The organism is Amycolatopsis sp. NPDC005232 (genome assembly GCF_040607795.1).
Classification (GTDB): Bacteria; Actinomycetota; Actinomycetes; order Mycobacteriales; family Pseudonocardiaceae; genus Amycolatopsis.
The window spans coordinates 55,796-112,712 of record NZ_JBEXHL010000021.1; the positions used below are offsets into that span (position 1 = coordinate 55,796).

Below are 56,917 nucleotides of genomic sequence, written 5' to 3' on the forward strand. Positions count from 1 at the left end.
GCACGGTGAGGGCTACCCGGCTGACGGCGCGGGGTGAGGCGACGCGCGCCCGAATCCTGCAAGCGGCAGTCGATTTGATGTCTGTGAAGGGCGTGGCCGCGACCACACTCGACGATGTGCGCGCGACCAGCGGCACGAGCAAGTCGCAGCTTTATCACCACTTCGATGACAAGGACGCCTTGGTCCAGGAAGTCGTCGGCCGCCGGGCGCAGTTCGTGCTCACTTGGCACGAGGAGCAGCTGAGGCGGCTGAACTCCATGCGGGGTCTGGAGCGGTGGCGAGACGCGGTCGTCCAGAACAACGCCCTGCGCAACGGTGCGTACGGTTGCCCCCTCGGCTCGCTGGCGAGTGAGCTGTCCGACCGGAACGAACGAGCACGTTCAGAGCTCGCCGCGCACTTCGAGCGGTGGGAAGGCCTGATCGCGGAGGGCCTGGAGCGGATGCGAGTCGCCGGCAAGCTGCGGCCGGACGCCGACCCTCAGCGGCTCGCGATCGGGCTGATCGGGGCCCTTCAAGGCGGGTACCTGCTCGCGCAGACCAAACAGGACGTCGCGCCCATGAAAGTCGCGCTGGACATGGCGATCGACTGCATCAGGGCGTTCAAGGCCTGACTTCGGCTCCGACCGTCCGGGGCCACGGACCGGACTTTGGTGGACCAACTCTCCTCCGACGAAGTGGTCTGGTCGGCGTGCTTCCTCAGCAGACTGATCCGCGTTGCCGCCCGATGGTGGTGGCGAGCAGGGCGATGGCCTCGTCGATGGCGTGTGACGCGATGTTGCCGTAGCCGATCACCACACCGTCAGGGTTCGGGTCAGGGTTGAGCTGGTAGCGGGTGATGGAGTCGAAAACGATCCCGAGGGCCCGTGCGCGCGCGGTCAAGTGATCAGGGTGGGTGTCGTCGAGTCGGGTGGCGAGGGTCTGGACACCGGCGGCCGTCCCGACGAGCTGCAGGGGCACACGATGGCGGGTGATGGCCAGTTCGAGTGCTCGCCGGGCTGTTCCGTAGTGGGCCCGGGCGGCGCGGATATGCCGGTCGTAATCGCCGGCTTCGACGAGATGGGCCAGAGCGAGCTGATCGAGAGTCGGGCTGCCGTGATCGGCGAGGAACTTGTTCGGCAGCAGCTCGGCGTGCAGATCGGCCGGGCTCACCATCCAGCCCAACCGGACCGCCGGGGCGAGCGTCTTGCTGGTGGATCCGACGTAGACGACACGGTCGGGTGCACGGCCTTGCAGACAGCCGACGGCACGTCGATCGAAGCGGAACTCGCCATCGTAGTCGTCCTCGACGACGATGGCGCCGCATCGCCCGGCCCAGGCCAGCACCGCCTCCCGGCGGGCGGGCGCCATGATCGCACCGGTGGGGAACTGATGGGCCGGCGTAGTCAGTACCGCGTCGACGCCCCGTTCGGATAGTCGATCCACGAGGATGCCGTCGGCATCGACCGGGACGGGCAGGACGGTCAGACCGGCCTGGCGCAGAATGGACGCCCGGTGTGGCAAGCCGGGGTCCTCGAGCGCGACGGTCGTGGCACCTCGGGTACGCAGCGTTTGTGCGAGCAAGTGGAGACCTTGAGTAAAGCCCGCGCAGATCAACAGCCGCTGGGGGTCGGCGTCCACGCCGCGGACCCGGCCGAGGTAAGCGGCCAGCACTCGGCGCAGCCGGGGATGTCCGGCGGGGTCGGGGTAGCCCAGATCGGAATCCGCCGCGGCAGCCAGCGCGGCCGTCCACGCACGCCGCCAGAGGCGGCGAGGGAACGCCGACAGCGTCGGAATGCCAGGACGCATGTCCCACCGAGGCAGGCCCTCTCCTGACCGGAGAGCGTCAGGCACCTCGGTCGCCGGCGGGAGGGACAGCTCGGAGACGCAGGTGCCAGAGCCCGGTCGGCTGACCAGATAGCCCTCGGCGGTCAGCTGCGTGTAGACCTCGACCACAAGGCGCCGAGAGATTCCCAGGTCTTCGGCCAATACGCGGCTGGCGGGCAACCGCTCGCTGGCCGCAAGCCGGCCACTCCGCACTGCCTCGCGCAGGGCGCTTTCGAGCTGAACCCGACGTGGTTGTCCGGGCATCAGCGGTTCGATCGGCAGTAAGAGTTCCATCCCGGAAGTGGTACCCATTTCTTTCGAGGATTTGGACTCTATCACGGTTCCAAAAGGTGACTAGTGTGGTTGCGTGGGAGGAACCACGGCGCGCGGATACCCCGGCGGTGGAGATCCGTGAGCCCGAACACCCGGAAGCCGACGATCAGGTCTCTGTTGGCGCGTCTGCGATCCGACACTGCCGACCTGGCCGGAGCCGCCGCGACCTCGGTGGCGAAAAGCATCCGATATCGGGGCACGTTTGTTGCCGGGTCATCCCGCACATGAGGCTGTCTCGATGCATGTCGATCGCGGCCGACCGATTGCGCCGCCCGCGTGCACCTTTGGCGGCGCGAACGAAGTCGGCCCCATCGCCGAGCGGTCAAAAAATACCAGATCGATCAAAGTGAAAGGGAGAATTGATGCGTGCCGCTGGAGTGCGTGAGATCGGTGGCCGAGTCGAGTTGCTCGACCTCCCCGAGCCTGATGGCCCCGGTCCCGAGGAAGTGTTGGTCGAGGTTGCGGCGGCCGGCGTCGGCAACTGGGACGGCATTGTCCGAGACGGGGCCTGGAACGTCGGGTTGACACCGCCGATGGCCCTCGGCGTGGAAGTCGCCGGCACGGTTGTCGCGGTCGGTTCGAGGGTCACGAACCTTCGGCCGGGCGACGAAATTCTCGGCCATCCGGTTCCGCTGCGTCACCAGGGTTGCTGGGCCGAGCGCTTGGTCGTAGACGCCGATCTGCTCGTGCTGAAGCCTCTCGGCGTGCCGTGGGACACGGCGGCGGCGTTCCCGGTGCCTGCGCTGACCGCGGAGCAGGTGCTCTCCGAATCACTCAAAGTCGCCGAGAACGAGACGCTGCTCGTCCACGGCGCCGGTGGGACAACCGGCGGGTTGGCTGTGCAGCTCGCCGCACTGCGTGGGGTCCGGGTGATCGCCACTTCCGGACCGTCCAGCACCGCTCGAGTGTTACGGGCCGGGGCGACCGAGGTCGTCGACTACCACGACAGCAGCTGGCCGGATCGTGTCCGTGAATTGACCGGCGGCGTCGGCGTCGATGCCGCCGTCAACGCTGTTTCCGGAGGCAGCGCCGACACCGTCCTGGCTTTGCGAGCGGGCGGTCGGATGGCGACCATCACCGGCGACCCGCCGGCGGCCGAGCGTGGCATCAGCGTTGCCGACGTCTACGTACGCCCGGATTCGGCCCAGCTCGAGGAGCTTTGTCTGCTCCTGGGTGATGGCCGGCTGACCTTGTCGGTGGGCGCCACACTGCCACTGGCCGAGGCGGCGACGGCCCTTGAGCGTGCTGTTTCCGGCGCCAAGGGGGGTCCGGTCGTCCTTCGAGTCGCGCCGGAGCGTACCGGAAACTGAGCCCGTTCTCTCCCGTTGCATCGGGTACCGGCGCCGGAGCGCACCACAGCGCGCCGGCGCCGGTCGGGTCGTCCGTCGTCGCCCGGTGGATCACGCGGCCGACGGTGGCGTCGTGGGTCTTGCGCAGGTGCCGGTAGACCGTCGAGGCCGGCCCGTCGTCGAGCGAGATCGCACGTATTTGCCCGTTCGTACCCCGGAATCCTGCGTCGAGGAATGATCGCGGCGCCGTCGGTAAGACGGCGCGATGGAGCGACACCTAGTCACACGTACGAGGAAACGATGGTCGCGTCTTGTCGCTGGGCGGGTCGCGTGGCGTGCCGTTCGGTCCAGGCGTGCCGGCCTGGTTCGGGTCGGCGTCGGTTCCCCGGATGCAACTCGCGCACGTTCGCGGCGACCGTCCGCGACTGAAACGCGCCACTGACTCGCCGTCTCACAACGAACGGCGAGACCACAGAAAAGGAACCGACGAAAGAATGGCAAGACACATCATCACCCGCGCCGCGCTCGGGGCTGCCGCTGTTCTGGCGACCATCACGATCGCGGCTCCGGAGGCCTCGGCGTCCGCACAGGACCACAGTGGTGCGGTGTTCGTGCAGACCGACAGCCCGAAGGGCAACGCTGTCGTCGCCTACCGCCGGTCCTCCGACGGGACGCTGAAGCAAACGGCTGTCTACCAGACCGGTGGCCTCGGCGGCGTGTTGGACGGGTCGGTCGTCGACCACCAGGCTTCACAGGGCTCGCTCGCCTACGACGAGCGCCATCAAGTGCTGATCGCGACGAATGCCGGCAGCAACACCGTGACCGTGTTCGCCGTCCGTGGCGGTCAGCTGGTTCGCATCCAGACTCTCGCCTCCGGCGGCCGATTCCCCGTGAGTGTCGCAGTCCACGGTGACCGGGTCTACGTCCTCAACGCTCTGGACGGCGGGTCGCTCCAGGGCTACTGGAACCTCGGCGGCCACCTGATCCCGCTGCCCGGCCAGCACCGGGCGCTGGGGCTCGACCCCAACGCTGCACCGCAGTTCACGCACACCCCCGCCCAGGTCGAGTTCACGCCCGACGGATCGCACCTCGTCGTGGCGACCAAGGCCGTCGGCGACAGCCTGATGGTCTACTCGGTCAACACTCTGCTCGGACTGTCCGCCAAGCCGACGGTCACGTCGACCGGCGCCGGCTCGGTTCCTTTCGGCTTCGCCTTCGACCGCGGCGGCCGGGTCCTGCTCACGAAAGCGGGCCCGAACGCGGTCGCCTCGGTCCACATCGACAAGGCCGGACGCGCGACCGTCGCGGAGACCGTGGCCACCGGCCAGGCGGCGACCTGCTGGATCACGGTCGCGGGCGACTACGCCTACGTCGCCAACGCCGGCAGCGGGACCATCACGACCTACTCCGTCGGCCACGGCCGGCTCGACCTGATCGGCCAGACGCCTGCTTCGGCCGGCACGATCGACCTCACCGCGTCCGGTGACGGCAAGTTCCTCTACGCCCAGGCCGGAAAGGCCGGCGAAGTCGACGCTTTCCGCATCGGGCGCGACGGCAGCCTCACGGCAGTCGGCACGATCGCAGTGCCGGACGCCGTCGGCGGTGAGGGGATCGTCGCCTCCTGACGGACCGGCGGGCGGGTGCCGGCACCGGTGCCCACCCGCTGTGGTCACTGAGGCGCAACGAATTCCGGAACCGTGGGTCCGTGACCGGTTCCGGACGCCCGTCGGGGCTGGGCTTGCGCTCAACGCCGACGGGCGTCGTTGTCCAGGCTTTACCGATCCCGGGTCAGTTGCGGCCGGCCATCACGCCGCCATCGACGTCGACGATGGCGCCGGTCATCCAGCTCGACTTGTCCGACAGCAGGAACGACACAGCGTTCGCGATGTCCTCCGGACTGCCGACCCGTCCCAACGGGTGGAAGCCGTCGAAACTGTCGACCGTTTCGTCGAACTTATCCGCCGGTACGAATCCCAGGTACAGGGGCGTTTTGACGACCGCGGGAGCGACCGCGTTGACCCGGATCCCGTGCGGGGCGAGCTCGATCGCGAGTGCCTTGGTGAACGAGTGGATACCGCCCTTCTGCACGGAATAACCCGTGTGCGGTGTCGCCGCGATGCCCTGGTGCGCCCACATCGAGCCGACGTTCACGATGGCGCCGCCCTTGCCTCCCGCGACCATGCCGGCGACGACCGTCTGCGTGATGAAGAACAGCGCTCGGTTCAGTTCGTTGTACGAGTCGTAGAAGGCTTCGTCGTACTCGCTGAACGCTCTCGGGATGAAGAATCCCGCCGCGTTGACAAGCAGGTTGGCATCGGCGTGTTCGGCAGCGAGCTGCTTACGGACCTCGGGTACCTGGTCACGGTCGGTCAGTTCCGTCGTGATACCCCAGGCCTTTCCCTTCTGCGACAAAGCGTCGACTGCCGCCTGGACTCGCTCGGGATTCCGGCCCGTGATCACGGCGGTGCCACCCGCGGCGACCACCTGGTGGGCCGTGGCCAGCCCCATACCGCTGCTGCCGCCGACCACGACGACCTTCTGGCCCTCGAAACTCTCGTTCATGACCGTTTGCTCCTTCACGCGAAATCCGGACACCGGGTGATTCCCGGATCGGGCTACAGGACGTTCGTGGCGCGTGGCCGGCGGTTCTTACCGACGGTCGTGGCGACCGCCTGGGAAGGCGGCTCGCGCGTAACGTGCGCTCCTACCTCGTACGCGCTCCGTCGGAGCCGGATTGCGGTATGTTTCCACGATGCCAATGTGGGCTGGAGCTCCGTGTGTATCGGTATGTCGAGCACCGTGATGACGCCCAATCTTCTCGACGGCCGGTTGAAGATCCGGCATCTGCTGCTGGTCGATGCGATCGCGCGTCGTGGCACCTTGGTGGCGGCCGCTGATGATTTGAACATCACCCAGCCCGCCGCGACCCGCACGCTGCGCGAACTCGAGGAAATCCTCGGGGTGGCGTTGTACGACCGGAACCCGAGGGGGCTGTTGCCGACGCCGTTCAGTGAGGCGTTCGCGGCGCATGCTCGGGCTGTCGTGTCCCAGATTCGCCAGGCTGGGAAGCACGTGGCGCAGCTACGGGACGCCGACCGCGGGACGGTCGCGATCGGTATCCACCTCACGGGGTCGAATGCTCTTGTCCCGCGGGCGGTGGAGGTCTTGAAGGCCCGGCACCCGCTCTTGACCGTCGAGCTGACTGAGGCGTTGCCCCGCAGGATGCTGTCGGAACTGGGGTCGGGACGCCTTGACCTTGTGGTGGGCCGGCTGACGCAGCCGACGGACGAACACTTCATCCGGCTCCCACTGCACGAGGAGGCCGTGTCGCTCGTGGTCCGCGCGGAGCATCCGCTGGCCGGCCGCGAAGGGATCGATGCGTCGGAGCTTTCCGGTTATCCGTGGATCTTTCCCGATGCCGACGCTCGTTTGCGCGGCGAGCTGGACCAGTTTTTCAGCGCTCGTGGCATTCCGCTGCCGGTCAACCGGGTCGAGACCACGGCGTACCTCGCGGTGAGGCATTTGCTCCTCGCCACGGACTCGATCGCGGCGCTGTCCGTCTCCATCCATGAAGGATTGGCGGGTGTGGTGAGTTTGGGGCCGGAGTTCGAGCTGGCCAGTCACAGCGTCGGCATCACGTTGGCCGCCGGCCGAGAAGCCACGCCCGCGGCGAGCGCGATGATCGGCATTCTCCGGGAGCTTGTCGCGTCGTAGCGGTATGCCATTCCTGGTATGTCCGACGGCAGAACGCGCATTGGCGCGGTCTGCGATCGCTGATGGATGCTGCTCGCCAGACCTACCGGCGGCCGGACTGACGGCCTCACGACGAGGAGTGATCGGCAGTGACGGTCCCCAGCAGCACCTTCGTTCCCGACGGGCGTGATGCCTTGGCTTTCCGGCACGCGTTGCGGCATTTCCCGACGGGTGTCAGTGTGATCACGATCCCCGACGGCGACGGCGTGCACGGGATGACGGCCAGCTCGTTCTCACCGGTTTCGCTGAAGCCCCGGCTCTGCGCGGTCAGCGTCAACAAGCCCGGCCGCATGCACGAGCTGCTGCAGGCGACCGACGGATACTACGGGCTCAGCGTGCTCGGGAATCGACAAGGCGCGATCGCCGACTTCTACGCTCGCAGCCCGTGGGCCGTCTCGGCCGAGGTGAAGATGGAAATGCGTGACGGGTGCCCGGTGGTCGGCGATTCTTTGGCCTGGTTCCTGTGCCGTAAATGGGGTGTCTACAACGGAGGAGACCACTCGATCTTCGTCGGCGAGGTTGTCGACCTGGGGGCGAAGGATGCGGGCGATGTTTCTCCGTTGATCTTTCACCATTCGAACTATTTCGAGCTGGGTGAAAACATCCCGCGGGGAGTGAGAGCGGGTTCTGACGGGGTCTCCGCGCCGTGACCGACGTGGTGGCGCCGCTGGGGCGCCGCGGTCTGTCCGTTTCGGACGAAGTACTGCACCGTGACCCTCCGACGCAGCAGGAGCCACACCCTGACGTGGCACGCGCGTGGACCACGGTCGAACACCGCCGCGCGGCCGCCTCGGTCGCCCGCTGATCGCGTAGTTCCGCAAGTCCCCACCGAACAACGGAGTTCACCCCATGAGCCGGCTGTCCCCACCGGCCCGCACGGCGCGGCAGATGAGAAAGAACATCCTCGTCAGCGTCGCCGGTTCGGCCATCGAGTGGTACGACTTCTTCATCTACGCATCGGCTTCGGCGCTGGTGCTGAACAAGCTTTTCTTCCCCTCGGTCGATTCGGTCGCGGGCACTCTGCTCGCGTTCAGCACGTTCGCCGTCGGTTTCCTGATCCGGCCGGTGGGGGCCGCCGTGTTCGGGCACTTCGGTGACAAGTTCGGCCGCAAGCCGGCGCTGGTGACCGCCATGATGATCATGGGCGCGGCGACCACCGCGATCGGCTTGCTGCCGCCGTATGCCACGCTCGGTGTGGCCGCCCCGATCCTGCTCGTGGTGCTGCGGCTGATCCAAGGCCTCGCACTGGGCGGTCAATGGGGCGGTGCGGTACTGCTTGTCACGGAGTGCGCGCCGGAGGGCAAACGCGGCTTCTACGGCAGCTTCGCGCAGCTCGGCGTACCGATCGCGCTGATCTTCTCGAACGTGATGTTCCTCGTGCTCTCGGCCACCGTGTCGCCGGCCGCCTTCCTTGCCTGGGGCTGGCGGATCCCATTCCTGCTCAGCATCGTGCTGATCGGCGTGGGGCTCTACGCGCAGTCGCGGGCCGAAGAAACCCACGCCGCACCGGAAGAGCCAACCCGGCGGCGCGCGCCGCTGCTGGAACTCCTGCGCTCGCACCCGAAGCAGATCCTGCTGGCCGCCGGCGCGACCGTGATCAACGGCGGCGCCTACTACCTGCTGACCGTGTACATCCTGTCCTATGCCACCCAAGCGCTTTCACTGCCGCGCGGCACGATTCTCGTGGCGGTGCTCGTGTCGGCCGTCGCGTCGGGACTCACGATCCCCGCGGCTGCCGCGCTGTCCGACCGCATCGGCCGGCGGCGCGTGTTCCTCACCGGCGCGGTGCTGCTCGCGGTGTGGGGCTTCCCGATGTTCTGGCTCGTGGACACGGGTTCGCCTGTGCTGATCACGCTGGCACTCGTGGTGGCGCAGGTCGTCTTCAGCCTCACCTACGGCCCGTGCCCGGCGTTGTTCTCCGAGATGTTCGGCGCCGGCGTGCGGTATTCGGGCGTTTCCGTGGGCTACCAGATCGGCGCCGTCGCCGGCGGTGCGCTCGCGCCGATCATCGCCACCTCGCTGTTCGCCGAGTTCCACACGGCCAACGCGATCGCTCTGTACCTGGCCCTGATGGCTGCCGTGTCGTTCGTCTCGGTGTTCCTGGTGACCGAATCCGTCCGGCGCAAGAGGACGTTCCAATTCTGCGACCTGCTGCGAGACCGCGGACTGGGTGTATCCCAGCTCGGCGGCGGCGGCGAACGAGCCGAGCCGCACGACGGCCGCGAGGGTCACCAGATGCCGCGGATCGAACAGCCATGACATGAAGCGAACCGTCATCGACAGGTCCCTCGACGTCGGGTCGGGTTCTATCCCACTTCGTTCCACGCGAAGACGAACCTGATGAATTAATGGTAGTTCTGTCCATCAGCGTTAATTCCGGAATCGTTCTGCAGACGTCGGCATCCCGCGCTTGGCCGCCGCCCGCGGCGATAGGAGGGAAGCCTCAACGGAACGGCCGAAGTGGCCGCCCTCGATCCAGTATGGAATTGTTCGAAGCAGCCGGTTCCGTCCGATGTCGACAGACGCGCCACGCACCGAGCCGTGCCGAGGGAGAATCATGGGGAAGAGCGCTTCGACGAGTTGACGACCTACCCGTCGATCGTCGTGTCCCACTCTCTCCGAGAACTGATCGCACTGCCGACCACACGTCGCGGACGCTCCGCCAGGCGTGTGGGACGCTCGCACGCGGAGAGAGCCACGTCATGACACTCGATTCCCGATTCCGGCTCGTTCCGATGAGGCCGCGCGACCCGAACGAGGCCGGACGGGCCGCGTCCACGCTGGAGCTGTTCTTCGACCTCGTCTTCGTCGTAGCCGTGAGCATCGCCGCCGCGCAACTGCACCACGGGCTCACCGAGGGGCACGTACTCGACGGGATCTTCAACTACTGCTTCGTGTTCTTCGGGATCTGGTGGGCCTGGATGAACTTCACCTGGTTCGCCACGTCCTTCGACACCGACGACTGGCTGTACCGGGTGACCACCATCGTGCAGATGGGTGGCGTGCTCGTCTTCGCCTCCGGCATCGGGCCAGCCTTCGAGGAACACGACTACTCGGTGCTCATCATCGCCTACGTCGTCATGCGCGCGGCACTCGTCGCCCAGTGGCTCCGCGCGTCCCGGTCGTCGGGCCCCACCCGCCGGGCCACGCTCAGGTACGCGGTCGGCATCTCACTGGTCCAGGCCCTGTGGCTCGCCTCCCTGCTACTTCCCACCGGGATGTTCACCGCCGCGCTGATCGTGCTCGTCGCCGCGGAAATCGTCGTGCCGATCCTCGCCGAGCGCACCGGGACCACGCCCTGGCACCCGCACCACATCACCGAGCGCTACGGCCTGTTCACCCTCATCCTCCTCGGCGAGAGCCTGCTCGCCTCCGCCAACGCGATCATCGAGGCCCTGCAGGACGCCGAGTCGCCCGGCTGGCTCATCGGTATCGCCGCGCTCACGCTCATCGCCACGGCGGCCCTGTGGTGGATCTACTTCTGGCCCCCGCACCACCACGCCATCAAAGACGTCGCGAGCTCCCTGGCCTACGTCTACGGGCACTTCTTCATCTTCGCCGCCGCAGGCGCGTTCTCCGCCGGCATCGAGGTCGAGATCGACGTCCTCACCGGGCACACCGCGCTGCACCAGCCCTACGCGTCGTTCGCCTACACAATCCCGCTCGCCGTCTTCGTCCTCGGCATCTGGGCCCTCGCGATCAGGCCCCACGCCGACCGCGTCGTCAACACCGCCCTGCCTCTGGCCGGAGTCCTCGTCCTCGTCGACCCACTCATCCCGATCCCCTTCGCCCTCACCGCGGCGATCCTCGCCGGCACCGTCACCGTGCTCGTCTGGCGACGACAGACCGATGGCCACGACGCCTGAGCCCGCACGCGTGCCCGACCGGCTGACGCAGCACACCCCGAACAGGCAACGCTCCTCTCACGTGGGTCTGATCTCGATGAGCGAGCGCGCTGAGCGGCTCGGGGGAAGCTCGCCATCGTGACAGGCCCAGGCAGCGGCACGCTGGTACGACTCGAGTTCTGTCCGGCCGAGACCTGGAGCGGGTCATGCCCCGTTGGCTACGACCGCGAACGCCGGGCGAGACGAGCCGCCCGACGTTACCCTCCTCGCCGCCTACTGCTCCGGAACGAGGTCGATCCTGTTGCGGTCGGCCAGGTGGGAGACAGCGCGTGTCCCGGGTCCAGGCCGGAACACGCGACCAGGGCCCCTTCAGTGCCGGGCTGACAGCTCTGTCAGTGAGTACCCGGCGATCTCCTTGTAACTGGTCAGGATTGCCTCCAGTTCCCGGGGGTCGACGACATTCTCGAGCCGGTCGAAGGGGCGGTCGCCGGTGCGTTCGTAGACCTCGCGCAGGATCGCGTCGGGTGGGGTGGTGCGGTTGGCGCGGACGACGGCGGCGGTGGCGGGGAGGCGTTCGACCTCGTAGGCCGACAGGGCGGCGACCACGTCGGACGTTGCGGTGAGTTGGGTGGCCAGCGCGCGGGCATCCAAAATGGACTGTCCGGCGCCGTTGGAACCACGCGGCACCATGGGGTGCGCGGCGTCGCCGAGGAGGGTGATGCGGCCGGTGCCCCACGAGGCCAGTGGTTCCTGGTCGACCATCGGGTACTCCAGGATCGTCGTGGACGAGGACAGCAGCGCCGGGACGTCCAGCCAGTCGAAGTGCCAGTCGGCGAAGGCGGGCAGGAAGTCCTCGAGCCGTCCGGTGCGGTTCCAGTCACGGTCGGCGTGCTGGGGCGTCTCGATTTCCACCACCCAGTTGACGAGCTGGCGGCCCTCGTCGTCGACGTGGTTGCGGATGGGGTAGACGACGAGCTTGCCGGTGGCTAGCCAGCCGGCGCGGATCATGCTGGCGCCGCCGAGGATGGCGGGCCACGGGGTGACCCCGCGCCACATGTTGTAGCCGGAGTACACGGGTCCGCTCTGGTCCGGGTGCAGTTGCCGGCGGACGACGGAGTTCACGCCGTCGCAGCCCACGACGACGGCGGCGCGCACGCTGCCCTGCTCGAACTCGGCCGTGGCGCCGGTGGCGTCCTGGGAGACCGCCACGCAGCGGCGGCCGGTGAGCAGCCGGTCGGGACCGAGCCGGTCGCGGACCGCGCGCACCAGGATGTCGTGCAGGTCGCCGCGGTGGATGGAGAACTGGGGCCAGGGGTATCCCGCGGTCCGGCCGGTCTTCTCGGTGTAGATGCGCTGGCCGAACCTGTTGAAGTAGAGCGAGTTCTCGGTTTCGATCGCGACCGCGGACAGTTCGTCCGCCAGGCCGAGCCGGGTCAGTTCCCGGGTGGCGTGCGGCAGCAGGTTGATCCCGACACCGACGGCTGAGAGCTCGTCGACCGCTTCGTGGACCGTGCAGTCGACGCCGGCGGCGTGCAGTTCGAGGGCCAGGGTCAGGCCGCCGATGCCTCCACCGATGATGACGACTTCCGACATCAGTGCTCCATTTCTTCTCTGGGTGCCACCGGGGAAACCCGGCGAGGTGCGTGATCGCGAACGAGCACAAAGGACGTACTGACCACCGCGAGCACGGCGGCCACGGCGACCGCGACAAACAGCACGGCGCTGCCGCCGAACGCGCTCAGCAACGCGCCGCCGATCGAGGGGCCGAGGATGCCGCCGACCCGGCCGACGCCGAGCATCGCGCCCGCGCCGGTCGCACGGGCCTGAACCGGGTAGGTGGCCGCGCAGATGTTGTTGAGCAGGAACTGGCCACCGATGATGAACAACCCCGCGAACCCGACCGCGACGATGTTCACCGCCGTCGAACCGCCGACGGCGACGACGAGCGTGGCCACCGCGCCCAGGCCGCACCAGAGCATCAGGCTGCGCCGGGCGCCGAGGTAGCGGTCGGCGACGAGGCCGCCGAGCAGGGCACCGACGATGGACATCCCTTGCAGTACGGCGCCGAAGGTGTAGCCGGTCGCGAAGGTCTCGCCACGCGCGATCATCAGTTGCGGTGTCCAGGTGGACAGCCCGTAGACGCCGAAGAGCAGCAGGAACGACGACACCCACAGCGCCACGGTTCGCGCCCGGAAGCGGGGTGCGAGCACAAGCCGCCAGTCCCGGGGTTGCCGGTCGACGGACAGCCCGTGTTCGCGGTAGGACGGGGCGCGATCCGGCCGCAGCCGGGACAGCAGGCGCACCGCCTGCTCCTGTTTTCCGCTGGCCACCAGGAATTCCACCGACTCGGGGAACACGGCGAGGTAGATCACGCCCAGCACCGCGGCGGCACCGCCCACGTAGAACAGCGACTCCCAGTCGCCGCCTTCGGTGAGCGCGACGCCGAGGACCGCCGCCAGCACGCCGCCGAGGGCGAAGCCGGTGCCGCCGAGCACCGTGAGCCGGTTGTGCACCCGCTCGGGCAGGTATTCGTTCACGTACGCCGTGCCCAGCGGCAGCAGCACGCCCAGGCCCAGCCCGGTCACCGCGCGCAGCGTGACGAAGGCCGGGAACGTGGTGCCGAAGATGCCGGTCAGCACGCTGAACACCCCGGCGATCAGCAGGCCGGCGATCAGGGTGGGACGGCGGCCGATCCGGTCGGCGACGACGCCGTGGACCAGCGATCCGACGGCGAACCCGATCAACGCGGACGACACCAGGAAACCGGTTGCCCCGCCGGACAGATGCCAGGGCTTCACCACGAAGTGGATCATGTACGACGGGATGAAGGTGTCGTAACCGTCGAACAGGGTCGCCAGGGCGACGAGCAGAACCAGCAACCAGTGGAAGGGCCGGAGTGGAGCGGTCCGCAGTTCCGTGCGGATGTCGATGGTGTCAGCGGACAAAGCGACCTCCTCCTTGAGGGCTGTGCCTGGACCTTAAGTTCGCGCGACCACCCACTGGAATCGTTGGGTTGTAGAATTCTGCTATGCGGGACGAGTCGGGGTACCTGGTTGAGTCGGCCGACAACGTGCTTCGGCTGCTGGAACTGCTGGCCCAACGAGGGCGGCTTAGGGTGAGCGAGGCTTCCGACGAGCTGGGTGTCGCCCGGTCCACGGCGCACCGGTTGCTGATCACGTTGCGACACCGCGGGTTCGCGGTGCAGGACTCGCACAAGGTGTACCGGCCGGGGCCTGCGTTCGAGCGGATGGTGCGGCCCGGCCCCTCACCGCTGGATCTGCGCGCGGCGCTGCACATCCACCTGGCGGAGCTGAGCCAGGGACTGGGGGAGACGTGTCACCTGATGGTGCTGGAGGGCAACGGCGCCCGATTCCTCGACTGCGTGGAGAGCACGCAGATACTGCGGGTCGGGGCGCGGACCGGGATGCTGCTGCCGGCACACGTCACCTCGGGCGGCAAGGCGTTGCTGGCCGAGCTGTCCAAGGAGCAGTTCACCGCGTTGTACCCGCGGGATCTGCCCGCCCTGCCGGGCAGCGGCACCGTGAACCGGGCGGCCCTGTTGCAGCAGCTGACCGGGATCCGCCGCCGGGGGTACGCGACCAACTACGGCGAGAGCGACCGCGGCATCGTCGCGATCGGTGCCTGCGTGCGCGACGGCAGTGGGCGGGCGCTGGCGGCGTTCGCCGTCGCGTTGCCGAGCCCACGGTGTCCCCGGTCCCGGATCCCGGAACTGGCCAAGGCCATCGAGGAACACTGCGGACGGGCCTCGGCCGATCTGTGACGAGTCACCGGGCTCGTGCGGCCAGCGCCTCCCGGACGTCGCCGCAGGTCCGGAGCAGATGCGCGGCCATGGCCTCCGGGTCGGCCGAGGCGAACCGCGCGGTGGGCACGGCGATCGCCAGTGCGGCCGGCTGGCCGTCGATGACACCGATGGACGCGCCGATCGCCGTGACGCCGGGTTCGCTTTCGTCGTGGTTGAGCCCGAAGTGGTTGCGGCGCACCGCAGCGAGCTCTTCATGCAGCGCCGCGACGTCGTGAATCTTCTCGCCGGGCCAAGGGGGTAGCCCGGAGGCGTGCAGCGCGGTGACCTCCACGGGGTCGAGGTCGGCCAGCATCGCTTTGCCGCCGGACGTGCGGTATGCCGGCATTCGTGCGCCGGTCCGCAGGCCCACCCTCAGCGGATGGTGGCTCTCGATGCCGTCGACGAACCGGATGTCGGCCGCGGCACGGACCATCAGGTGCACGGTCTCGCCGACGTCCGCGTGCAGGCGCTCGAGGTACGGCCGAACCCGGTCGGCCAGCGGAGGCGCCCAGCCGGGGGTGGCCAGCGCGAGCAGCTCCGGTCCTGGCCGGTACTGCCGCTTGTCCCCGCGCACCGCGAACCCGCGGTCGGACAGCGTCGACAACAGCCGATGCGCACTTGAGGGCGCCACACCCAGTTCCCGGCTCGCCTCGGTCACGGTGACGTGGCCGCGTTCGGACAGCAGGGTCAGCAGCGTGAGCGCCCGGTCGACCGCTTCGATTCGGTGCCCGGAATTCTGCTCCACAGAAAAACCATACGTCGGCTTTGCGTTGTCCGGAAGACTCTGCCTACGCTCCGGGAAGACCGCCGAACACCAGAGGAGCGCGCATGTCCCCGGAGACGGAGCAGGTGATCGGCCGTGGCCCGGCCGCGAACGAGATGACCAGTGGGGAAAGTCCGGAGCTGGCCGAGCTGTACCGGGACTTCGAGTCCGAGCACCTCATTCCACTGTGGACGCAGATCGACGACCTCATGCCGATGCAGCCGAAACCGAAGGCGCTGCCGCACGTGTGGCGGTGGTCGACGCTCTACCCCCTGGCGCAGCGCGCCGGTGAGCTGGTGCCCGTCGGGCGTGGCGGTGAGCGCCGCGCCATCGCGCTGGCCAACCCCGGCCTCCCCGGTCTCGCCTACGCGAGCCCGACCCTGTGGGCGGCGATCCAGTACCTCGGCCCGAAGGAAGTGGCGCCCGAGCACCGGCATTCCCAGAACGCTTTCCGCTTCGTCGTGGAGGGTGAGGGCGTGTGGACGGTCGTGGACGGTGATCCGGTGCGCATGTCCCGCGGCGATTTCCTGCTCACCCCCGGCTGGCGCTTTCACGGCCACCACAACGAAACCGACCAGCCGATGGCCTGGATCGACGGTCTGGACATCCCGTTCACGCACTACGCCGACGTCGGCTTCTTCGAGTTCGGCGCGGACCGCGTCACCGACGACGCGACGCCGAACTTTTCCCGCAGCGAGCGGTTGTGGGGGCACCCGGGTCTGCGTCCCCTCTCCGGGCTGCAGGACACGGTGTCCTCACCGATCGCCGCCTACCGCTGGGCACACACCGACGCGGCGCTGACCGAGCAGCTCCTGCTCGAGGACGAGGGTCAGCCGGCGACCGTCGGGCCGGGCCACGCCGCGGTGCGCTACGTCAACCCGACCACCGGCGGCGACGTGATGCCGACGATCCGCGCCGAGTTCCACCGGTTGCGAGCGGGCGTCGAGACGCGGGCGCGGCGCGAGGTCGGCTCCAGCGTGTTCCAGGTCTTCGAAGGCCGCGGTGAGGTGGTCCTGGCCGGCGTCGAACACCGGCTGGAAAAGGGCGACCTGTTCGTCGTGCCCTCCTGGGTGCCCTGGTCCCTGCGCGCCGAAGGCGCGTTCGACCTCTTCCGCTTCTCGGACGCTCCGATCATGGAGCGCCTGCACTTCCACCGCACCCATGTCGAAGGAGAAGGCCGATGAGACTGGCGACGATCCGGGTCGGCGGGACGACCGCCGCCGTGCGGATAACCGGCACCACGGCGATCGAGACAGGATTCACCGACGTGGGCGCCCTCCTGCGGGCGGGTGGCCTGGACGTGGCCGCAGCCACGGACGGTGCGCGGCACGACTACGCCACCATGGATCTCGCGCCGGTCGTGCCGCGGCCCGGCAAGATCGTGTGCGTGGGGCTGAACTACCGCAATCACATTCTTGAGATGGGTCGCGAGCTCCCGGAGTTTCCCACGTTGTTCGCCAAGTACCCCGAAGCGCTGATCGGGCCGCGTGACGAGATCCTGCTGCCGCCGGAATCCGACCGGGTCGACTGGGAAGGTGAGCTCGCCGTCGTCATCGGCACGAGCGTGCGCCGGGCCTCGGCCGAAGAAGCGGTGGCGGCCATCGCCGGGTACTCGGTGCTCAACGACGTCACCATGCGCGACTACCAGTACCGCACGGCCCAGTGGTTCCAGGGCAAGACGTGGGAGAACAGCACGCCGCTCGGCCCGGTGCTCGTGACACCGGACGAGCTGGCCCCCGGCGCCCAGCTGGTCACGTCCGTCGACGGCGAGGAACTGCAGCGGACCCCGCTCGACGACCTCGTGTTCGACGCCGTGGAACTGGTGCGTTACATCTCCACGATCGTCACCTTGCAGCCGGGTGACGTCATCGCGACCGGAACCCCCGGTGGCGTGGGGCACGCGCGCAAGCCCCCGCGTTACCTCGCACCAGGGCAGACGCTGACCACGCGCATCGACGGAATCGGTGAGCTGGTCAACGTCGCGGTGGCGGAAAAGGTGAGCGGTGGGCCGGAACGAGCCGCGGCCGGCGCATGAGCGTCACCTCCGAGGACGCGGCGCGCGCGGCCCTGCGGGAACGGCAGGGGCCCGGAGCCCGCTACGACTCGCCCCACGCGCCCGCTCGCGAACTGCTCTGGGCCCGGCGGGGCACGGCCTACTTCGCCCGCAAGCTCGGCGAACTGTCCGACGCCGAGCTCGACGAACCCAGCCTGCTGCCGGGCTGGTCCCGGCGGCACGTGCTTGCCCACGTCGGCTACAACGCCCGGGCGCTGACCCGGTTGCTCACCTGGGCGCGGACCGGTGTCGAGACCCCGATGTACGGCTCGGCGGAGCAACGGCTGTCGGAGATTCGCATGGGGGCCACCCTGCCGGCCCGCGCGTTGCGGAGCCTGGTCGCCCACGCCGCCGCACACCTCGACACCGAGTGGCGCGACCTGCCGGACACTTCCTGGGACGCGGAGGTCCGCACCGCGCTGGGCCGATCGGTGCCCGTTCGGGAGACGGCGTGGATGCGTACCCGCGAAGTGTGGGTGCACGCCCTCGACCTGAACAACGGCGCGACCACCCGGGAGTTCCCCGGCGATCTGCTCGACGAGCTGCTCGCCGATGTGCTGCGGGGGTGGCGACGGCGGCAGGAGCCGGTGCACCTGGTGCTCGTCCCCACCAGCCGGGCGCCGATCGTCCTGGATGAGGGCGGTACGACTGTTTCGGCTGGTATGCCCGATCTTGTGCGCTGGTTGACCGGCCGCGGAACCGCCGGCGTGGTCGCGGAAAGTGGCGAGTTGCCGGTGCTTCCGCGCTGGTTCTGACTCTCTGTACGGAACGAGAGAAGACTCCGGCGCGGATTCTGTGCCGGTCTACTGTGGACTTCGTGGGAATTTTTCCTCTTCGAGGCCGCCCCACCTCCGTAGGCAATCGCGCCGTCCCGCACAGAAGAATTGTGGGACGGCAAGATTCCGGGACCGGACGGGTTCAGCCTACCGTCGATCGAAAAGGAGTGAGGCGTGTACAACGACTACCCCAAACCCCACGAGGACTTGCGAGAACTGGTCGACCGGATCGACAAGCTCGTCCAGCTCGTCCGGGTCCCCGAGGCTGATCCGGACCTGGAGCTCGGCACGTTGATCGAGCTGGTCGCCCACCGCGGCGGCGAGGGCGCTCCCGCGCTGCTGTTCGAGAAGCTCACCGGCGACGGCAAAGGTTTCCGCGTGCTCTCCGGCGCGACCAACTCCGCCCAGCGCCTGGCGTTGACCATGGGCTTCCCGCGTCCGGACCACCCGTTGGAAGCGGTGAATTCCTACCGCGAACGGATGCAGACCCACAAGCCGATTCCGCCGTCCGAAGTGGACAGTGGTCCGGTGCTGGAGAATATCCTGCGCGAGGGCGAGATCGATCTGACCGCGATCCCGGCACCTCGGCTGCACGAGCTCGACGGCGGGCGCTACCTCGGCACCGACGACCTGGTCATCATGCAGGATCCCGACGACGGCTGGGTCAACATCGGCACGTACCGGGCGATGGTCCAGGGGCCGGATCGGACCGGGCTGTGGATCTCGCCGGGCAAGCAGGGCCGGCAGATCCGGGAGAAGTACTTCGCCCAGGGCAAGCCCTGCCCGGTGCTGATCTCCTGCGGCCACGACCCGTTGCTGTTCCTCGCTTCCGGCAACGAGCTGCGCTGGGGACTGTCCGAATACGACTACGCGGGCGGGCACCGCGGGGCCCCGATCGAGGTGGTCCGTTCCGAACTGTACGGACTGCCGATGCCCGCCGCCGCGGAGTTCGTGATCGAAGGTGAGCTGCATCCCGGCGAGACGGCGCCGGAAGGCCCGTTCGGCGAGTTCACCGGCTACTACGCCGGTGGCCGCAGCGAGCAACCGGTGGTCCGCGTTCGCCGGGTCTACCACCGGGACAACCCGATCCTCACCGTCGCGTCGCCGATTCGTCCGCCGTCGAACTTCTCCTACAGCAAGTGCGTGATGAAGGCCGGCATGGTGTGGGACGAGATCGAGCGCGCGGGCCTGTCCGGGGTGCAAGGCGTGTGGTGTCACGAGGCCGGCGCGGCCCGGATGTTCACCGTCGTCTCGATCAAGCAGGCCTACGCGGGGCACGCGAAGCAAGCCGCGCTGCTCGCCGCGTCGTGCCAGTCCAGCTCGTACCTGGGCCGTTTCGTGGTCGTCGTCGATGACGACATCGACCCCACCAACACCTTCGACGTGCTGTGGGCCATGTCCACGCGCTGCGATCCGGCCCAGGACATCGACCTGATCCGCGGGACGTGGAGCGGCCCGCTCGACCCGCGCCTCGATCGCGCGACCACCACGAACTCGCGCGCGCTGATCACCGCGGTCCGCCCGTTCGGCCGCGATTTCCCCGCTGTCGCGGAGGCCTCACCCGAGCTGCGCGACCGGGTCGCGGCCAGGTTCGCCGAGCTGCTCGACCGGCTGCCCACTTCCTGATCCTGGGACCGACGCTGAAAGGACAGCGGAGATGAGTTCCTCGACCTACGAACAGGACGGCGCCAGCGTGGTCGCCGTTCCGAAGTCAAGACCTGAGAAGAAACTGGGCTTCGCGACGTTGTTCGCGGCCTGCCTGGCGGTATGCGTCGCAGAGATCACCATCGCGATGCCGACCGTCCTCAACGGACTCTTCCAGAGCCGGTTGCACGCCGACGGCAGCGAGATCGCCTGGATCACCGACGCCTCCCTGCTGCCGGTCACCGCGCTCGCCCTCACGTTCGGTGTGCTGGGCGACAAGTTCGGCCGCAAACGGCTCCTGGTGCTGGGTGCCGTGGCGCTCATCGCCGGGCACCTCGTGACGGCCACCGCCGCCGGAACGGGCCAGCTGTGGACCGGCAGGGCGATCGCGGGACTCGGTGCGGCCGCGCTGTTCCCCACCTCGCTGGCCGTGGTCGCCATCGGGACCCGCACCGGCCACGAACGCGCGCGCGGTGTCACGCTGTGGGCCGCATCGCTGGCCGCGGGCGCCGCACTGGCCCCGGTGATCTCGGGGATCTCCGCCGACAACGGATCCTGGAAATGGGCGTTCGTCGTCGTGATCGTGCTGTCCGCGCTGAGCGGCGTCGTGAGCCTGTTCGCGGCGGACTCGCGTGCTCCCGAAGGCCGGTCGCTCGACTGGCCAGGCCAGATCACGATCGCGATCGGCTTGTTCGCGTTGATGTACGCGGTCATCCAAGGCGGTACGGACGGCTGGGGCAGCACGGCCGTGGTGGCGGCGTTCGTGATCGCCGCGGTGTTCCTCGCGCTGTTCGTGGTGGTCGAACTGCGTTCGCCGGCCCCCTTGCTCCGGCTCGACGTGTTCCGCAACCGGGCGTTCACGGTGTCGGCTTTCGTGACCGTGGTCGGCATGTTCAGCTTCGTGGCCACGGCCTACAGCACCAGCATCCGGCTCGGTCCGGTCCAGCACCAGAGCCCGCTGCTCGCCGCGGCCGCGTTCGTGGTCCTCAACGGGGTGACGCTCGTCGTCGCCCCGCTGACCTCCCGGCTGATCGAGCACGTCAGCCCGCGCTGGATCCTCAGCGGCGGTTTGCTGCTCACCGGCGCAGGCGATCTCTGGGCGTCGACGGTGTCCATCACGGACCGAAGCCTGGGTTCGCTGGTGGGGCCCCTGCTGGCGGTGGGACTGGGGTTCGCGCTGACGGTGACGTCGATCAGCGCGGTCGCGGTCAACACCGTGCCGGTGCGGCTCGCGGGCATGGCGAGCGGGGCGACCAGCCTGCTGCGGGACTTCGGATTCACCCTGGGCCCGGCCGTGATCAGCGCGGTGGCGCTGAGCCGGGCAGCGGGGGACTTCACCACCTCGCTCGCGGCCAGTGCGCTGCCCGAGCACGCCAAGGCAGCCGCCGCGGCCGTGGCGAAGGCGGGCGGTCCGCTGGCGGTGAACTCGGCCCCGCCGACGGCGCCCCACGCCGGAGCCGTTCCACTCGCCGTGGACGCCCTCGGACACGGCTACTCGCTCGGCTACCTCATCAGCGGTATCGCGGCCGTCGTCGCCGCCCTGCTCGCGGCGGCGACCCTGGGCCGCACGGTCAAGCCGGCGGCGGAATCGGGGGAGTAGGCACAGGTCGTCCGCGTAGACGGCCGAGCGGTGACCCCGCCCGGCCGTCTGCGCGGATTCGTCGAAACGGGCCTCTGCTTCGCGCTCGAATCACCCTTGCAGCTCCCCGACGTGAGTGCTCGCCGACCACGATCAGCCGATACGACAGCGCCACCTGCGTCAACGGCAGCAAGTGCGTCTTCCCTCGTCCTGATGGTCAGGTCTTGCCCCCGTGGTCCGGGTGCGAAGTCCGCGCTGTTCGGAGCTGGGGGTGTCGCCGGATCAGGTCCACCAGATAGTCGGATGTCGCCTTGCGGGCGACGGTGACGAAGCCGGTGATACTCGGGGATTGGTCGTCGGCGCGCCAGGCGAGGGCGAGCGGCCGGTAAGGCAGCGGTTCCCGCAGCGGGATGAAGCGGACTCCGTGGCGGCCGAGGTTGACGAAGGAAGTCGGTAGGACCGCGATGCCGGTGCCTGCTGCCACCAGGGCAAGAATGGTCTGGATTCGTGAGGATTCCACGGCGACACGGGGCTGGATGTCGTGCCGGCGGAACAGCTCGACGACATCGGCGAACATTGTGGTGGCCGGGGTTCGGGTCCAGAGGACCAGCGGCTCGTCAGCGAGGAGCGCGGGATCGATCAGGCCCGCGCTGCTGAGCGGGTGTTCGTCCGGTACGACCGCGGCCAACGGGTCTTCGATGAGGGTCTCGACGGTGAGAGTGGGTTCGTCGACGGGGCCACGCAGGAAGCCGATGTCGAGTTTGTGTTCGAGGAGCTGAGCCGTCTGCTCACGGGTGCCCAGCTCGGCCAGGTCGAGCGTGACGTCGGGATACTCGCGGCGATGCTCGCGGATGACGTAGGACAGCATGCTGTTGACCGCCGCCTGCAAGGCGCCGATCCGAACGTGGCCGAGGTGTCCGGTCGCCGCCCTGCGGGCTGCTGCGAACGCCCGCTCACTGTGCACGAGGGCAAGGCGTGCTTCCTGGAAAAGCGCCTCGCCGGCGTCGGTGAGTTCGATGGGCCGGCGCGAGCGATCGATGAGTTCGACGCCGAGCTGGTGCTCCAGCTTGCGGATCTGCTGGCTCAGCGGCGGCTGCGCGATGTGCAAGCGCTCGGCCGCTCGGCCGAAGTGACGTTCCTCCGCGACCGCGACGAAGTACCGAAGGAGGCGCATCTCGGGATCGGCCATGGTCATATCCACAGGATATGAGAGAAGACCACATCTGTCTTGGACGGATAACTTTGCGGCCGTTAGCGTCGGGGTAGCCGGCGGGGGACACGGAGCCTCGGCTGACCCGCGAATCTCCGCAGCCCACGAGGGAAGTGACATGCAGCTCTACCGGGCCCTTGCCGCGGCATTGGTCGATCTGGAGATCCGTCCGATGTTCGGTGTGATGGGCGACGCGAACATGGCCTACGTGGCGGAGTTCCGGGAGCGCGGTGGAAAGTTCGTCGCCGCTGCGCACGAGAGCGGCGCGGTCGCCATGGCCGACAGCTGGTCACGGGCTACCGGCCGGGTCGGGATCGCGACGGTGACGCATGGGCCCGGATTGACCAATACGATGACCTCACTCGTGGAGGCGGCGCGAAGCCGTAGCTCCGTACTGGTCCTCACCGGCGACACGCCCCCGGAGCCGACACACTTCCAGCGGCTTGACCTGTCGGCCTTCGCCGCGACGGCGGACGCCGGCTATGAGCGCGTCTACCGGCCGGAGACGCTGATCCGCGACCTCGAACGGGCATTGCGGCGAACTCTGGCCGACCGTCGGCCGGTCGTGCTCAACGTTCCGCACCGCATGCTGCAGTCGGACATCGAGGATCTCCAGGCCGTTCAACCGCCTGTCCGGCACGCCACGGCCACTCCCGGCTCGGAGCAACTCGACTCGGCGCTCGGGCTTGTCGCGGCGTCGAACCGGCCGGTTGTGCTCGCCGGTCGGGGCGCGGTCGTGTCGGGCGCGCGCGAATCGCTGACGGCGCTCTCCGACGTTCTCGCGGCCCCACTCGCGACATCGGTGCTGGCGAAGGACTTGTTCGTCGGGCATCCGGCAAATCTGGGAATCTGCGGCAGCCTCGCACACGGCCCTGCCGTCACGGCACTCGCCGAATCCGATTGCATCATCGCCTTCGGCGCGAGCCTCAACGTGTACACCTCCTCTCGGGGCGAGCTCTTCGCCGGGAAGAAAATCGTCCAGGTCGATCACGATCCAACCCGGTTCGGCTGGTACACGGCGGTTGCGGAGACCGTCGTCGGTGACGCCCGCGAAGTGGCCTCGGCGATGGCTGCCGCATTGGGCGAGAGCGGTCATGCGCCGAACCGGGCGTGGCTGGAGAAGATCCGAACAGGACTGTCCGAATTCGAGCCAGGCGTGGACTTCGCCGACACTTCGGGCCATGACACCGTCGACATCCGAACCGCGGCGATCCGCCTGGACGGCCTGCTGCCGGCTCGGCGGAACATGGTGAGTGACAGCGGCCGGTTCGTGCATGCGGCGTGGCCGTACATCCACGTTCCCGATGCTCGTGGTTTCACCACGATGGGCGGCTTCGGGGCGGTCGGTCTGGGCTTGGCCGGCGCCGTGGGTATGGCCTTCGCTCGTCCCGACGAGCCGACTGTCTGTGCCATCGGCGACGGCGGTTTCATGATGAATCCCGCGGAACTGGCCACCGCGGTACGCGAAAACCTCCCGCTCATCGTCTTGGTGTTCAACGACGGCGCGTACGGGGCCGAGTACCACAAACTGACGGCATACGGCATCGACCCCGCGCATTCCTTCATGTCCTGGCCCGATATCCGCGGTGTGGCGCAGGGACTGGGCGCGCGAGCGGTTTCCATCAGAAAGCTGGAAGAGCTGGACGAGGTCGAGAGTCTGACCGCGAACCTCGGCGGCCCCTTGGTGATCGACGTTCGACTGGATCCCACGGTCGACATCGCTTCGTGACGAGCAGGTCACCTCGGAGATCTTCGCTGAACGAGACTCGGCGGCCGGAAGCCGTTCACACAGGAGTGTCGAGATGAAGAAGATCGGGATCGTCGGCGGCCTCGCCTGGCCGAGTTCGATCGTGTACTACCGTGTCGCCGACCTGGTGGGTCGCGGCGCCGAGGTGATCATCCTCGGCTGCACCGAGTTCGGTTTGCTCGTCGAACCTCTGGACAGTGCCGTGCCCGTCATCGACACGACGCTCGCGCACGCCGAAGCCGCGGTCGATCTGGCGCTCGCGTCGCGTCCCTGAGGCCGACGGCCGCGGCGGACCCGCCGTGTCGATGAAACCTGCCGTCACGGTTCATCCGTTGCTCCGTCGCTGAACTGTGTCCTCAGCAGATGGAAATGTTCCTCGATCAGCAGCTCTCGAAGCCGGTGAGCCGCGACAGGGAGGTAACGGCCGCGGACTCGGGCGATCCCGATCGTGCGCTGGGCACCGGAGTCGGCCAGCTCGGTCTCGGGCGGACTCCAGCGTCTCTCGGGCCCGACGGCCGGTGGCAGGACTGCGATGCCGAGGCCGGCGCCCACCAGCCCGCGCACAGTCGGCACGTCGGCTCCTTCGAACACGATCCTCGGCCGGACGTCGGCCTCGGCGCAGAGGGCGTCGGTGATCTGACGCAGACCGTAACCGGTTTTGAGCGCGACGAAGGGGCGGTCCGCCACGTCGCGCAGCCGAACCGGTCCCTGGCCTCCGCCCGTGGGCTCGCCCGGAGGGGTCACCAGCACCAGTCGCTCGGTCCACAGTGGAGTCCACTCGACGCCCGGGCGAGCCGGATCGGGTGAGGTGAGACCGAGATCGACCTGTCCGCTCTCGAGCATCGCGACAACGTGTTCCGCACCGCCCTGCGACAGCAGGAACCTGACCGCGGGAAAGGTCGTGCGAAACTTCTGGACCAATCCTGGGATCAAGATCGGTCCGAGGCTGGGCACGAAGGCCAGGGCTACTTCTCCACGCTCGGGGTCTGTCGCGTCCGTGACGGCAGCGCGACCTGCCTCCAATGACCGCATCGCGTCTTCCACGTGTGCGCGGAACAGTTCGCCGTAGCGGTTGAGCCGGACGACTCTCCCTTGCCGGTCGAACAACGGGATTCCCAGCTCCTCTTCGACTCGGCCCACGGCCTTGCTGACTGCCGACTGTGACATGTGCCGGGCGTCGGCCGCCCGTCCGAAGTGCTCGGAGCGGGCGCACGCGAGGAAGACCTCCAGGTCTCGAAGCTCCATTGAGGACTCATTCCTACGGGGAACTGATTCGAAGAAAATCTTTCACTGGACGCAATGATAGGCCGCTTCTAGCGTTCGAGACAGACCCCTCGACAACGACGTGTGAAGGCAGGCAGGCATGACGCTGGCCCAGAAAGAATCAAGCGCCGCCGGGCTCGTGGAACACTACTTCGAGCAGCCGTGGAGCGACGGGCTTCCGGTTGTCCCGCCGACTCCCGAACTGGTCGAGCAGATGGTCGAGGCGCTGGGCGGTGACGGTTCGGTGGTCGAGGGGCGGGTTCCGCCCCGGTGGGGGACCCTGACTCGCCAGGTGCTCGCGGTGAACATGGTTCTGGCCGGATGCAAGCCCGAGTACGCGCCGGTGGTGAAGGCCGCGGTGCACGCCGTCTGCGAACCGCGCTTCAACCTCAACGGTCTGCAGGCGACCACGCACGTCACCTCACCGCTTTTGGTGGTCAACGGCCCGATCCGCACCGCGATCGGCATGAACTCCGGAGGCAACGTCTTCGGATCCGGCAACCGGGCCAACGCGACGATCGGCCGCGCGATCCGGCTCGTCATGCTCGCGGTCGGCGGGGGAGTCCCCGGTGACCTCGACAAGAGCACGCTGGGGCACCCGGGCAAGTACACGTTCTGCATCGCCGAAAACGAGGAAGCGAGCCCGTGGGCGCCGTACCACGTCGAGCACGGCTTCGCCCCGGAAGACAGCACGGTGTTCGCGATCGCGGCCGAGGCTCCGCACAGTGTGACCAACCACGTGTCGGACGACCCCGAGGGCATCCTCGACAGCATCGCCTCCGGCATGCGCACCATCGCGCACAACAACAGCGTGCTCGGCGGCAGCTGCACGATCGTCATCGGCCCGGAGCACGCCGAAACGATCAACAAGCACGGTTGGACGCGGCACGACGTGCGCAGCTACCTGTGGATGAACAGCGCGAACAGGTTCGGCGAGATCGCGCACAACCACCGCCACGGCAAGGTCTACAACCGCAATCTGCCCAAGTGGTACCGCCGCGATCTCGATTCGCCGGCCCCGATCGTGGAGACGCCCGACGACCTGCACCTCTTCGTCGCCGGCGGCCTCGCCGGCCGCTTCTCGGCGGTCCTGCCCGGGTGGAGCCGGGCCACGGTGCCGGTGCTGCAGCCGATCGAGAACGCCCAGGGCGAACTGCCGGAGCCGGCGGACGGGCCGGACTGCTCCGACGGCACCTGCCGCCTCTGACGCCGACCGCCACGCCATCCACAGCATACGAACGGAGAACGACCGACATGGATTCTTTCATCACCTTCGATCCGACCGGCAGCGTTGAGGCCGCAGCGCAGGAATGCGCCCCCCGCGTACCGGAGATCAAGGGCAGCCGGCTGGCCGTCCTCAACAACACGAAGTGGAACGCCTCCAAGCTGCTGCGCCAGTCCGTGGCCCAGATGGAAGAGCTCGGCGCGAAATTCGACAGCGTGAACTTCTACGACAAGCACCACTTCTCCTCCGACGCCGAGCCGGCCCTGCTCGACCGGATCGCCGCCGAGAACGACATCGTGCTCACCGCGATCGGTGACTGCGGCTCGTGCACGTCCTCGTGCGTCAACGACGGCATCCAGATGGAGCTGCGTGGTCTTCCCGCCGCGGTCATCGTGACCACCGAGTTCGAGCGCGAAGCGACTCTGCAGAAGCGTGCGCACGGGATGGACGATCTGGAGCCGGTCGTGATCACCCACCCCATCTCGTCGCTCGCTCCGGACCTGTTGAGCGGCCGGGCCCGCGAAGTGGCCCCGCAGGCCCTGTCGATCTGGGTCACCGGCGCGCGTCCGGTCGCCGGCGCCTGACCTCGGATCGGAGTCGAGATGCCAGACCAAACCGACGTTCTGATCGTGGGTGGCGGGCCGGCCGGCCTCACCGCCGCGATCTACACCGCACGGGCCGCCTTGACGGTGGTGGTTCTGGAGGGCGAGCCGTCGTCCACTTCAGACCAGCCCGGCGGCCAGCTGATGCTGACCACCGACGTGGAGAACTACCCGGGATTCCCGAACGGGGTGACGGGCCCGCAACTGATCACCGATCTGCGCGAGCAGGCCACCAAGTTCGGTGCTCGTCTCGTTCCGGGCAAAGCCGCCCGGGTCAAACTGGACCGATCTCCGTTCCACGTCGAGGTCAGTGGCGACGCCGGTGCGTTCAGCGCGCGCTCGGTGATCGTCGCGACCGGTTCGCTGACCAGGATGCTCGGGCTTCCCCGCGAGCAGGACCTCATCGGGCGCGGCGTGTCGACCTGCGCCACGTGCGACGGATTCTTCTTCCGCGGCCACGACATCGCCGTCGTCGGCGGGGGAGACTCCGCGCTGGAGGAGGCACTGTTCCTGTCGAGGTTCGCGCGCACGGTCACGATCATCCACCGCCGCGACGAGCTTCGGGCTTCGAAGATCCTGCAGGCGAGGGCGGAGCGAGAGCCCAAGATCACGGTGCGGTGGAACAGTGTCCTCGACGAGTTCGTCGGAAATGATCGTCTCGAGGGCGTGCGGCTGCGTGACACCACGACCGGCAGCCACGACGTTCTTCCGGTCACCGGCCTGTTCCTGGCCATCGGCCACCTGCCCAACACCGCGGTCTTCGACGGGCAGCTGGAGCTGGACGACCTCGGTTACCTCGTCACCCGTCGCGGCTCGGCCACCACCGTGCCGGGCGTGTTCGCCTGCGGCGACGTGCAGGACCCGGTGTACCGCCAGGCGATCACCTCGGCCGGCAGTGGGTGCATGGCCGCGCTCGATGCCGAGCGGTGGCTCGAGGAGCTCGCCCATGACCTCGTGCCGGCCTCCGAGCTCGCCGAACCGGCGGCATCGACCTCAGGGAGCCTGTGATGACTGCCCCCAACCCGTTGCGCCCACTGGATCTCCTGGCACTGGACGAGGAAATCGGCGACGAGGAAAAGGACATCCGCGACGCCGTGCGGCGCTTCTGCGACGACCGGGTGCGCCCGCACATGGCGACCTGGTTCGAGCAGGCGCACCTGCCGATTCGCGACCTCGCCCGTGAACTGGGCGAGCTCGGCGTGCTGGGCATGCACTTGCAGGGGTATGGCTGCGCGGGCACGAGCGCCACTGCCTACGGATTGGCGTGCCACGAACTGGAGGCGGCCGACTCCGGGATCCGCAGCCTGGTCTCGGTCCAAGGATCCTTGGCCATGTTCGCCATCCACCGCTTCGGCTCCGAGGAGCAGAAGGGCCGATGGCTCCCCGAGCTGGCCGCGGGCCGGGCCATCGGGTGCTTCGGCCTGACCGAGCCCGACTACGGCTCCAACCCCGCGGGCATGCGCACCAACGCCAAACGAGACGGTGACGACTGGATCCTCAACGGCACCAAGATGTGGATCACCAACGGGTCCGTCGCCGACGTCGCGGTGGTGTGGGCGCAGACCGACGAACGGATCCGGGGCTTCGTCGTGCCCACCGACGCCCCGGGATTCAGCGCACCCGAGATCACGCGGAAGATGTCGCTACGCGCATCGGTCACGTCCGAGCTCGTGCTGGAGGACGTGCGGCTTCCCGCCGACGCCGTCCTGCCGGAGGCAGCCGGGTTGTCCGGGCCACTGACCTGCCTGAACGAGGCGCGGTTCGGGATCGTGTTCGGCGCACCCGGAGCGGCTCGGGAATGCCTGGAAACCGCGATCGACTACGCGATCAACCGCCCGGTTTTCGACCGCCCGCTGGCCGGTTTCCAGCTGACCCAGGCCAAGCTCGCCGACATGGCGGTCGAGCTGGACAAGGCCATGCTGCTCGCACTGCGGCTGGGCCGCCTCAAAGACGCCGGCCGGATCAGGCCATACCAGATCAGCGTCGGCAAGCTGAACAACGTCCGCGAATCGCTCGCCATCGCCCGCCAGTGCCGGACCATTCTCGCCGCGAACGGCATCACCCTCGAGTACCCGGTGATCCGGCACGCCAACAACCTCGAGTCCGTCCTGACTTACGAGGGCACCTCCGAGATCCACCAGCTCACCGTCGGCCAGGCACTGACCGGCATCGGGGCGTTCACATGAGCGGCACCGGTGCACTCGGCGGCCTGCGCATCGCCGACTTCACCCGCGTCCTGTCCGGTCCCTACGCCACAATGCTGCTCGGCGACCTCGGCGCCGAAGTGATCAAGATCGAACGCCCGGGCGTGGGCGACGAAACCCGGTCGTGGGGACCGCCGTGGTACGAGGGCCAGGCCACCTACTACCTCGGCGCGAACCGCAACAAGTCGGTCGAAGGCGTCGACCTCGGCACCGAGCCGGGCCGCGCCCGGGCCCGAGCGCTCATCGAACAGTCCGATGTGGTCGTGCAGAACTTCCGTCCGGGAACGATGGAACGCTTCGGCCTCGGCTACGCCCAACTCGCCGCCGAGCGGCCTGAGCTCGTGTACTGCTCGATCAGCGGCTTCGGGGCAGCGGGCGGCGCGGACCTGCCCGGCTACGACCTGATCGTCCAGGCGGCCGGCGGGCTCATGAGCATCACGGGCCCCGACGACGCGACGCCGATCAAGACCGGTGTCGCGCTCGTCGACGTGATCTGCGGCTTGCACGCCGTCACCGGAATCCTCGCCGCGCTCCGGCACCGCGACGAGACCGGTGCCGGCCAGCACGTCGAGGTCAACCTGTTCTCCTCGTTGCTTTCGGCGCTCGCCAACCAGGCCTCCGCCTACGTCGCTACCGGGCACGTCCCCAAGCCGCTGGGCAACCGGCATCCCAGCATCGCGCCCTACGAGACGATGAGAACAGCGGACCGGCCGCTGGCCATTGCCGCCGCGAACGACAAACTGTTCGCGGCACTGGCCCGGTCGATCGACCGGGCGGACCTGATCAGCGACGAGCGGTTCGCCACCAACCCCCAGCGGGTGCTCAACCGGCAGCAGCTCGTCAAGGAGCTCGAGCAGACACTGAGCCGGGCACCGGCGGACCACTGGTTCGACCTCCTGCGCGGGGCCGGAGTTCCCTGCAGTCCGATCAACGACCTGAACCAGGCCTTCGAGCTGGCCACCTCACTGGATCTCGACGCCGTCGTCTCGATCACGTGCCCCGACACCGGCACGCCCTACCCCCAGGTCGCCTGCCCGATCCAGCTGTCGCACACCCCGGCCACCTATCGCCGGGTACCACCGCCGTTGCCCGGCTAGGACAGCAATCCCCACCCGATCTGCCACCGTTTTCTTACGCCGCAAAAGAGTCTGCACACCCCAGCCATGTCAGCGTCGACACCGGGGAGCGCGTAGCGCAACCGAGTGTCCTTCCACCAGGAGGACCACCCATGGTTAGCTCAGCCACCACAGCCAAACGCCCGGCCCGCCAACTCCTGGCCGGCGCGGTCGGCCATTTCGTCGAATTCTTCGATTTCCTCATCTACTCATACCTGGCGATCTACTTCGCCGGTCAGTTCTTCCCCTCGTCGTCCGGCTCTCAGCTGGTGCCCCTCCTGAGTGCATTCGGCGTCTTCGCCGCAGGCTTCCTCGTCCGGCCGATCGCCGGCTTGGTGATCGGTGTCTTCGCGGACCGCTACGGCCGTCGCGCGGCGATGACCATGAGTGTGTGGATGATGGGCGCGGCGAGCTTGCTCATCGCGATCACCCCCACCTACGCGCAAATCGGCATCGGCGCACCGATCGTGCTGGTCGTGGCGCGCATCCTCCAAGGCCTGTCCACCGGCGGTGAGTACACCGCGGCCGCCGCCTTCCTCGTCGAATCCGCGCCGGCGAACCGGCGGGGACTGTTCTCCAGTTTCATGTTCGTCAGCTCGAGCATCGGCAAGATGGTCGCGCTCGGCGTGGTGGCCTTGCTGGCCGGGGTGCTGGGCGATGAGGCGATGCGCAGCTACGGGTGGCGCATTCCGTTCGCGCTCGGCGCCGTCATCGCGGTTGTCGCCTGGTGGATCCGGCACCGGTCCCAAGAAACCCTGGAGCAGGCCGAAACCTCGTCCGGAAAGGACACTCGGGCGGAGAAACCAGGACTGTTCGAGGCGATGCGCCGGCACCCCGTGCAAACGGTGCAGGCGGTGGGACTCGTCGCGGGCATCGGCGGCAGCGTGTACTTGTGGACGACCTACTTCCCCACGTACGCGAGCGTGATGACCGACCTCGGCGCCTCGGCGTCGATGGTCGCGAGCCTGATCGGACTGGCCGTCTACACCGTCGCCGCGCCCTTGGTGGGCCTCCTCGCCGACAGGGTCGGCACGCGCCCGATCATGTACGCGTTCGCGATCTCCACCGCGGTCGGCACCGTGCCGCTCCTGCACCTGATGTCCGCGGGATTCGTCGGTGTCCTTGCCGCGCAGATCATCGGACTCCTGTTCACTTCTCTCGGCACTTCGATCATGGCCGCGGTTCTCGTGCAGATGTTCCCGCAACGCTTCCGCGTCGCCGGAATGGGCTTCCCCTACTCGCTCTCAATCGCGATCTTCGGCGGCACCGTGTCGACGATCGGGACCGCGCTGGCGAGCGCCGGCGCCGAGAACTGGTTCGGCTGGTACATCGCCGCGCTTTCGGTGATCACCCTGATCACCACGATCAGCCTGCCGCGCAACCGCCGCCACGGTGTGTCCGAGGAGCGACCCGCCGGCGACCACGCGGCCAGGCCCGGGCCGGTTCACATCGAGCCCTGACGGCACTGTCGCGACATGCACCCCAACGCCAGGTCCGAAGTGGACAGAATGGCGGCGGCACTGGCGCCCCGGCTGCTGCTGCTCGCGCTGCTCCACTCGGAGTGCAACATCACCGAGGCAGCGGACCGGCTGGGGATCCCGCAGCCGACCGCCAGCAGGTGGCTTGCGCAGATGGGCGACGACCTGGGCGCGCCCGTCGTCGTGAAGCACGGCCGCGGGGTACGACTCACCCGGGCGGGAGAACATCTCGTGCGCAGCGCCGTGTCCGCCGTCGCAGACCTGCGCAGTGGATGTCGCCAGGTCATGGATGAACGCGATCCCGAGCGCGGCCAGGTGAACTTCGCCTTTCTGACCACGATGGGACAACGGCGAATTCCGGACCTGTTGCGCGCGTTCCGCCACCAGCACCCGCACGTGCGGTTCGTCCTGTCCCAGGGGTCGGGGGACGAGGTGCTCGCGCAGCTGGAGAGCGGGCAGTGCGACCTGGCGTTGATGACCCGCCGGCACGACGAGACGCATCTCGCACAGGTCGTCCTCGGCAAGCAGCCGGTCGTCGCCACGGTACCCGCGAGCCATCCACTGGCGCGGCGCGCGGGTATCCGGGTCGGCGACCTCGCCGACGAACAGTTCGTGGGGCTCAAAGAGGGCTTCGGCTTCCGGAAGTTCACCGATGAGCTCTGCCGCGCCGCCGGCTTCACTCCCCAACAGGCGTTCGCGGGCGAAGAGGTCGACACCGTACGCAGGCTCGTCGCCGTCGGGCTGGGCGTGGCGCTGCTGCCTGCCGACGAGGACGCAGTGCCCGACGGAGCGACAGAGATACCGTTGATCCCCAGTGTCGATCGGGAGATCGCGTTGATGTGGCGAGTGGAGGACAGCGTCATCCCGGCTGTGGGCGCGTTTCGCGACCACGTTTTGAACACCTACGACGTCGTGGCGCCCTGACCGAGTCGGCACGTGAGCCTGTTCTCGATCACAGGCGTGCGAGGCCGTTCAGGCGTAGGTGTAGAAACCGCGGCCGTTCTTGCGGCCGAGCAGGCCGGCATCCACCATGCGGGCGAGCAGCGGCGGAGGGGCGTACAGCGGTTCCTTGAACTCCTCGTACAGCGATTCGGCCACGGCTTGGGTGGTGTCGAGCCCGATCAGGTCCGCCAGGGCGAGCGGGCCCTGCGGGTGCGCGGCACCGCGGACCAGCCCTTCGTCGATGTCCTCCCGCGTGGCGAACCCGGACTCGAGCATCCGGATGGCCGCGAGAATGAAGGGGATCAGCAAGGCGTTGACCACGAACCCGGCCCTGTCCTTGGCCAGGATCGAATGCTTTCCGAGCATGTCCTCGACGAACTCCCGTGCGGCTCGCGTGGTCTCCTCGCCGGTCAGCAAGCTCGGCACGAGCTCCACCAGGGGCAGCACCGGCGCCGGGTTGAAGAAGTGGATCCCGATGACGTGGGCGGGCCGGGTTGTCGCGGTGCCCAGCTTCGTGATCGGGATCGACGACGTGTTGGAGGCGAGGACCGCGTCGGGTGCCTCGACGATCTTGTCCAGCTGCCGGAACACCTGTGCCTTGGCCGCTTCGTTCTCCAGGATCGCTTCGATCACGAGCGTGCGGTCGGCGAGCTCGGCCAGGCCGTCGACCACCCGGATCCGCTCCAGCACGTCGGCGGCACTGGGAATCTTCCGCTTGCGCTCGGCCCGGTCGAGCGACGCCTCCAACCGCCGTCGTCCGGCATCCACCGCCGCGGAACCGGATTCGGCGACCACCACGTCCAGCCCGGCTCGCGCGCAGACCTCCGCGATCCCGGCGCCCATCAGGCCGCACCCGACCACACCGACCATTTCCCCCGCTGCCGGCCTCATTCATCACCCGAGATCAGGACGGCGTCGAGCTCGGCCAGCAGCTCGGTTTTCGCCTTGGCGCCCACGATGCGGTGCACGATGTCACCGTCGCGGAACACGAGCATGGTCGGCAACGACAGGACGTGGAAGTCCTTGGCGGACCGCGGGTTCGCGTCGACGTCGAGCTTGGCCACGGTGATCCTGTCGCCGTGGTCCCCGGCGATTTCGTCGAGCACCGGGCCGAGCTTCTTGCAGGGCCCGCACCAGGGTGCCCAGAAATCCACCAGGACGGGCCCGGGGCGGTTCAGGACGAGCTCGGCGAACGAGTCGTCGGTGACGGTGACTACGGTGGTGTTCTCGGACATGTCCACTTCCTGACGAGAGTCGGTTGACTGCAAGGTCATTCGATGCCGGCGAGGTGGCGTTCGACGTCGAGGGCGGCGCTGCAGCCGCTGCCGGCCGCGGTGATCGCTTGCCGGTAGGTGTGATCGACGAGGTCGCCGCAGGCGAAGACGCCGGGCAGGTCGGTCCGCGTCGATCGGCCCTGGGTCACTACGTACCCGGCCTCGTCGAGGGAAACCTGGCCGCGGACCAGTTCGCTGCGGGGCTCGTGTCCGATCGCGACGAACACGCCGCTCACGCGCAGGGTCGAGGCGGACCCGGTGACCGCGTCGCGCACCGCGAGACCGGTGACCTGTTCGGTGCCGGCGACGTCCTCGACCACGGCGTTCCAGACGAACCGGATCTTGCTCTCGGCGAAGGCGCGCTGTTGCATGATCTTGGACGCCTTGAGTGTGTCTCGGCGGTGCACGACGGTCACGGTCTCGGCGAACCGGGTCAGGAACATCGCCTCCTCCAGCGCCGAGTCACCACCGCCGACGACCGCGATGTCCTGGTCCCGGAAGAAGAACCCGTCGCAGGTCGCGCACCAGGAAACGCCGTGCCCGGCGAGCCGGTCTTCGCCGGGCAGGCCCAGCCGGCGGTAGGCCGACCCCATCGCGAGGATGACCGTGCGGGCCCGCCACTGCCGCCCGCCGGCTGTGACCGTCTTGATCTCACCCGTCAGATCGACCTCGGACACGTCCTGGGCCAAGAGTTCGGCACCGTACCGGCCCGCTTGCTTGCGCATGGTGTCCATGAGTTCGGGGCCCTGGATCCCGTCGGCGAAACCGGGGAAATTCTCGACCTCGGTGGTCTGCATGAGCGCGCCGCCGTACTGACTGCCTTCGAACACCACCGGCGCGAGGTTCGCCCGAGCGGTGTAGATCGCCGCGGTGTAGCCGGCGGGGCCGCCGCCGACGATGATGACATTGCGGACCGAGTCCATGATCGTTCTCCGGGTTCAGTGGAAGGCGCTCAGGCCGGTGAGTGCCTGGCCGACGACGAGGGTGTGGATTTCCCCGGTTCCTTCGTAGGTGAGGACCGATTCGAGGTTGGCCATGTGCCGCATCACGGGGTACTCGCCGGTGATGCCGTTGGCACCCAGGATCGTGCGGGCCTCGCGGGCGACCTCCAGCGCGGCGGCGACGTTGTGCCGCTTGCCGAAGCTGACCTGGTGCGGGTGCAGCCGGCCGGCGTCCTTGAGCCGGCCGAGGTGCAGCGCGAGCAGCAGCGAATTGTTGACCTGGGTGGCCATCACGACGAGCTTCTGCTGGGTGAGCTGGAACCCGGCGATCGGCCGGCCGAACTGGGTGCGCACGCCCGCGTAGTCCAGGGCCGCCTCGAAACACGCCCGCGCGGCGCCGGCCGCGCCCCAGACGATGCCGAAGCGCGCCTCGTTCAGGCAAGACAGCGGCGCGCGTAGCCCGGCGGACTCGGGCAGCACGGCTTCGGCCGGCAGGTGGCAGTCCTGGAAGAGCAGCTCGGAAGTGGTCGAGGCCCGCAGCGACATCTTGTTCGCGACGTCTCGGGCCGAGAAGCCGGGGGTGCCACGGGGCACCACGAACCCGCGGACGCCGGTCGGCGTCTTCGCCCACACCACGGCGACGTCGGCGATGCTGCCGTTGGTGATCCACATCTTGGCGCCGTTCAGGATCCACTCGCCGTGCTCGAACCGTGCGGTGGTGATCATCGAGCTCGGGTCGCTGCCGGAGTCGGGCTCGGTCAGCCCGAAACAGCCGATCGCGGTTCCGCGCGCCATCTCGGGCAGCCAGCGCTGCTTGTGTGCTTCGCTGCCGTAGGTCCGAATCGCGAACATGGCCAGCGATCCCTGCACCGAGACGAAGCTGCGCAGCCCCGAATCGCCGGCTTCCAGTTCGAGGCAGGCCAGGCCGTAGGCCACCGCGGTGGTTTCGGCGCAGCCGTACCCGGACAGGTGCATTCCGAGCAGGCCCAGCTCGCCGGCGGCGGCGGGAAAGCCCTCGGGCAGGTGACCGGCCGAGTAAGCGGCGGGGATCCGGTCGAGCAGGTCACGGCGCACGAGTTGCCGGACGGTGTCCCGGATGAGGCGTTCGTCGTCGGACAACGACGCGTCGAGATCGAGGAAGTCGTGGGGGTCCGGCTGCGCCCGCTGCCGGGTGTCGGCACGGGAGCCCGAGAGTGTGGTCACAGGAATCGTTTCTCCGGTCGGGGCTGGGGTTGGGTGGACCTACGGGCGGCGGCCGGGGCCTGCGCACGCGGATCGCGTGACGCAGGTGCCCTGGCCGCCATCTCTCACTCGCTGCGTGGGTCGATCACCTCGACCGCCGGCTGCGCGGCGATGCTGTCGCGCAACACGGAGCCGACCACGTCACGCAGCTGCTGCGGGGGAACGATGCATTCCCAGCACGTTTCTTCCCCGCCCACCAGCCGGAGCGTGACCTGATCCGGCGTCGCGTTCTCCACGGTCAGATCCGCACCGTCGGCCTGAAACCCTTGCCGCAGCCCGTCCAGGGCCTTTTCGACGTCTTCGCGGATGCTCATGCCGCGTCTCCGATCAGGACCGCGGCGACCGAGTCCACCAGGGCGAGGGCGCGGCGCTGCAACTCGTCGTCGCTGACGGCGGCGATCGGGTGCTCGACCTCCACGAACCGCAGGTCCGGACGCCCGAACGCGGCGCTGTGCGCGACCGCGGAGTTCATGAAGACCTGGGTGTGGATGGTGGCGGTGGGAATCCCGCGGGCTTCGAGTTCGACGGTGTCCCGCACGCAGCCGGACGTGCACGACCCGCACGCACCGACCCCGGTGACCACGAAGTCGTAGTCGTGGGAGAGCTCGTCGAGCAGCGACGGATCGGCCGGGCGCGAGTAGACGAGCTTGCGAGCCATGTCCATCGGCTGCACCCCGTACTTCTTCTCGAGCAGGTTGCCGACGTGGCGCAGCAGCGGCCCGGCGTTGCCCTTCGTGTTGTCCAGCAGCACACCGTGGGCGCCGGCGAGCGAAGCCAGGCGCTGCGCGGCGGCGCCGGCGGTCTCGACGGTGCGGGGGGTAGCGGTCGGATCGACCAGGCCGAGCGTTTCGACCAGGTACCGGGCCGCGCCGGCTTTCTCGTCGGTTCCGATGTCGACGGTGACAGCAGACATGTGGTGACCTTTCATCCTTCGATCTTGCGAGTGACCGACCGGGTTCCCCAGCCGGGCAGATACGCCGAATGCCGACCCGGACCACCGGCGACGAGGACGGTGATGTCATTCACGCGGCGGGTGACGGGAATGCGGGCATCGGGGTCGTCGCGATCGACCCAGCGCGGCCAGGTCGTGTAGTTCTGCGTTTTGCGGCCGTGGATTCCGCCGGCCTTGATCTCGCGATGACTGCGAGTGGCGTTCTGGAACAGGAAATGCTGGACGTCGGCCTTGGTCCAGCCGGCCGAGGCGATGATGCGGGCGTGTTCGGGGCAGAGCACCACGAAGCTCTCGCCCTGGATGAAGATGTGGTTCGACCCGAGGTTGGTCATCATGCTTGCGACCGTGATCAGGATGTCGAACGGATTGTCCGCGGCCTGGTTGTTGATGTTCTGCGGGCCTTCCGCGCCGTAGAGGGTGACCGCGCTGTCCGCGGCGCGCAACCCGCGGTCGACGTGCAGGCCGGCCCACGGGGACTCCTCTTCGTTCTCCCCGATGCAGAACGTGAACTTCCCGGGCTGCCCCAGCGTGGCCTTGTCCGCCTCACCGGGACGCGAGCCGCCGATGTTCACCAGCGCGAGTTTCAGGGCGCGGCCCAGGGTCGCGTTCGCCCGCACCCCCTGGCCGAACACGTTGGCGCCCGAGTTGATGCCCAGCTCGTTCCGGATCGGCCCGTGCACGACCAGCAGCGGCGAGGCCATGTGCGTCGAGCACTGGACACCGCCGATGTTCATCGACGGTGCGGTCGCGGCCTCGATCGCCGCGATCAGCACCGGCATGTGCGCCGGCACGCAGCCGGCCATCACGGCGTTGGCGGCGATCTTTTCGGTCGTCGCGGCCCCGCCCAGCGGGGCGATCTCGGCGATCACCTCGTCGGCCCCGCGCCCGCTGCGCTCGACGAACTCCGCCACCCGGCGGGCGGTCGGCGGGATGACCGGCAGGCCGTCGGTCCAGCCGGCGGCGACGTACATCTCGAACAGATCCATCGGGTCGGCTTCCCGGCCCAGCATTTCCGTCGTCATTGTCTTCCTTTCTCGGGCGGCAGACCGCGCCCGGTCGCAATGATTCGATCGGCTCGAAATCGGGACCAGGCAAGGGAAGGAGGCCCCTGGGCGGATTCGATGCCAGTTATCAGCTATTGCCTTACGGCGTCCCGTTATCCTAGAGTGGGATGCTAACAGCAGCCAGAAACGAGGGTCAACGATGATTCCAGAACAATTCGGAAGTCATATTTGCATAACTGGAATTCACAAATGAATGAGCTGCCTGATTCGAATCCGGATGCAGTGTTGAATACCCTGTGTCCGATGTTCGTGCAATTTGCCGCGGTGGCGCGAGAAGGGCAGGTCACCAAGGCCGCCGCGGCGCTGGGCGTGCCGCAGCCCACGGTCACCCGCCACTTGGCGCGGCTCGAGAATGTCCTCGGGGTCCGGCTGTACACCCGTGCTCAGGGTGGCATGACACTGACGGCCGACGGGGAGCAGTTCGTCAAGCCTGTGCAGCAGGCCCTCGCGGTGCTGACCACCGCCATCGACGATCTGCAGGTCCGCACGGCCCACGAGCGACTTCGGCTGGGGTTCCTGCACACGCTGGGCGAGCAGGCGGTGCCGTTGTTGCTGCGCCGGTTCGCCGAGCGGGCACCGCAGATCAAGTTCTCCCTGGCGCAGGACAGCGCCGATCAGCTGCTGAGACTCTTGCGCGAAGACCAGGTCGAATTGTGCTTGACCTCCCCGCTACCGGCCCTGCCTGACATCGAGGTCGCCCGGCTGGGTCAGCAGCGGCTGGTCCTGGCGGTACCGGCGCCGCATGTGCTCGCCGGGGAGTCCGAAGTGCCGTTGGCCGCCGCGGCCAGCGATGATTTCGTGACCCTGGGCGTGGGCAACTACATGCGGCAGATGGCGGCAGACCTGTGCCGGGCTGCCGGGTTCGAACCGCGGATCGCGTTCGAGGCGGCCGGCATCAGCACCCTGCGGGGTCTGGTCGCAGCCGGACTGGGGGTGGCCATCGTGCCGGCCGCCCCGGCACCGGTCCCGGGCCTGGTCGAGGTCCCGCTCACCGACGCCGGCGCCTACCGCGAGGTCGGGCTGGCGTGGCGGGTCGACGTCGAGCTGACCGGACCGGCGCAGCGATTCCGGAGTTTCGCCGTCGACGAGTTCTCCACCGCACTCGACGACTCGACCGGCACCAGTGCCTGGCAGGACCTCACCACCGGGGGAGAACACGATGAACAAAGTCGTTGACACCGCCGCGGACGCACTCGCCGCGGTCACCGACGGGCAGACGATCGCCCTCGGCGGGTTCGGGCTGTGCGGAACGCCCGCGGCTCTGCTCGAGGCGCTGCTGGACTCGGGAGCCACCGACCTGCATCTCATCACCAACAACTGCGGCCCGGACACTTCCGCCGTCACCGAGCTGCTCCGGGCGAGGCGGGTTTCCCACATCACGGCCTCCTACATCGGCGACAACACGGTGTTCCTGAGCCAATACCTGCGGGGATCGCTCAGCGTGGACCTCGTCCCGCAAGGAACACTGGCCGAGAAGCTGCGTGCCGGCGGTGCGGGGATCCCGGCGTTCTACACGCCGACCGGAGTGGGCACGGCCGTGGCCGAAGGCGGCATTCCGCTGCGCTACGGCACTGCCGGAGTGGTGGCCGAATACTCCACGGCACGCCGGGTCGAGCGGGTCGGTGGCCGGGAGTGCCTGCTCGAGCACAGTCTCACCGCCGATCTCGCCCTGATCCGGGCCGAGGTCGCGGACACCCAGGGCAATCTTCGCTTCCGCGCTTCGGCGCGCAACTTCAATCCGCTGTGCGCGATGGCGGCCCGGGTCGCCGTCGTCGAGGTGGTGCGGGTGGTGGACGCGGGCACCATCGGTGCCGACGACGTTCATCTGCCCGGTGTGTTCGTTTCCCGGGTGCTGCCCGTCGGCGCGCGGATGCACAAACCGATTGAACGGCTGCGGGTCGCGCATCCGCGAGTCGCCGAGGAAGGGAAACGTGCGTCATGACGTGGTCTCGTGAGCAGATCGCCGCCCGCGCCGCTGCCGAGCTGCGCGACGGCCAGCACGTCAACCTCGGCATCGGCATCCCGACGCTGATCGCCGACCACGTCCGGGACCGGCCCATCGTGCTGCACTCCGAGAACGGAATCCTGGGCCTGGGCGGCCACCCGGCCCCGGGGCGAGAAGACCCCGATCTGATCAACGCCGGGAAGGAGACCGTGACCACGGTGAACGGTGCCTCGTTCTTCGACTCGGCCACTTCCTTCGCCATGATCCGCGGCGGGCACATCGACGTCGCGGTGCTCGGGGCCATGCAAGTCTCGGTGGCGGGCGACCTGGCGAACTGGACCGACGGCGGCTCGGTCGTCAAGGGCATCGGCGGCGCGATGGATCTCGCCAGTGGCGCCGAGAAGGTGCTCGCGGTGATGACCCACCGCACCCGCGACGGCAACTTGAAACTCGTCCGCCGCTGCGGCCTCCCGCTGACCGCACGCGGCTGCGTCGCGACGGTCATCGCGGACATCGGCGTTCTCGACGTCCGGGGCGATCACTTCGCCGTGCGAGAACTCGCGCCGGGAGTGTCGATCGACGGCGAACTGGCAGCGCTGCTGCGTCCCGCTACCGGGCAATTCCTTCCCCGGTAGCCTGGCACGGTTCAGCCGTACGCTTTCCGACGAGCAGAACACCTCCGCGGGAGCGGCCGCTCGGCGAGATACGGAATTGCATCGGCTTATTCCTTTGTGGATTTCCGTGCAGGACTTGTTTCCGGTGCTTCATTCCGGCAATGTGACTCGAACCACCCTCCCCATCGAAGACAACGACGTCGGAGAAATTCATGCGTGATCCTTTGCCGCAGTCGCCAACGGAATCGCCGGTGGCCGCCCGTCCCGCAATGACCCGCGTGCACAAAAGAATTGTCTGGACGGTCGCCGCCGTCTTGTTCTTCGAGTTCGCGGACCTGAATACGTTCTCTTACGCCGCTCCCGCGTTGAAGAGATTCGCCGGGTACAGCCTGGACGATGTCGCCATGGTGACCTCGGCGGGGTTTCTCGGAATGTTCTGCGGTGCGGTCCTCGCCGGCCGCGTGAGTGACCGGATCGGCCGCCGCCGCACGCTCACCTGGGCTACCGCGCTGTTCTCGGTGTTCTCCCTCCTGACCGCCGCGGGGACGGGCGTGTGGGTCATGGCCGGACTGCGCTTCTGCACCGGGGTGGGGCTGTCGGCGATGACCGTGTGCGCGATCAACTTCCTCAGCGAGACGATGCCCGCGGCCCACCGGGGCCGGGCCCAGTCCACGACGCTGGCCGTCGGCCTGGCCGGCATTCCGGCCATCGCTTTCCTGGCCCGTGGCGTGGTTCCGCTCGGTGCCGACGGCTGGCGCATCGTGTTCGTCGTCGGCGGGTTGGGTCTGCTCGCGGTGCCGGCGCTGGCACGGCTGCCCGAATCGCCGCGCTGGCTGCTGTACACCGGTCGCACCGCCGAAGCACGCGAGGTCATGACGAAGCTGGGCGATCCGCACCTCACACTGGCCGAGGACACCGCACGGCGTCGCGACACGAGTCTCGAGGCCCTTGCCGCGCTGGCGGGGCGGTCGCTGCGTCGTCGCACAGCGGTGATGCTCGCGACCTGGATCTTGGCGATGCTGGGGTTCTATGCCTTCGCCGCGTGGGTTCCGGCGCTGCTGGCCGAGCACGGCTTGTCGCTGACCACCTCGTTGACGTTCTCCGCGATCACCACCATCGGCGCGGTTCCCGGCGCGCTGCTGGCCCGCGCGATCTCCGACCGGTTCTCTCGAAAATGGACGATGGCGGCCACCTCGACCGTGATCGCGGCGTTCGGGATCGCGTACGGATTCAGCTCGGGCCCGGCCGGGATCATCGTGTTCGGCCTGCTGGTGTCCTTGCTCAGCCAGACCTTCGTGGCGTTGATCTACACCTACACCCCCGAGGTGTTCCCGATGCACGCGCGCGCCTTCGGCTGCGGGGTGTCCTACGGCGCGGGCCGGCTCGCCAACGTGGTCGGGCCGATGCTCATCCCCGCCATCTACGCCGCCTGGGGCTACACCGCAGTGTTCGTCGCGGTCGCGGTGTGCTGGGTCGGCGCCGGGGCAATCGTCGCGGTGTTCGGACCCGAGACCACCGGTGCGCCGCTGGAGTCCGTTGCGCCCCTGGAGTCCGTGCCCGATGGTCAATCCCCACACCGAGCCTAGCGCGCGGCCACCCGCCCGGTGGATACCAGAACCCGATTGTCCACCGGGCGGGTCGGCCGCGCGACCCGCGCCGCCACTCTCGTTCGAACGTCGGTCGCTGCAGGACGTCGTGGTACCGCGGCCACAGCGTGGCAGTGTTGTCACCCGCGGGCGTCGAGCTTCACCAGCTGCGCATGGGTGGGCGAGGGGCGGTATCGTCCCGGACGTATCTGTACGGATCGTTCCCGAGGTTCGCCGGTGACCCATCGATATGGTGAGGCGGCGGCTGGTGACGGGGAGGATGGTCCTGCGTCATGGATGAGCGCGCCGCGATGGAGCTGATCGAGAGGGCGCGCGTCGGGCGTGACCTCGCGACGGGCCTCGGCGCTGGCGCGGCGGTGGGACGAGATCGTGGCGTCGTCGGAGTTCACCAGTGGCGACGACGAACACGACCCGGAAGGCGCCACCATCGCCTTCGAGCGGGCGCAGGTCCAGGCATTGCTGCGGCAAGCCCAAGACGAGCTCGCGGAGCTCGGACAGGCCGCCGAGCGGGCGCTCGCAGGCGTCTACGAGGTCTGTGAACGCTGCGGCGGCCCGATCTCCGAAGGCCGGCTCGCCGCCCTGCCGGCGACGCGGATCTGCATCCTCTGCGCGAACCGAATGTGACGTAACCACTCCACGGCAACGTCGGCCTTCAGTGGGCGAAAAGACGTTCATGGCCGCGCCGCGCGATTCCTGACGTTCACTCCATGTGCGCGGGGACGGGCACCTTCTCCGCGCGCAAGAGCTCCAGCGCCGTGCGTGTGAGCTTGCGCAGATCGGCCTGGCCGCCGCTCGCGTACCAGTCCTCGAACGCCAGGATGAACACGGCGGCGGTCTGGGCGACGGCGAGTCCGGCGATGACGTCGGCCGACTGGCCGCCGAGGCGATCGGCGACCTCGCGACGGAGATCCGCTTCCCAGGCCCGGATGGACTGGGCGAAATGCGCCCGGACGGACGGCGTGGTGGTGATGATCTCGTATGCGCCTCGGAGCTGCTTCGGCAGTTCGAGGTTGGACTGCACGACGCTTTCGAGGACGACGCTCAGGACGTCCGGGATCGGCGTTTCCGCCGGGCACTCGCGGAGGTCGGCCAAGGCGGTGTCGAAGACCTTCTTGAAACCGCTGAGAACCAGCTCCTCTTTCGTGGGGAAGTAGCGGTACACGGTGCGGCTGCCCACCTCGGCCTCGGCAGCGATTTCGCCCACTGTCGTTGCGGTGAAGCCTTTCGCCTCGAAGAGGGTGAAGGCGACGTCGGCGATCGACTCGCGGGTTCGCTCCATCTTGATGTCGCGCAGCGACATGGCACCTCCTCGGCAGACCGTCGGACGTCATCCTGCCACTTGGCAGTCAGTGCCGACTGGCTCGACGCACGGTGAGGTTCACGTCACACCCCGTTCTCCTTTTGGCAGTGGTGGCCGAACGGCACAATGAGCCATGTGGCACTGACTGCCACAAGGCGGGTCAACGCAACGGCCTCAGGGGTTGGAGATGACCGAAATGAACACTGTGTCGGGCGACAAGGTCCCGGTTCTGATCGTCGGCGGTGCGTACACCGGACTCAGCACCGCGCTGGGACTGGCGTGGCGCGGCGTGCGATCGCTGCTGGTCGAGCGCCGGCCCACGACTGCCACGCTGCCGAAAGCGTGGGGGCTGAACATGCGGACGACGGAGCTGCTGAGGAACGTGCCGGGGGTCGACGCTTCGCTCACGGCCGCGGAGATCACCGGCAAGCTGGTGCAGCACAGGTCCGGCGCGAGCCTCGTCGCGTCGGAGGTGGTGGAGTCGGACACCGAGCAGATCCTCGCCCTGCGGCGCCGCGTGACGTCGACGTCGCCCCAAGTGCTTCCGCAGTCCACCATCGAAAAAACGCTGCGAGAGCAGGCGGAGCGGCTCGGTGCCGATCTGCGGTACGGAACCGAGCTGGTCTCGTGGACGCAGGACGAGGACGGCGTCACCGCCACCCTTCGCGACGCGGCTTCAGGGCAGGAAAGCACTGTGCACGCCGAATATCTCGTCGCCGCGGACGGTCACGCCAGCCCGATCCGCGAGCAGCTCGGTGTCCCCCTCGACGGAGGCGGGCAGGTCGGCCACATCTACGTGGTCACCTTCGAAGCCGATCTGCCGCAGTACACAAAGGACAAGCAGCCGTTCGTCGTGACGGTGCGCGGTCGGGGCATGAGCATCATCTTCGACGGCAACGTTCTGACGCTGTGGGTCGACTACTTCCCGGAAAAGGGGGAGAGCGACGCCGACTTCACGGAAGACCGGTGCATCGAGCGGGTGCGCCGGGCGGTGGGCGTTCCCGATCTGGACTGCCGGATCGTCAACACCCGTTCCTTCGCGCTCAACCACCACCTCGCCCGGCAGTTCAAGGTCGGCCGGGTCGTCCTCGCGGGCGATGCCGCGCACTCGTGTCCGCCGGTCGGGGGTCAGGGCGGGAGTCTCGCGCTGCAGGACGGGTACGAGCTCGCGTGGCGGCTGGCCCTGGTGACCGGCGGCCAGGCCGGGCCCGGACTGCTGGACGCCTGGGAGGTCGAACGCCGGCCGATCGTCAACATCACCCTCGAACGCGAGGTCGAGCTGCTGAAGATCGCCGAGGGGCGAGTGCTCGCGACGAGCGACCCGTCGCAACCGATTCCCACCGCGAAGGAGATGCTCGGCTTCCGGTACCACTCGAGCACCGTCCGCACGGAACCGGAGGACGATCTCAGCCTGCAGGAAGATCCGATGAACCCGTCCGGGTTCCCGGGCACCCGCGCGCCCCACGTCCGGCTGCGGCGGGACCGGACCGAGCTGTCGACGCAGGAACTGTTCGGACCGGGGTTCGCGCTGCTCACGGATCCGGACGGCACCAGCTGGCTCGGCGCCGCGCACAAGGTGTCGGAGAGCCTCGGCCTCGACATCGCCTCGCACACGATCGGCGCCGAGCTGGTCGACACCGAGGACGCGTGGCACTCGCGGTATGGGATCAGCCCCGGCGGCGCGGTGCTCGTCCGGCCCGACGGGGTCATCGCGTGGCGCAGCAAGACGGCCGCAGGCGATCCGGAACACGAGCTCGATGAGGCGCTTACTGCCGTTCTCGCCCGCTGACCCGGCGCGCTGAACGCCTGCGGAAGGACGGAATTCGGCTATGGCACTCAGAAAAGTCACCCTCGGTGAGCTCTCGTTCGACGTCTCCGACACCGGACCCGAAGAAGCCCCGGCCGTTTTGCTGCTGCACGGCTTCCCGCAGAGCTACCGCTGCTGGGACGGGGTCGCCCAGCGGCTCAACTCGCAGGGATACCGCACGATCGCACCGAACCAGCGTGGTTACTCGGCGGGCGCGCGTCCGCTGCCGGTGTCCGACTACGGGGTCCCCGCCCTCGTGGCCGACGCGCTCGGCATCCTCGATTCCCTCGGTGTGGCGCAAGCGCACATCGCCGGACACGACTGGGGCGGGGTCCTGGCTTGGCACCTCGCCGTGCAGCACCCCGAGCGCACCCGATCACTCGTGGCCGTGTCGATGCCGCACCCGGCCGCGTGGGAGTGGGCCCGGGAAAACGATCCCGATCAGCAGCACAGCTCGCGCTACCTCGCCGAATTCAGGCGTGAGGGCGAGATCGACCAGGTGATCGCGGCCGGCGGCAGGCTGCGCGCGCTCATGGTGCCGCCGCTGTCCGACGAACAGTTCGCCCCGCACCAGGCACTCATGTCCGGCGGGGCCGCCACCCCCGCCCTCAACTGGTACCGGGCGATGGGCAGCTTCCGGGCGCTGGGCCCGTCGACGGTCCCGACCACGTACCTGTGGAGCACCGCCGACACGGCCCTGGGCCGTGTCGGCGCCGAACGCTGCCGGCGGCACGTCACCGGGCCCTACCGGTTCGTCGAACTCGAGGGGATCACGCACTGGGTCCCGGAAACGGCACCGGACGCGGTCGCGCGGGAAATTCTCTCGGCCGCTGAGCGGACCTGAGCGCGCGGACCGCGTTTGCCGGGCTGGGCACCGAACGCATCGTGTCGGTGCCCGGCTCGGCCGGTTCCGTATACCGGGCCCATTCGTCCGTGAGCAGCGCGCTGAGCAACCGCTGTCCCCACTCGGCACCAACCGGCCGGCGACGACGTGCCTGCAGGTTATCGGCAGCGCGGCGTCGGCACGGAAGCCCAGGTGGTGCCGGACATCTCCGCCGCCGACCCTTGCCCCGGGCGGCGCCGGCCGTGAACCTGGAGCGGCGGGCCGAGCGATCTCGGGCACGCTGAACGCGCCACGACGCCCCACGATCGACGAGGATCAGCCGATGACCGTCACCGAGCACGCCGCCACCGCGGGCGGCGAAGCCGACCTGCTCGACCTGCTGGCCGCCGCGACCGGGGACCCCGGGAGGGTCGGGCGGCGGCTGACCGACCGGCTGGCCCACGCGCACGACGCATCGCACTTCATGTTGACGCCGCGGGCGGTGGTGAGTGCGAGCAGCGCGACCGAGGTCGGGAGGTTGTTCGCCGCCGCGGGGTCGGCCGGGGTGCCGCTGGGGTTCCGGTCCGGGGGGACGAGCCTGTCCGGGCAGGGCGGCACGGACGGCGTGCTCGTCGACACCCGGCGCCACTTTCGCGACATCGAGGTGCTCGACGACGGGGCACGCGTGCGAGTCGGGCCCGGGGCCACGATCCGGCAGGTGAACGCGCGCCTCGCGCGGTCGGGCCGCAAGCTCGGGCCCGACCCGGCGAGCGAGGTCGCGTGCACCGTCGGGGGCGTGGTCGCGAACAACTCCAGCGGCATGGCGTGCGGCACCTGGGCCAACAGCTATGCGACGCTCGAGTCGATCGTGCTCGTCCTGCCGTCCGGCACGGTCGTCGACACCGGCGAAGCCGATGCGGACCGCCGCCTGCGCGAAGCCGAGCCCGAGCTGCACGCCGGCCTGTGCCGGCTGCGGGACCGGGTGCGGGGCGATGCGGCGCTGCGCAAGCGGGTCGAGCAGCAGTTCTCGATGAAGAACACCATGGGTTACGGCCTCAATTCGCTGCTCGACCACACCGAGCCGGCCGACATCCTGGCCCACTTGGCGGTCGGCAGCGAAGGGACGCTGGCGTTCATCGCCTCGGTGGTGCTGCGCACGGTGCCGTTGCACGGGCACGCGCGCACCGGCCTGCTCGTCTTCGACGACCTCGCCGGGGCCACCGGTGCGTTGCCGGCGCTGGTCGCCACCGGTCCGGCGACGATCGAGCTCCTCGACGCGACCTCGATCCGCGTGGGCCAGCGCGACGCCCAGGCGACCGCGGTGCTGCGCGACCTCGCGGTCGACCGGCACGCGGCGTTGCTCGTCGAGTACCAGTCCGGCACCGCCGACGAAGTGGACGAGCTGGCTGCCGGAGCGGGTGCGGTCCTGGCGGCGCTGCCGACCGCCGCGCCGGTGGTGCTGTCCGCGGACCCGGCGACCAGGGCCGGCCACTGGCACGTCCGCAAGGGCCTGTACGCCATGATCGCCGGGGCCCGGCCGGCCGGCACCACGGCGCTGCTGGAGGACATCGTCGTGCCGGTGCCCGAACTGCTGCCGACGTGCGAGTCGCTCACGGGCCTGTTCGACCGCCACGGCTACCGCGACAGCGTGATCTTCGGCCACGCCAAGGACGGCAACATCCACTTCATGCTCACCGAGCGGCTCGGCGACGGCCGGCCGCTCGATCGGTTCGCGGCCTTCACCGACGACATGGTCGACCTCGTGCTGGGCCACGGCGGCTCGCTCAAGGCCGAGCACGGCACCGGCCGGATGATGGCCCCGTTCGTGCGCCGCCAGTACGGCGACGAGCTCTACGAGGTCATGCGCGAGATCAAGCGCCTGTGCGACCCCCGGGGTGTGCTCAACCCGGGGGTGCTCATCGCCGAGGACCCGGCCGGGCACCTGCGTAACCTCAAGGCTTCGCCGCAAGTCGAGGAAGAAGTCGACCGCTGCGTGGAATGCGGCTTCTGCGAACCCGTCTGCCCGAGCCGCGACCTGACCACCACACCGCGCCAGCGCATCGTGCTGCGCCGGGAAATCGAGCGCGCCCGCGAAGCCGGGGACACGGCCGCGCTCGCGCAGCTGCGGGCCGAGTACGAGTACGACGCCGTGCAGACCTGCGCCGTCGACGGGATGTGCCAGACCGCCTGCCCGGTGACGATCAACACCGGGGACCTGATGAAACGGCTCCGGGCCGAAGAGGCCGGACGGGCCATGTCGGCGATTTGGGCCGGCGCCGCGCGGCATTGGGACGGCGCGACGCGGGCGGCCGCGACCGCGCTCACCACCGCCGCCAAGCTGCCGGAGCGACTGGTCCTCGGCGCGAACGAGCTGGCACGCAAGGCCGGCGGCACCGACTCGGTCCCGCTGTGGTCGCCCGAGCTCCCGAGTGGCGGTCGGCGCCGCACCGAGTCCGTGACCGGGAACGCCGACGCGGTGCTGTTCGCCTCGTGCACGGGCACCATGTTCGGCGGCAAGGAGCCCGGAGCCGCGGCGGCGCTGCGGACCCTGTGCGAGCGCGCCGGGATCCGCCTCACGACCCCGGACCGGCCGGCTTCGCTGTGCTGCGGCACCCCGTGGAAGTCCAAGGGCATGAACCGGGGATACGACGAGATGTCGCGGCGCGTGCTCCCCGCGCTGTGGGCCGCCACGGGGAGCGGCCGGATCCCGGTGATCGGCGACGCGTCCTCGTGCACCGAGGGCCTGCGGCACCTGATCGAGCACGGCCCGGAGCGGTTCCGGGAGATCCGGGTGATCGACGCCGTCGAGTTCGTGCGCGACGAGGTGCTCGGCCGCCTCACGATCAGCGCCCCGGTCGCGGCCGTGGCCCTGCACCCGACGTGCTCGGCTACGCGGATGGGGCTCTCAGGCGCGCTGCGCGAGGTCACCGCGGCCGTGGCCGGCAGCGTGACCGTGCCCGACGAGTGGGGGTGCTGCGGCTTCGCCGGCGACCGCGGTCTGCTGCACCCCGAGCTGACGGCGTCGGCCACCGCGCGCCAGGCCCGGGAGCTCTCCGCCGCCGGTCCCTTCGACGCCCACGTCTCCTGCAACCGCACGTGCGAGCTCGGCATGACCAGGGCGACCGGGCACCGCTACGAACACGTCCTGGAGCTCGTCGAGCGGGCCACCAGGGCCGCGGAGGGAAACTCTGAGTGAGGTCCGCGAAAACGCGGTGGCGGACCGAGGCGACCGCTGCTAGTTTCCCGGAGGCCGTGCGAGAGACCGAGGAGGTGGTACCCGTGAACGCAACGACATGGGTGCTCTCCTCAGGGGTCACGGTCGGGCGGTAGGTCGTCCGGGAGCGCCGTTCACGAGCACTCCCGAAAGGCACGACCATGCGATTCACCGCCGAACAGCGCCTCGACGACGGCGTCCTCGAGCGCGAGTTCACCCTCGGCGAGATCCCTGGCATCCTGTGGACCCCCGGACCGGCATCCGAGCCGGCCCCGCTGATCCTGCTCGGGCACCCCGGCGGACTGCGCAAGATGTACCCCCGGCTGGCGGCCCGGGCCCGGCACTCCGCGGCGGAAGGCTACGCCGCGGCCACGATCGAGCTCCCCGGAAGCGGTGACCGGCCTCGCTCCGCCGCCGCCGAGCAGGCCCGCTCCGATCTGCGCCGGGCGTTGCAGTCCGGCGAGCCAGTCGAGGAGATCGTCGAGCGGCTCATCCCGCCGCTGGTCGCGAAGGCGGTCCCGGAATGGCAGGCCGCCCTGGACGCCCTTCTTGCGCTGCCCGAGATCGGCGGGCCGGTCGGGCTCGCGGGAGGGGTGATCGCCATCGGCGTCCGGCTGGCGGTGGTCGAACCGCGCATCGCGGCCGCCCTGCTGTTCGCCGGGAGTTTCGTGCCCCGCGGCATGTTCGAGGAGGCCCGGCAGATCACCATCCCGCTGCACGTCCTGCTGCAGTGGGACGACGAGGGAAACGACCGGCAGCTGGCCCTGGACCTGTTCGACGCCTTCGGCTCGAAGGAGAAGACGCTGCACGCCAACATGGGCGGGCACACCGGCGTCCCGCGGTTCGAAGGGGACGACGGGCACCGGTTCTTCGCCCGGCACCTGAAATGAGACAGGTGCGACCGCCCTCCTCGCGGCAGCTGCGGGAAGCCAGGTCGCCACGTCACCGTGTGCCGGGCCTGCGGTCCGAGATCCGTTGCCACGGCGGGAAAGGCTGGCAGCGGCGGTCCGGGTCCGTTGTGGACACCGACCCGGACCCGGTGACGTTGGTCCTTCGCGGCGGTGTCTTGTGGCCGGCGCGTGGTCTCGGCCGTTCGGGGTTGGCTGAGCCGGACCGATCCGACGAGGCCAGCAGGAGATGCCGTGTCCCACGAAGCTGTTCCCGCCCCGGCACCGGGGGCCGGTGCGTGGACGAGCGCCGAGGTGGAGGTGCTGGCGCGCGCGGTGCTGAGGGCCCCGTCGGTGCACAACACCCAGCCATGGGCCGTCGAGCCGAAGGACGGTGCGGTGCTGCTGCGGGAGCGGACCGATGTGGCCTTGCCGCAGCACGATCCCGGGCGGCGTGATCTCGCGATGTCGTGCGGGACGGCACTGGCGAACCTCGAGCTGGCGGTGCGGGTGCTCGGCCGGCGGGCCGACGTGGAAATCCTGCCCGATCCGGCCCGTCCGGACGTGGTGGCGCGCGTCGATGCGGCAACGCGGTGCGGGCCGTCGGCGGAGGACCTGGCGCGGTTCGCGGCGATCGCGGCGCGGCGCAGCCATCGTGGCCGCTTCGGTGGGCTACCGGTCGCCCGGCGGCAGGTCGAGCGGGTGGCGTGGGCCGCGGTGACGACCGGAGCCGAGGCTGTGCCGTTGACCGATGCCGGCGAGCTCGCGGAGCTGTTCGGCCACGCCGCCCGCGCGATCCGGGACGACGGTGCCTACCAACGCGAGCTCGCCCTCTGGACGATCCGCGACGAGGTCGGGCACCGCCACGGCGTGGGACTGGGGCGCACCGTGGTGCCGCCGGGTGAGCTGCCGTGGGCCGGGCTGGTCCGGCGCGCCACCGAGGTGCCCGAGCCGCGGGTGCTGCGGTCGCGGCTGGCGGCCGAGACGTTCCTGCTGTTCCTGACCGCCGACGACAGCCGCGCCGACCACGTCCGCGCGGGCTACGCGCTCGAACGAGGCTGGCTCGAAGCGGTCACGCTGGGGCTGTCGGCCGCGGTGCTGACGCAGCCGCTGCACGTGCCGGAAGTGCGCTCGGCACTGTGCGAGGCCCGGGGTCTCGCGGGGTTTCCGCAAGCGTTGATGCGGCTCGGCCGGCCGGCCGCGAACGCGCCAGCCAGCCTGCGTCGCGGGGTGGGCGAAGTCCTGGTCGGGGCAGGCTGGAGCGAGTCGTGAACGGGATGGCCGGGCCGGTCGTCGTGGGTGTGGACGGGAGCGCGCAGGCGGCGTCGGCCGCACGGTGGGCGGTGCGCGAAGCGGCGCGGTGGCACACCTCGCTGACCGTGCTCACGGCGAGCGCGGTGGACGACCCGGCTTCGAGCGCCATGGCGTCGGCGTGGCTCGAAACCAAGGCCGTGCTCGCGCAGGAGGTGGCGCGGGCGACGCGGGACGAACTCGCGGCAGCCGAGCCGAGTGTGCCGGTGATGACCAAGACCAGTGCGGCCGGCGCCGAAGCCGCCTTGCGGCAGGCCTCGGCCGGCGCGCTTCTGCTCGTGCTCGGCCCGCCGACCGGGACACTTTCCGGGCTGCTGGCCGGATCCCCGGACGCCGACCTCATCGCGAGAGCGGGCTGCCCGGTGGTGATCGTGCGCGGAACCGGTGCGACGCGTGCGGGCGGTCCGGTCGTCGTCGGCGTCGACGGCAGCCCGATGAGCGAGGCCGCCGTGGCGTGGGCGTTCGAAGAGGCGTCGCGCCGGGGCACGAGGCTGGTCGCGGTGCACGCGTGGCACGACAGCGAGAGCGGCGGACCGTTCGCGCACATCCGCGGAAGCCCGCTGATCGACATCGGCGACGTCGAGCGGCGGCTGCTCGCCGAGCGCCTGGCCGGCCGGCGCGAGCGGTACCCGGACGTCGACGTCGAACCGGTTGTCGAGCGCGATCTTCCCCGCGACAGCCTGCTCGAACGCAGCACCGAGGCGGCGCTCGTGGTCGTGGGCAGCCGGGGCCGCGGCGGGTTCACAGGCATGGTCCTCGGTTCCACGACCCACGCCTTGCTCCACCGCGCCGACTGTCCCGTGATGGTGGTCGGCGGGGAGCAGCGGACCTGATTCCCGAAATGTCCTGCCCGGGGATCCAGCCTGCGCTTTCGTCCTCGGGAAAAGGGACTTCGTCCCCTGACCGGCCTGGGCGCGGCTGCGCGACGGTGGGACGTACCGGCGAGGTCGACAACGAGGAGAACCGATGCACGCACAACCCGGAGGCCGCCGGCCCTCCGCCGACCGCGGGGCCGCGGTGTTTCCCGGGCCGGATGCCGTCGTCGGCACCGAAGCGGAGATCACCGTCCGCGACGAGCAGGGTCGCGCGACGCGGCGACGGACGCATCCCCTTCGACGGAACGGAGGGGGTGTGCGCAGTGGCAGAAGGTGACAACCGCGTGGTGCTCGCGGGAGTCGACGGGTCGCCTTCCGCCGGCCACGCCGCGGTCTGGGCCGCGGCGGTGGCGGCCCGCCGGGGCGCGGTGCTGAGGCTGGTGCAGGCGTACACGGTTCCTGGGCCGGGCGTGTCCGGCATGGCGGTCGCCGCCGTCCGGGAGGGGTTCCGGGCCGTGGCCGAGACGGGGCTCGCCGAGGCCGAGGAGACGGTGCTCGCGCGGTGGCCGTCGCTGCCGGTCGAGCGCAGCGCCGTCGAGGGCAGTGTCGTGGGCGTGCTCCTGCGGGAGAGCACCGGTGCTGAGGTGGTGGCGCTGGGCTCCCGCGGGCTCGGGGGGTTCACCGGGCTCCTGCTCGGTTCGACCGCGGCCGCGCTCGCCGGCCGCGCGCGGTGCCCGGTCGTGGTCGTGCGCGGGCGAAAGCCGGACGACGCGCCGCCCACCACCGGGCCGGTCCTCGTCGGGCTCGACGGATCGCCGGACAGCAGCGACGCGCTCGGCTACGCGTGTGAAGAAGCCACTGCTCGCAGTACCGGGCTCGTGGCGGTGCGCACCTGGAACGAGATCACGTCGGGGAGCTTGCCGCGGAAAGCGGACTGCCGTCCCGAGGACATGGCCGCCGGGGAACGGCGGCTGGTGGACGAGCAGCTCGCGCCCTGGCGGGAGAAGTTCCCCGAACTGCCGGTCGACGTGGTCGTCGCGCACGGCCGGCCGGCCCGGACCCTGCTGGAACTCGGGGCCGGCGCCCAGCTCGTGGTAGTCGGCACCCGCGGCCGGGGCGGGTTCACCGGCATGCTGCTCGGCTCCACGAGCCACGCGCTGCTGGTCCACTCCCCGTGCCCCGTCGCGGTGGTCCGCCCGGGGAGCCGGCCATGACCGTGACGACACCGGTGACGAGCCCGCGTCCCGCACCCGAGTACACGCTCCTGCACTACGGCATCCACTACTACGACACCGCCGGCCTGCGGCTGCGGCGGCACGGCCTGACGCTCAGCAGGGTCGGCACGAGCTGGCAGCTGGACCGCGGCGACGGCAGAGGGTGCCGGGTGGAGGCGCCCGAGTCGGACCAGGTGCCGCACGAACTGCGCCGGCTCGTCCGCGCCTACAGCCGGGACCTCGAGCTCACCCCGGTGACCGGCCCGTGCTGCGGACGCCTGACCCGGGACGCGTTACCGGGAGACACCGCCCGGGCCACGGTGCTCGGCTACCTGGAGACGCAGATCGAGGCGCTCGCCCGCGCCGATCTGGCCGTGCGGCTGGGCGAACCCGAGGGGGTGCACGACCTGAGAGCGGCGGCGCGTCGCCTCAGGGCGGCGTTGTGGACGTTCGCCCCCGTCCTCGGTGGCCGGCGGATGGTGCGGGGCCTGTGCGCAGCGCTGCTCCGGCTCGCCGCGAGCGTCGGCCCCGCGTGGGACACCGAGGTGCAGCGGCGCCGGTTCCTGCGCCGCCTCGACGAGCTGTCGGACGAGGCGGTCCTGGGGCCGGTCCGGGCAGACGTCCAGCGGCACTTCGGCGTGGCGGCCGAGGAATCCGCCGCCGAATGCGCCGAGGCGCTCGATTCGCACCGCTACCTCCAGCTGCTCAACGCGTTCGAAGTGCTCGGGGTCGTGCTGCGGGAGCAGCCTCGGTCCGACCAGCGCAAGGCGGCGCTCAAACCGGCCGGCGCCGTCCTGCCGGGTCTCGTGTGGACGGTCGTGACCGAGACCGACGCGCGGCTGGAAGCGGCGTTCGCCGATTCGGCTCCGAGCGCCGTCCACGCGGTGCGCAAGAGCGCGAAGCGGCTCCGGTACGCGCTCGAAGTGGCCGCGGACTCCCTGCCCTTCGTCCCGGACCGCGTGCTGGCGAACTGCCGTGCGGTGCAGGACTTGTTGGGGGAGTACCGGGACGCGACGGTCGCCCGCGGGGAGCTGCGCGCACTCGCGTCGGCGGCGACCGAGGCCGGCGATCCGGCGGCGACCTACGAACTGCTGATCACGACCGAGGCGCTCGCCGCGCAGAAGTGCCTCGCCGCCTTGCCCGCGGCGTGGGAAACCCTGCGCCGGGGGCTCGAGCCGATGCGGGGTTGAGGCCGCGGAAGGACACGGAGGAGAACCGGGTTCACCGCGCTCCCGGTGGTCGACGACGACGAACGTCTGACCGTGATCGGCCGGGTTTTCGGTCTCGCCGGCTCGGCCGGACGTGACCTCCGGCTCGAGACCCGGGACTTTGGTCATCGCGGTCCCGGGGCCGGGCGGTCGTAGGCTGATCAGCGTCATCCCTTCTGGGCCGGGGAGGCCGCCGATGCTCCGCGTTTTTCTCGTGGACGACCACGAGGTCGTGCGCCGTGGCGTGGCCGACCTGCTGGACGAGGACGAGGAGATCACCGTCGTCGGGCAGGCCGGCAACGTGTCGCAGGCGCTGGCCCGGATCCCCGCGCTCCGGCCCGATGTCGCCGTGCTGGACGTGCGGATGCCCGACGGCAACGGCATCGAGCTGGCACGCGAGCTGCGGTCGAAGCTGCCCGAGCTCAAGTGCCTGATGCTCACGTCCTACACCGACGAGCAGGCGATGCTCGACGCGGTGATGGCCGGCGCCGCCGGGTTCGTGATCAAGGACATCAAGGGCATGGACCTGGTTTCGGCCGTCCGGGAGGTCGGCGCGGGCAAATCCCTGCTCGACGCGCACGCGGCGGCGGCCTTGATGGCCAGGCTGCGCGAGAGCCAGGCCAAGAAAGGCCCGTTGTCCGACCTGTCGGACCAGGAACGCAAGCTGCTGGAGCTGATCGGCGAAGGCCTGACCAACCGGCAGATCGCGGAACGGATGTTCCTGGCCGAGAAGACCGTCAAGAACTACGTCTCGCGGCTGCTGGCCAAGCTGGGCCTGGCTCGCCGGACCCAAGCCGCTGTCCTGGCCACGGAGCTGCGCAACCGGGAACACTGAACCGGCGCGTCGCCGCGCGGCGTTGCCTTCGTGGTGCTGCCTCGTGGTGATGCCGCAACGGTTTCCGGGGTCGCAGCACTTCGAGCGATCGTCCTCAATGGACCGTGAGTCCTCACCGTCGCCGAGCTTCGGGTCGCGCGGCGGCCACCCGGCGTGAGCCGGGGACGAAAGTCCTTGCGGCAGAGGCCGAACGCCGCCATCGGGCCGCCGCCGCGCCGTCGTAACGTCGCGGCGGGAGAGGCGACGGCCGGGAGCGGCCGGTGGGTGCCGACCACGTTGGAGGGTGATTCCGCTGCAGACCGCCATCGACGACGACCACGGCCTGCGGTGCGGCCTGACCGGCTATCTGTCCGCGGTGAGTGCCGCGGTGGGCGTGGGGGTGGAATCGTGCACCGTGGACCTCGACGACCCCGTCTCGGCGTACGTGGCGCTGGACGT

51 protein-coding genes and 2 pseudogenes (1 of these 53 only partly in view) are annotated in these 56,917 nt (G+C 69.4%); 37 read left to right on the forward strand and 16 right to left on the reverse strand.

From position 1 onward, the window contains the following. The first annotated feature begins 5 nt into the window (after positions 1-5). Positions 6-611, forward strand: a complete 606-nt coding sequence (locus ABZU76_RS33100; RefSeq protein ID WP_354876606.1) for a TetR family transcriptional regulator — start codon at positions 6-8, stop codon at positions 609-611. A gap of 85 nt (positions 612-696) precedes the next feature. Here the strand turns inward: ABZU76_RS33100 and ABZU76_RS33105 are convergent, their stop codons facing one another. After that, entirely contained in the window at positions 697-2,097 is a 1,401-nt protein-coding gene (locus ABZU76_RS33105; protein ID WP_354876357.1) for a PLP-dependent aminotransferase family protein, read from the reverse strand. Positions 2,098-2,498: 401 nt separating this feature from the next. Here ABZU76_RS33105 and ABZU76_RS33110 point away from each other — a divergent pair, with 401 nt between their 5' ends. Continuing rightward, positions 2,499-3,446 (forward strand): NADP-dependent oxidoreductase, encoded by a 948-nt coding sequence (locus ABZU76_RS33110; RefSeq protein ID WP_354876359.1) that lies wholly within the window; start codon positions 2,499-2,501, stop codon positions 3,444-3,446. Positions 3,447-3,919: 473 nt separating this feature from the next. Then, positions 3,920-5,050, forward strand: coding sequence for a beta-propeller fold lactonase family protein (locus ABZU76_RS33115; RefSeq protein WP_354876362.1), 1,131 nt, complete (start codon positions 3,920-3,922; stop codon positions 5,048-5,050). Between the two features lie 163 nt (positions 5,051-5,213). Here the strand turns inward: ABZU76_RS33115 and ABZU76_RS33120 are convergent, their stop codons facing one another. After that, positions 5,214-5,987, reverse strand: coding sequence for an SDR family oxidoreductase (locus tag ABZU76_RS33120; protein WP_354876365.1), 774 nt, complete (start codon positions 5,985-5,987; stop codon positions 5,214-5,216). A 225-nt stretch (positions 5,988-6,212) separates the two neighbouring features. Between ABZU76_RS33120 and ABZU76_RS33125 the strand changes: the two genes are divergently transcribed. The 3 genes and pseudogenes from ABZU76_RS33125 to ABZU76_RS33135 form a co-directional block, all read left to right on the forward strand. Next, positions 6,213-7,139 carry a LysR substrate-binding domain-containing protein gene (locus ABZU76_RS33125; RefSeq protein WP_354876368.1) on the forward strand — a complete coding sequence of 309 codons (927 nt, stop codon included), beginning with the start codon at positions 6,213-6,215 and terminating at the stop codon, positions 7,137-7,139. Between the two features lie 128 nt (positions 7,140-7,267). Further along, positions 7,268-7,828, forward strand: coding sequence for a flavin reductase family protein (locus tag ABZU76_RS33130; protein ID WP_354876371.1), 561 nt, complete (start codon positions 7,268-7,270; stop codon positions 7,826-7,828). Between the two features lie 238 nt (positions 7,829-8,066). Then, positions 8,067-9,290 (forward strand): annotated as a pseudogene (locus ABZU76_RS33135) (MFS transporter); the annotation flags it as partial. Positions 9,291-9,359: 69 nt separating this feature from the next. Here ABZU76_RS33135 and ABZU76_RS33140 read toward each other — a convergent pair. Continuing rightward, a pseudogene (locus tag ABZU76_RS33140) lies at positions 9,360-9,455 on the reverse strand (hypothetical protein); the annotation flags it as partial. A 425-nt stretch (positions 9,456-9,880) separates the two neighbouring features. Between ABZU76_RS33140 and ABZU76_RS33145 the strand changes: the two are divergent. Continuing rightward, complete coding sequence (locus ABZU76_RS33145) at positions 9,881-11,044, forward strand: low temperature requirement protein A (RefSeq protein ID WP_354876374.1); 1,164 nt, start codon at positions 9,881-9,883, stop codon at positions 11,042-11,044. A gap of 348 nt (positions 11,045-11,392) precedes the next feature. Here ABZU76_RS33145 and ABZU76_RS33150 read toward each other — a convergent pair whose 3' ends face one another. Next, positions 11,393-12,616, reverse strand: a complete 1,224-nt coding sequence (locus ABZU76_RS33150) for a flavin-dependent oxidoreductase (RefSeq protein ID WP_354876376.1) — start codon at positions 12,614-12,616, stop codon at positions 11,393-11,395. Further along, positions 12,616-13,968 (reverse strand): MFS transporter, encoded by a 1,353-nt coding sequence (locus tag ABZU76_RS33155; protein WP_354876379.1) that lies wholly within the window; start codon positions 13,966-13,968, stop codon positions 12,616-12,618. The genes ABZU76_RS33150 and ABZU76_RS33155 overlap by 1 nt, the downstream gene beginning before the upstream one ends. Positions 13,969-14,051: 83 nt before the next feature. Here ABZU76_RS33155 and ABZU76_RS33160 point away from each other — a divergent pair, with 83 nt between their 5' ends. Next, positions 14,052-14,804 (forward strand): IclR family transcriptional regulator, encoded by a 753-nt coding sequence (locus ABZU76_RS33160; RefSeq protein ID WP_354876382.1) that lies wholly within the window; start codon positions 14,052-14,054, stop codon positions 14,802-14,804. Between the two features lie 4 nt (positions 14,805-14,808). Here the strand turns inward: ABZU76_RS33160 and ABZU76_RS33165 are convergent, their stop codons facing one another. Next, the gene (locus ABZU76_RS33165; RefSeq protein ID WP_354876385.1) at positions 14,809-15,570 is read right to left on the reverse strand and encodes an IclR family transcriptional regulator; all 762 of its coding nucleotides are present in this window, start codon (positions 15,568-15,570) and stop codon (positions 14,809-14,811) included. Between the two features lie 134 nt (positions 15,571-15,704). On the opposite strand from ABZU76_RS33165, the gene ABZU76_RS33170 reads away from it, so the two are divergent. From ABZU76_RS33170 to ABZU76_RS33190, 5 genes are all read left to right on the forward strand, one after another. Then, on the forward strand, positions 15,705-16,772 hold the full coding sequence (locus ABZU76_RS33170; protein WP_354876609.1) for a cupin domain-containing protein: 1,068 nt from the start codon (positions 15,705-15,707) through the stop codon (positions 16,770-16,772). Further along, positions 16,769-17,623 carry a fumarylacetoacetate hydrolase family protein gene (locus ABZU76_RS33175; RefSeq protein WP_354876388.1) on the forward strand — a complete coding sequence of 285 codons (855 nt, stop codon included), beginning with the start codon at positions 16,769-16,771 and terminating at the stop codon, positions 17,621-17,623. Before ABZU76_RS33170 ends, ABZU76_RS33175 begins: the two co-directional genes overlap by 4 nt. Beyond that, positions 17,620-18,396, forward strand: a complete 777-nt coding sequence (locus tag ABZU76_RS33180; RefSeq protein WP_354876391.1) for a maleylpyruvate isomerase family mycothiol-dependent enzyme — start codon at positions 17,620-17,622, stop codon at positions 18,394-18,396. The genes ABZU76_RS33175 and ABZU76_RS33180 overlap by 4 nt, the downstream gene beginning before the upstream one ends. A gap of 195 nt (positions 18,397-18,591) precedes the next feature. Next, positions 18,592-20,043, forward strand: coding sequence for a UbiD family decarboxylase (locus tag ABZU76_RS33185; RefSeq protein WP_354876393.1), 1,452 nt, complete (start codon positions 18,592-18,594; stop codon positions 20,041-20,043). A gap of 31 nt (positions 20,044-20,074) precedes the next feature. Further along, positions 20,075-21,661 carry an MFS transporter gene (locus ABZU76_RS33190; RefSeq protein WP_354876396.1) on the forward strand — a complete coding sequence of 529 codons (1,587 nt, stop codon included), beginning with the start codon at positions 20,075-20,077 and terminating at the stop codon, positions 21,659-21,661. Between the two features lie 196 nt (positions 21,662-21,857). On the opposite strand, the gene ABZU76_RS33195 is transcribed toward ABZU76_RS33190, so the two are convergent. After that, a complete protein-coding gene (locus ABZU76_RS33195; protein ID WP_354876399.1) occupies positions 21,858-22,829 on the reverse strand; it encodes a LysR family transcriptional regulator in 972 nt (323 codons plus the stop codon). Positions 22,830-22,968: 139 nt separating this feature from the next. Between ABZU76_RS33195 and ABZU76_RS33200 the strand changes: the two genes are divergently transcribed. Further along, positions 22,969-24,579 carry a thiamine pyrophosphate-binding protein gene (locus ABZU76_RS33200; RefSeq protein ID WP_354876403.1) on the forward strand — a complete coding sequence of 537 codons (1,611 nt, stop codon included), beginning with the start codon at positions 22,969-22,971 and terminating at the stop codon, positions 24,577-24,579. Between the two features lie 73 nt (positions 24,580-24,652). Then, a complete protein-coding gene (locus ABZU76_RS33205; RefSeq protein WP_354876406.1) occupies positions 24,653-24,871 on the forward strand; it encodes an aspartate/glutamate racemase family protein in 219 nt (72 codons plus the stop codon). A 44-nt stretch (positions 24,872-24,915) separates the two neighbouring features. On the opposite strand, the gene ABZU76_RS33210 is transcribed toward ABZU76_RS33205, so the two are convergent. Further along, positions 24,916-25,842 (reverse strand): LysR family transcriptional regulator, encoded by a 927-nt coding sequence (locus ABZU76_RS33210; protein WP_354876409.1) that lies wholly within the window; start codon positions 25,840-25,842, stop codon positions 24,916-24,918. Between the two features lie 118 nt (positions 25,843-25,960). On the opposite strand from ABZU76_RS33210, the gene ABZU76_RS33215 reads away from it, so the two are divergent. The 7 genes from ABZU76_RS33215 (at position 25,961) to ABZU76_RS33245 (ending at position 33,408) form a co-directional block, all read left to right on the forward strand. Continuing rightward, entirely contained in the window at positions 25,961-27,067 is a 1,107-nt protein-coding gene (locus ABZU76_RS33215) for a hypothetical protein (protein ID WP_354876412.1), read from the forward strand. A gap of 47 nt (positions 27,068-27,114) precedes the next feature. After that, entirely contained in the window at positions 27,115-27,669 is a 555-nt protein-coding gene (locus ABZU76_RS33220; RefSeq protein WP_354876415.1) for a UGSC family (seleno)protein, read from the forward strand. Positions 27,670-27,687: 18 nt separating this feature from the next. Further along, complete coding sequence (gene trxB, locus ABZU76_RS33225) at positions 27,688-28,695, forward strand: thioredoxin-disulfide reductase (protein WP_354876418.1); 1,008 nt, start codon at positions 27,688-27,690, stop codon at positions 28,693-28,695. After that, positions 28,695-29,873, forward strand: a complete 1,179-nt coding sequence (locus ABZU76_RS33230) for an acyl-CoA dehydrogenase family protein (RefSeq protein WP_354876420.1) — start codon at positions 28,695-28,697, stop codon at positions 29,871-29,873. The genes trxB (ABZU76_RS33225) and ABZU76_RS33230 overlap by 1 nt, the downstream gene beginning before the upstream one ends. Next, positions 29,870-30,988 (forward strand): CoA transferase, encoded by a 1,119-nt coding sequence (locus ABZU76_RS33235; protein ID WP_354876423.1) that lies wholly within the window; start codon positions 29,870-29,872, stop codon positions 30,986-30,988. The genes ABZU76_RS33230 and ABZU76_RS33235 overlap by 4 nt, the downstream gene beginning before the upstream one ends. 131 nt (positions 30,989-31,119) lie before the next feature. Then, the gene (locus tag ABZU76_RS33240) at positions 31,120-32,466 is read left to right on the forward strand and encodes an MFS transporter (protein ID WP_354876426.1); all 1,347 of its coding nucleotides are present in this window, start codon (positions 31,120-31,122) and stop codon (positions 32,464-32,466) included. A 48-nt stretch (positions 32,467-32,514) separates the two neighbouring features. Continuing rightward, positions 32,515-33,408 (forward strand): LysR substrate-binding domain-containing protein, encoded by an 894-nt coding sequence (locus ABZU76_RS33245; protein WP_354876429.1) that lies wholly within the window; start codon positions 32,515-32,517, stop codon positions 33,406-33,408. 48 nt (positions 33,409-33,456) lie between these two features. On the opposite strand, the gene ABZU76_RS33250 is transcribed toward ABZU76_RS33245, so the two are convergent. The 7 genes from ABZU76_RS33250 to ABZU76_RS33280 all read right to left on the reverse strand — a co-directional run bounded on the left by ABZU76_RS33250 (position 33,457) and on the right by ABZU76_RS33280 (position 38,857). Next, on the reverse strand, positions 33,457-34,317 hold the full coding sequence (locus tag ABZU76_RS33250; RefSeq protein WP_354876432.1) for a 3-hydroxybutyryl-CoA dehydrogenase: 861 nt from the start codon (positions 34,315-34,317) through the stop codon (positions 33,457-33,459). Then, on the reverse strand, positions 34,314-34,661 hold the full coding sequence (gene trxA, locus ABZU76_RS33255; protein WP_354876435.1) for a thioredoxin: 348 nt from the start codon (positions 34,659-34,661) through the stop codon (positions 34,314-34,316). The genes ABZU76_RS33250 and trxA overlap by 4 nt, the downstream gene beginning before the upstream one ends. A gap of 35 nt (positions 34,662-34,696) precedes the next feature. Beyond that, positions 34,697-35,623 carry a thioredoxin-disulfide reductase gene (trxB, locus tag ABZU76_RS33260; protein WP_354876438.1) on the reverse strand — a complete coding sequence of 309 codons (927 nt, stop codon included), beginning with the start codon at positions 35,621-35,623 and terminating at the stop codon, positions 34,697-34,699. A gap of 15 nt (positions 35,624-35,638) precedes the next feature. Beyond that, positions 35,639-36,844, reverse strand: coding sequence for an acyl-CoA dehydrogenase family protein (locus tag ABZU76_RS33265; RefSeq protein ID WP_354876441.1), 1,206 nt, complete (start codon positions 36,842-36,844; stop codon positions 35,639-35,641). Positions 36,845-36,948: 104 nt separating this feature from the next. Beyond that, positions 36,949-37,197 (reverse strand): NifU family protein, encoded by a 249-nt coding sequence (locus ABZU76_RS33270; RefSeq protein ID WP_220242400.1) that lies wholly within the window; start codon positions 37,195-37,197, stop codon positions 36,949-36,951. Next, positions 37,194-37,796: a UGSC family (seleno)protein gene (locus ABZU76_RS33275; protein ID WP_354876444.1), complete on the reverse strand. Its 603-nt coding sequence runs from the start codon at positions 37,794-37,796 to the stop codon at positions 37,194-37,196. The genes ABZU76_RS33270 and ABZU76_RS33275 overlap by 4 nt, the downstream gene beginning before the upstream one ends. Before the next feature lie 11 nt (positions 37,797-37,807). Then, positions 37,808-38,857 (reverse strand): hypothetical protein, encoded by a 1,050-nt coding sequence (locus ABZU76_RS33280; RefSeq protein ID WP_354876447.1) that lies wholly within the window; start codon positions 38,855-38,857, stop codon positions 37,808-37,810. A 231-nt stretch (positions 38,858-39,088) separates the two neighbouring features. Here ABZU76_RS33280 and ABZU76_RS33285 point away from each other — a divergent pair, with 231 nt between their 5' ends. The 5 genes from ABZU76_RS33285 (at position 39,089) to ABZU76_RS33305 (ending at position 43,689) form a co-directional block, all read left to right on the forward strand. Next, positions 39,089-40,075 carry a LysR family transcriptional regulator gene (locus tag ABZU76_RS33285; protein ID WP_354876449.1) on the forward strand — a complete coding sequence of 329 codons (987 nt, stop codon included), beginning with the start codon at positions 39,089-39,091 and terminating at the stop codon, positions 40,073-40,075. Continuing rightward, a complete protein-coding gene (locus ABZU76_RS33290) occupies positions 40,059-40,841 on the forward strand; it encodes a 3-oxoacid CoA-transferase subunit A (protein ID WP_354876452.1) in 783 nt (260 codons plus the stop codon). The genes ABZU76_RS33285 and ABZU76_RS33290 overlap by 17 nt, the downstream gene beginning before the upstream one ends. Next, positions 40,838-41,479 (forward strand): 3-oxoacid CoA-transferase subunit B, encoded by a 642-nt coding sequence (locus ABZU76_RS33295; protein WP_354876455.1) that lies wholly within the window; start codon positions 40,838-40,840, stop codon positions 41,477-41,479. The genes ABZU76_RS33290 and ABZU76_RS33295 overlap by 4 nt, the downstream gene beginning before the upstream one ends. Positions 41,480-41,736: 257 nt before the next feature. Beyond that, the gene (locus ABZU76_RS33300; protein WP_354876458.1) at positions 41,737-43,044 is read left to right on the forward strand and encodes an MFS transporter; all 1,308 of its coding nucleotides are present in this window, start codon (positions 41,737-41,739) and stop codon (positions 43,042-43,044) included. Between the two features lie 342 nt (positions 43,045-43,386). Beyond that, positions 43,387-43,689: a TraR/DksA C4-type zinc finger protein gene (locus tag ABZU76_RS33305; RefSeq protein ID WP_354876461.1), complete on the forward strand. Its 303-nt coding sequence runs from the start codon at positions 43,387-43,389 to the stop codon at positions 43,687-43,689. 76 nt (positions 43,690-43,765) lie between these two features. Here ABZU76_RS33305 and ABZU76_RS33310 read toward each other — a convergent pair whose 3' ends face one another. Beyond that, positions 43,766-44,365 (reverse strand): TetR/AcrR family transcriptional regulator, encoded by a 600-nt coding sequence (locus tag ABZU76_RS33310; protein WP_354876464.1) that lies wholly within the window; start codon positions 44,363-44,365, stop codon positions 43,766-43,768. Positions 44,366-44,561: 196 nt separating this feature from the next. Between ABZU76_RS33310 and ABZU76_RS33315 the strand changes: the two genes are divergently transcribed. The 10 genes from ABZU76_RS33315 to ABZU76_RS33360 form a co-directional block, all read left to right on the forward strand. After that, positions 44,562-46,154: an FAD-dependent monooxygenase gene (locus tag ABZU76_RS33315; RefSeq protein ID WP_354876467.1), complete on the forward strand. Its 1,593-nt coding sequence runs from the start codon at positions 44,562-44,564 to the stop codon at positions 46,152-46,154. A gap of 40 nt (positions 46,155-46,194) precedes the next feature. Further along, positions 46,195-47,016 (forward strand): alpha/beta hydrolase, encoded by an 822-nt coding sequence (locus tag ABZU76_RS33320; protein ID WP_354876469.1) that lies wholly within the window; start codon positions 46,195-46,197, stop codon positions 47,014-47,016. A gap of 322 nt (positions 47,017-47,338) precedes the next feature. Continuing rightward, positions 47,339-50,191: an FAD-binding and (Fe-S)-binding domain-containing protein gene (locus tag ABZU76_RS33325; protein ID WP_354876472.1), complete on the forward strand. Its 2,853-nt coding sequence runs from the start codon at positions 47,339-47,341 to the stop codon at positions 50,189-50,191. A 179-nt stretch (positions 50,192-50,370) separates the two neighbouring features. Then, entirely contained in the window at positions 50,371-51,099 is a 729-nt protein-coding gene (locus ABZU76_RS33330) for an alpha/beta hydrolase (RefSeq protein ID WP_354876474.1), read from the forward strand. 252 nt (positions 51,100-51,351) lie between these two features. Beyond that, a complete protein-coding gene (locus ABZU76_RS33335) occupies positions 51,352-52,368 on the forward strand; it encodes a nitroreductase (RefSeq protein WP_354876477.1) in 1,017 nt (338 codons plus the stop codon). Between the two features lie 5 nt (positions 52,369-52,373). Further along, complete coding sequence (locus ABZU76_RS33340; RefSeq protein WP_354876612.1) at positions 52,374-53,240, forward strand: universal stress protein; 867 nt, start codon at positions 52,374-52,376, stop codon at positions 53,238-53,240. 305 nt (positions 53,241-53,545) lie between these two features. After that, the gene (locus tag ABZU76_RS33345; RefSeq protein WP_354876480.1) at positions 53,546-54,436 is read left to right on the forward strand and encodes a universal stress protein; all 891 of its coding nucleotides are present in this window, start codon (positions 53,546-53,548) and stop codon (positions 54,434-54,436) included. Then, positions 54,433-55,626: a CHAD domain-containing protein gene (locus ABZU76_RS33350; protein ID WP_354876483.1), complete on the forward strand. Its 1,194-nt coding sequence runs from the start codon at positions 54,433-54,435 to the stop codon at positions 55,624-55,626. Before ABZU76_RS33345 ends, ABZU76_RS33350 begins: the two co-directional genes overlap by 4 nt. A 214-nt stretch (positions 55,627-55,840) precedes the next feature. Continuing rightward, positions 55,841-56,479: a response regulator transcription factor gene (locus ABZU76_RS33355; RefSeq protein WP_354876486.1), complete on the forward strand. Its 639-nt coding sequence runs from the start codon at positions 55,841-55,843 to the stop codon at positions 56,477-56,479. Between the two features lie 283 nt (positions 56,480-56,762). Then, a protein-coding gene (locus ABZU76_RS33360) for a DUF6292 family protein (RefSeq protein ID WP_354876489.1) crosses the window boundary here: on the forward strand, positions 56,763-56,917 show its 5' end (the start). The gene runs 304 nt beyond the window's last position; the window shows 155 of its 459 coding nt (coding positions 1-155); it begins with the start codon at positions 56,763-56,765; its stop codon lies beyond the right edge, outside the window.

Coding starts and splice junctions, on each gene's coding strand:
- ABZU76_RS33275 (WP_354876444.1), bottom strand. CDS start 37,796: ATGTCTGCTGTCACCGTCGACATCGGAACCGACGAGAAAGCCGGCGCG.
- ABZU76_RS33160 (WP_354876382.1), top strand. CDS start 14,052: ATGCGGGACGAGTCGGGGTACCTGGTTGAGTCGGCCGACAACGTGCTT.
- ABZU76_RS33240 (WP_354876426.1), top strand. CDS start 31,120: ATGGTTAGCTCAGCCACCACAGCCAAACGCCCGGCCCGCCAACTCCTG.
- ABZU76_RS33105 (WP_354876357.1), bottom strand. CDS start 2,097: ATGGAACTCTTACTGCCGATCGAACCGCTGATGCCCGGACAACCACGT.
- ABZU76_RS33295 (WP_354876455.1), top strand. CDS start 40,838: ATGACGTGGTCTCGTGAGCAGATCGCCGCCCGCGCCGCTGCCGAGCTG.
- ABZU76_RS33180 (WP_354876391.1), top strand. CDS start 17,620: ATGAGCGTCACCTCCGAGGACGCGGCGCGCGCGGCCCTGCGGGAACGG.
- ABZU76_RS33145 (WP_354876374.1), top strand. CDS start 9,881: ATGACACTCGATTCCCGATTCCGGCTCGTTCCGATGAGGCCGCGCGAC.
- ABZU76_RS33340 (WP_354876612.1), top strand. CDS start 52,374: ATGGCCGGGCCGGTCGTCGTGGGTGTGGACGGGAGCGCGCAGGCGGCG.
- ABZU76_RS33215 (WP_354876412.1), top strand. CDS start 25,961: ATGACGCTGGCCCAGAAAGAATCAAGCGCCGCCGGGCTCGTGGAACAC.
- trxA (WP_354876435.1), bottom strand. CDS start 34,661: ATGTCCGAGAACACCACCGTAGTCACCGTCACCGACGACTCGTTCGCC.
- ABZU76_RS33330 (WP_354876474.1), top strand. CDS start 50,371: ATGCGATTCACCGCCGAACAGCGCCTCGACGACGGCGTCCTCGAGCGC.
- ABZU76_RS33250 (WP_354876432.1), bottom strand. CDS start 34,317: ATGAGGCCGGCAGCGGGGGAAATGGTCGGTGTGGTCGGGTGCGGCCTG.
- ABZU76_RS33235 (WP_354876423.1), top strand. CDS start 29,870: ATGAGCGGCACCGGTGCACTCGGCGGCCTGCGCATCGCCGACTTCACC.
- ABZU76_RS33315 (WP_354876467.1), top strand. CDS start 44,562: ATGAACACTGTGTCGGGCGACAAGGTCCCGGTTCTGATCGTCGGCGGT.
- ABZU76_RS33230 (WP_354876420.1), top strand. CDS start 28,695: ATGACTGCCCCCAACCCGTTGCGCCCACTGGATCTCCTGGCACTGGAC.
- ABZU76_RS33205 (WP_354876406.1), top strand. CDS start 24,653: ATGAAGAAGATCGGGATCGTCGGCGGCCTCGCCTGGCCGAGTTCGATC.
- ABZU76_RS33350 (WP_354876483.1), top strand. CDS start 54,433: ATGACCGTGACGACACCGGTGACGAGCCCGCGTCCCGCACCCGAGTAC.
- ABZU76_RS33245 (WP_354876429.1), top strand. CDS start 32,515: ATGGCGGCGGCACTGGCGCCCCGGCTGCTGCTGCTCGCGCTGCTCCAC.
- trxB (WP_354876418.1), top strand. CDS start 27,688: ATGCCAGACCAAACCGACGTTCTGATCGTGGGTGGCGGGCCGGCCGGC.
- ABZU76_RS33195 (WP_354876399.1), bottom strand. CDS start 22,829: ATGGCCGATCCCGAGATGCGCCTCCTTCGGTACTTCGTCGCGGTCGCG.
- trxB (WP_354876438.1), bottom strand. CDS start 35,623: ATGGACTCGGTCCGCAATGTCATCATCGTCGGCGGCGGCCCCGCCGGC.
- ABZU76_RS33200 (WP_354876403.1), top strand. CDS start 22,969: ATGCAGCTCTACCGGGCCCTTGCCGCGGCATTGGTCGATCTGGAGATC.
- ABZU76_RS33175 (WP_354876388.1), top strand. CDS start 16,769: ATGAGACTGGCGACGATCCGGGTCGGCGGGACGACCGCCGCCGTGCGG.
- ABZU76_RS33320 (WP_354876469.1), top strand. CDS start 46,195: ATGGCACTCAGAAAAGTCACCCTCGGTGAGCTCTCGTTCGACGTCTCC.
- ABZU76_RS33120 (WP_354876365.1), bottom strand. CDS start 5,987: ATGAACGAGAGTTTCGAGGGCCAGAAGGTCGTCGTGGTCGGCGGCAGC.
- ABZU76_RS33290 (WP_354876452.1), top strand. CDS start 40,059: ATGAACAAAGTCGTTGACACCGCCGCGGACGCACTCGCCGCGGTCACC.
- ABZU76_RS33325 (WP_354876472.1), top strand. CDS start 47,339: ATGACCGTCACCGAGCACGCCGCCACCGCGGGCGGCGAAGCCGACCTG.
- ABZU76_RS33280 (WP_354876447.1), bottom strand. CDS start 38,857: ATGACGACGGAAATGCTGGGCCGGGAAGCCGACCCGATGGATCTGTTC.
- ABZU76_RS33115 (WP_354876362.1), top strand. CDS start 3,920: ATGGCAAGACACATCATCACCCGCGCCGCGCTCGGGGCTGCCGCTGTT.
- ABZU76_RS33190 (WP_354876396.1), top strand. CDS start 20,075: ATGAGTTCCTCGACCTACGAACAGGACGGCGCCAGCGTGGTCGCCGTT.
- ABZU76_RS33210 (WP_354876409.1), bottom strand. CDS start 25,842: ATGGAGCTTCGAGACCTGGAGGTCTTCCTCGCGTGCGCCCGCTCCGAG.
- ABZU76_RS33310 (WP_354876464.1), bottom strand. CDS start 44,365: ATGTCGCTGCGCGACATCAAGATGGAGCGAACCCGCGAGTCGATCGCC.
- ABZU76_RS33220 (WP_354876415.1), top strand. CDS start 27,115: ATGGATTCTTTCATCACCTTCGATCCGACCGGCAGCGTTGAGGCCGCA.
- ABZU76_RS33170 (WP_354876609.1), top strand. CDS start 15,705: ATGACCAGTGGGGAAAGTCCGGAGCTGGCCGAGCTGTACCGGGACTTC.
- ABZU76_RS33285 (WP_354876449.1), top strand. CDS start 39,089: ATGAATGAGCTGCCTGATTCGAATCCGGATGCAGTGTTGAATACCCTG.
- ABZU76_RS33270 (WP_220242400.1), bottom strand. CDS start 37,197: ATGAGCATCCGCGAAGACGTCGAAAAGGCCCTGGACGGGCTGCGGCAA.
- ABZU76_RS33110 (WP_354876359.1), top strand. CDS start 2,499: ATGCGTGCCGCTGGAGTGCGTGAGATCGGTGGCCGAGTCGAGTTGCTC.
- ABZU76_RS33125 (WP_354876368.1), top strand. CDS start 6,213: ATGTCGAGCACCGTGATGACGCCCAATCTTCTCGACGGCCGGTTGAAG.
- ABZU76_RS33355 (WP_354876486.1), top strand. CDS start 55,841: ATGCTCCGCGTTTTTCTCGTGGACGACCACGAGGTCGTGCGCCGTGGC.
- ABZU76_RS33150 (WP_354876376.1), bottom strand. CDS start 12,616: ATGTCGGAAGTCGTCATCATCGGTGGAGGCATCGGCGGCCTGACCCTG.